Origin of the sequence: Streptomyces sp. NPDC101490, assembly GCF_044767145.1 — a bacterium.
Lineage (GTDB): Bacteria > Actinomycetota > Actinomycetes > Streptomycetales > Streptomycetaceae > Streptomyces.
The window spans coordinates 1-54,518 of the sequence record NZ_JBIWNI010000030.1 but is presented as its reverse complement, the minus strand read 5'-3'; the positions used below and the strand labels follow the sequence as shown (position 1 = coordinate 54,518).

At 72.1% G+C, this 54,518-nt stretch carries 54 protein-coding genes and 1 pseudogene (1 of these 55 running past the window's edge); 28 read left to right on the top strand and 27 right to left on the bottom strand.

The window, feature by feature from the left end:
- From ACIRQY_RS32625 to mshD, 7 genes are all read right to left on the bottom strand, one after another.
- Positions 1–239, bottom strand: the 5' portion of a protein-coding gene (locus ACIRQY_RS32625) for an NUDIX hydrolase (protein ID WP_351793934.1). Its footprint begins 181 nt before the window's first position; only the first 239 of its 420 coding nucleotides appear in the window; the start codon lies at positions 237–239; its stop codon lies beyond the left edge, outside the window.
- Positions 236–1,306, bottom strand: coding sequence for a CHAD domain-containing protein (locus tag ACIRQY_RS32620; RefSeq protein ID WP_403931693.1), 1,071 nt, complete (start codon positions 1,304–1,306; stop codon positions 236–238). Before ACIRQY_RS32620 ends, ACIRQY_RS32625 begins: the two co-directional genes overlap by 4 nt.
- Positions 1,293–3,548 (bottom strand): RNA degradosome polyphosphate kinase, encoded by a 2,256-nt coding sequence (locus ACIRQY_RS32615; RefSeq protein ID WP_403931726.1) that lies wholly within the window; start codon positions 3,546–3,548, stop codon positions 1,293–1,295. The genes ACIRQY_RS32620 and ACIRQY_RS32615 overlap by 14 nt, the downstream gene beginning before the upstream one ends.
- Positions 3,549–4,039: 491 nt before the next feature.
- Positions 4,040–5,008, bottom strand: coding sequence for a hypothetical protein (locus tag ACIRQY_RS32610; RefSeq protein ID WP_403931690.1), 969 nt, complete (start codon positions 5,006–5,008; stop codon positions 4,040–4,042).
- Positions 5,005–5,853 carry an ABC transporter ATP-binding protein gene (locus ACIRQY_RS32605; protein WP_403931688.1) on the bottom strand — a complete coding sequence of 283 codons (849 nt, stop codon included), beginning with the start codon at positions 5,851–5,853 and terminating at the stop codon, positions 5,005–5,007. Before ACIRQY_RS32605 ends, ACIRQY_RS32610 begins: the two co-directional genes overlap by 4 nt.
- Complete coding sequence (locus ACIRQY_RS32600; RefSeq protein WP_403931686.1) at positions 5,850–6,233, bottom strand: GntR family transcriptional regulator; 384 nt, start codon at positions 6,231–6,233, stop codon at positions 5,850–5,852. Before ACIRQY_RS32600 ends, ACIRQY_RS32605 begins: the two co-directional genes overlap by 4 nt.
- A gap of 94 nt (positions 6,234–6,327) precedes the next feature.
- A complete protein-coding gene (mshD, locus tag ACIRQY_RS32595) occupies positions 6,328–7,254 on the bottom strand; it encodes a mycothiol synthase (protein ID WP_403931684.1) in 927 nt (308 codons plus the stop codon).
- A gap of 166 nt (positions 7,255–7,420) precedes the next feature.
- On the opposite strand from mshD, the gene ACIRQY_RS32590 reads away from it, so the two are divergent.
- Together ACIRQY_RS32590 and ACIRQY_RS32585 are read left to right on the top strand one after the other, a co-directional pair.
- Positions 7,421–9,253 carry a bifunctional metallophosphatase/5'-nucleotidase gene (locus ACIRQY_RS32590; protein WP_403931681.1) on the top strand — a complete coding sequence of 611 codons (1,833 nt, stop codon included), beginning with the start codon at positions 7,421–7,423 and terminating at the stop codon, positions 9,251–9,253.
- Between the two features lie 287 nt (positions 9,254–9,540).
- Complete coding sequence (locus tag ACIRQY_RS32585; RefSeq protein WP_403931679.1) at positions 9,541–10,440, top strand: phosphatidylinositol-specific phospholipase C; 900 nt, start codon at positions 9,541–9,543, stop codon at positions 10,438–10,440.
- A 36-nt stretch (positions 10,441–10,476) separates the two neighbouring features.
- Here ACIRQY_RS32585 and ACIRQY_RS32580 read toward each other — a convergent pair whose 3' ends face one another.
- The 5 genes from ACIRQY_RS32580 to ACIRQY_RS32560 all read right to left on the bottom strand — a co-directional run bounded on the left by ACIRQY_RS32580 (position 10,477) and on the right by ACIRQY_RS32560 (position 15,996).
- Positions 10,477–11,919 carry a sensor histidine kinase gene (locus tag ACIRQY_RS32580; protein ID WP_403931723.1) on the bottom strand — a complete coding sequence of 481 codons (1,443 nt, stop codon included), beginning with the start codon at positions 11,917–11,919 and terminating at the stop codon, positions 10,477–10,479.
- Between the two features lie 80 nt (positions 11,920–11,999).
- Positions 12,000–12,728: a response regulator transcription factor gene (locus ACIRQY_RS32575; protein WP_351793956.1), complete on the bottom strand. Its 729-nt coding sequence runs from the start codon at positions 12,726–12,728 to the stop codon at positions 12,000–12,002.
- 32 nt (positions 12,729–12,760) lie between these two features.
- Positions 12,761–13,816, bottom strand: a complete 1,056-nt coding sequence (locus tag ACIRQY_RS32570) for a S1C family serine protease (protein ID WP_403931676.1) — start codon at positions 13,814–13,816, stop codon at positions 12,761–12,763.
- 299 nt (positions 13,817–14,115) lie between these two features.
- Positions 14,116–15,144 carry a LacI family DNA-binding transcriptional regulator gene (locus ACIRQY_RS32565; protein ID WP_403931673.1) on the bottom strand — a complete coding sequence of 343 codons (1,029 nt, stop codon included), beginning with the start codon at positions 15,142–15,144 and terminating at the stop codon, positions 14,116–14,118.
- Between the two features lie 24 nt (positions 15,145–15,168).
- Positions 15,169–15,996, bottom strand: a complete 828-nt coding sequence (locus tag ACIRQY_RS32560; protein ID WP_351793966.1) for a response regulator transcription factor — start codon at positions 15,994–15,996, stop codon at positions 15,169–15,171.
- Between the two features lie 233 nt (positions 15,997–16,229).
- On the opposite strand from ACIRQY_RS32560, the gene ACIRQY_RS32555 reads away from it, so the two are divergent.
- The 8 genes from ACIRQY_RS32555 to ACIRQY_RS32520 all read left to right on the top strand — a co-directional run bounded on the left by ACIRQY_RS32555 (position 16,230) and on the right by ACIRQY_RS32520 (position 21,733).
- Positions 16,230–17,039, top strand: a complete 810-nt coding sequence (locus ACIRQY_RS32555; protein ID WP_403931670.1) for an alpha/beta hydrolase — start codon at positions 16,230–16,232, stop codon at positions 17,037–17,039.
- Positions 17,040–17,084: 45 nt separating this feature from the next.
- The gene (locus tag ACIRQY_RS32550; protein WP_351793970.1) at positions 17,085–17,339 is read left to right on the top strand and encodes a MoaD/ThiS family protein; all 255 of its coding nucleotides are present in this window, start codon (positions 17,085–17,087) and stop codon (positions 17,337–17,339) included.
- A gap of 10 nt (positions 17,340–17,349) precedes the next feature.
- Positions 17,350–18,753 carry a hypothetical protein gene (locus ACIRQY_RS32545; RefSeq protein WP_403931667.1) on the top strand — a complete coding sequence of 468 codons (1,404 nt, stop codon included), beginning with the start codon at positions 17,350–17,352 and terminating at the stop codon, positions 18,751–18,753.
- A gap of 203 nt (positions 18,754–18,956) precedes the next feature.
- Positions 18,957–19,643 carry a DUF2993 domain-containing protein gene (locus tag ACIRQY_RS32540; RefSeq protein WP_403931664.1) on the top strand — a complete coding sequence of 229 codons (687 nt, stop codon included), beginning with the start codon at positions 18,957–18,959 and terminating at the stop codon, positions 19,641–19,643.
- A gap of 300 nt (positions 19,644–19,943) precedes the next feature.
- Entirely contained in the window at positions 19,944–20,024 is an 81-nt protein-coding gene (locus tag ACIRQY_RS32535) for a putative leader peptide (RefSeq protein WP_351515640.1), read from the top strand.
- Between the two features lie 158 nt (positions 20,025–20,182).
- A complete protein-coding gene (locus ACIRQY_RS32530; RefSeq protein ID WP_351793978.1) occupies positions 20,183–21,028 on the top strand; it encodes a sulfurtransferase in 846 nt (281 codons plus the stop codon).
- A gap of 32 nt (positions 21,029–21,060) precedes the next feature.
- Entirely contained in the window at positions 21,061–21,348 is a 288-nt protein-coding gene (locus ACIRQY_RS32525) for a DUF1416 domain-containing protein (RefSeq protein ID WP_017242395.1), read from the top strand.
- Positions 21,349–21,445: 97 nt separating this feature from the next.
- Complete coding sequence (locus ACIRQY_RS32520) at positions 21,446–21,733, top strand: DUF3099 domain-containing protein (RefSeq protein ID WP_351793981.1); 288 nt, start codon at positions 21,446–21,448, stop codon at positions 21,731–21,733.
- A 171-nt stretch (positions 21,734–21,904) separates the two neighbouring features.
- On the opposite strand, the gene ACIRQY_RS32515 is transcribed toward ACIRQY_RS32520, so the two are convergent.
- A complete protein-coding gene (locus tag ACIRQY_RS32515) occupies positions 21,905–22,267 on the bottom strand; it encodes a DsrE family protein (protein WP_351793984.1) in 363 nt (120 codons plus the stop codon).
- 103 nt (positions 22,268–22,370) lie between these two features.
- Between ACIRQY_RS32515 and ACIRQY_RS32510 the strand changes: the two genes are divergently transcribed.
- The 6 genes from ACIRQY_RS32510 (at position 22,371) to ACIRQY_RS32485 (ending at position 27,329) form a co-directional block, all read left to right on the top strand.
- Positions 22,371–23,252 carry a hypothetical protein gene (locus ACIRQY_RS32510; RefSeq protein WP_403931660.1) on the top strand — a complete coding sequence of 294 codons (882 nt, stop codon included), beginning with the start codon at positions 22,371–22,373 and terminating at the stop codon, positions 23,250–23,252.
- Positions 23,249–24,040 (top strand): hypothetical protein, encoded by a 792-nt coding sequence (locus tag ACIRQY_RS32505; protein ID WP_403931657.1) that lies wholly within the window; start codon positions 23,249–23,251, stop codon positions 24,038–24,040. Before ACIRQY_RS32510 ends, ACIRQY_RS32505 begins: the two co-directional genes overlap by 4 nt.
- Positions 24,037–25,038, top strand: coding sequence for a hypothetical protein (locus ACIRQY_RS32500; RefSeq protein ID WP_403931653.1), 1,002 nt, complete (start codon positions 24,037–24,039; stop codon positions 25,036–25,038). The genes ACIRQY_RS32505 and ACIRQY_RS32500 overlap by 4 nt, the downstream gene beginning before the upstream one ends.
- 228 nt (positions 25,039–25,266) lie before the next feature.
- The gene (locus ACIRQY_RS32495; RefSeq protein ID WP_351793995.1) at positions 25,267–25,839 is read left to right on the top strand and encodes an FABP family protein; all 573 of its coding nucleotides are present in this window, start codon (positions 25,267–25,269) and stop codon (positions 25,837–25,839) included.
- Between the two features lie 62 nt (positions 25,840–25,901).
- Entirely contained in the window at positions 25,902–26,339 is a 438-nt protein-coding gene (locus ACIRQY_RS32490) for a Fur family transcriptional regulator (RefSeq protein WP_403931650.1), read from the top strand.
- A gap of 9 nt (positions 26,340–26,348) precedes the next feature.
- Positions 26,349–27,329, top strand: a complete 981-nt coding sequence (locus ACIRQY_RS32485; protein ID WP_403931647.1) for a YgfZ/GcvT domain-containing protein — start codon at positions 26,349–26,351, stop codon at positions 27,327–27,329.
- 124 nt (positions 27,330–27,453) lie between these two features.
- Here the strand turns inward: ACIRQY_RS32485 and dtd are convergent, their stop codons facing one another.
- Complete coding sequence (dtd, locus tag ACIRQY_RS32480) at positions 27,454–27,879, bottom strand: D-aminoacyl-tRNA deacylase (protein WP_351794003.1); 426 nt, start codon at positions 27,877–27,879, stop codon at positions 27,454–27,456.
- 139 nt (positions 27,880–28,018) lie between these two features.
- Between dtd and ACIRQY_RS32475 the strand changes: the two genes are divergently transcribed.
- Complete coding sequence (locus ACIRQY_RS32475; RefSeq protein WP_351794006.1) at positions 28,019–28,633, top strand: ABC transporter substrate-binding protein; 615 nt, start codon at positions 28,019–28,021, stop codon at positions 28,631–28,633.
- Positions 28,634–28,953: 320 nt separating this feature from the next.
- On the top strand, positions 28,954–30,216 hold the full coding sequence (locus tag ACIRQY_RS32470; RefSeq protein WP_403931644.1) for a GNAT family N-acetyltransferase: 1,263 nt from the start codon (positions 28,954–28,956) through the stop codon (positions 30,214–30,216).
- A gap of 66 nt (positions 30,217–30,282) precedes the next feature.
- Here ACIRQY_RS32470 and ACIRQY_RS32465 read toward each other — a convergent pair whose 3' ends face one another.
- Entirely contained in the window at positions 30,283–31,062 is a 780-nt protein-coding gene (locus ACIRQY_RS32465; RefSeq protein WP_403931641.1) for an ABC transporter permease, read from the bottom strand.
- Positions 31,055–32,101: an ATP-binding cassette domain-containing protein gene (locus ACIRQY_RS32460; RefSeq protein ID WP_403931638.1), complete on the bottom strand. Its 1,047-nt coding sequence runs from the start codon at positions 32,099–32,101 to the stop codon at positions 31,055–31,057. The genes ACIRQY_RS32465 and ACIRQY_RS32460 overlap by 8 nt, the downstream gene beginning before the upstream one ends.
- A 226-nt stretch (positions 32,102–32,327) precedes the next feature.
- Here ACIRQY_RS32460 and ACIRQY_RS32455 point away from each other — a divergent pair, with 226 nt between their 5' ends.
- The gene (locus ACIRQY_RS32455) at positions 32,328–33,125 is read left to right on the top strand and encodes a TetR/AcrR family transcriptional regulator (protein ID WP_403931636.1); all 798 of its coding nucleotides are present in this window, start codon (positions 32,328–32,330) and stop codon (positions 33,123–33,125) included.
- 388 nt (positions 33,126–33,513) lie between these two features.
- Here ACIRQY_RS32455 and ACIRQY_RS32450 read toward each other — a convergent pair whose 3' ends face one another.
- Both ACIRQY_RS32450 and ACIRQY_RS32445 read right to left on the bottom strand, forming a co-directional pair.
- Entirely contained in the window at positions 33,514–35,037 is a 1,524-nt protein-coding gene (locus ACIRQY_RS32450; protein WP_403931633.1) for an MFS transporter, read from the bottom strand.
- Between the two features lie 300 nt (positions 35,038–35,337).
- The gene (locus tag ACIRQY_RS32445) at positions 35,338–35,823 is read right to left on the bottom strand and encodes a MarR family winged helix-turn-helix transcriptional regulator (RefSeq protein WP_403931630.1); all 486 of its coding nucleotides are present in this window, start codon (positions 35,821–35,823) and stop codon (positions 35,338–35,340) included.
- 369 nt (positions 35,824–36,192) lie between these two features.
- Here ACIRQY_RS32445 and ACIRQY_RS32440 point away from each other — a divergent pair, with 369 nt between their 5' ends.
- Positions 36,193–36,714: a hypothetical protein gene (locus ACIRQY_RS32440; protein ID WP_403931627.1), complete on the top strand. Its 522-nt coding sequence runs from the start codon at positions 36,193–36,195 to the stop codon at positions 36,712–36,714.
- Here the strand turns inward: ACIRQY_RS32440 and ACIRQY_RS32435 are convergent.
- The 3 genes from ACIRQY_RS32435 to ACIRQY_RS32425 form a co-directional block, all read right to left on the bottom strand.
- Positions 36,692–37,108 carry a VOC family protein gene (locus tag ACIRQY_RS32435; RefSeq protein ID WP_351794026.1) on the bottom strand — a complete coding sequence of 139 codons (417 nt, stop codon included), beginning with the start codon at positions 37,106–37,108 and terminating at the stop codon, positions 36,692–36,694. The two genes, ACIRQY_RS32440 and ACIRQY_RS32435, sit on opposite strands and share 23 nt — an antisense overlap.
- 66 nt (positions 37,109–37,174) lie before the next feature.
- A complete protein-coding gene (locus ACIRQY_RS32430; RefSeq protein WP_351794029.1) occupies positions 37,175–37,570 on the bottom strand; it encodes a helix-turn-helix transcriptional regulator in 396 nt (131 codons plus the stop codon).
- 311 nt (positions 37,571–37,881) lie between these two features.
- Positions 37,882–39,855: an RICIN domain-containing protein gene (locus ACIRQY_RS32425; RefSeq protein ID WP_403931623.1), complete on the bottom strand. Its 1,974-nt coding sequence runs from the start codon at positions 39,853–39,855 to the stop codon at positions 37,882–37,884.
- 281 nt (positions 39,856–40,136) lie between these two features.
- Here ACIRQY_RS32425 and ACIRQY_RS32420 point away from each other — a divergent pair, with 281 nt between their 5' ends.
- The 3 genes from ACIRQY_RS32420 (at position 40,137) to ACIRQY_RS32410 (ending at position 41,739) form a co-directional block, all read left to right on the top strand.
- Positions 40,137–40,571, top strand: a complete 435-nt coding sequence (locus tag ACIRQY_RS32420; protein ID WP_403931620.1) for a helix-turn-helix domain-containing protein — start codon at positions 40,137–40,139, stop codon at positions 40,569–40,571.
- Between the two features lie 39 nt (positions 40,572–40,610).
- The gene (locus tag ACIRQY_RS32415) at positions 40,611–41,303 is read left to right on the top strand and encodes a hypothetical protein (RefSeq protein ID WP_403931617.1); all 693 of its coding nucleotides are present in this window, start codon (positions 40,611–40,613) and stop codon (positions 41,301–41,303) included.
- Positions 41,304–41,391: 88 nt separating this feature from the next.
- On the top strand, positions 41,392–41,739 hold the full coding sequence (locus tag ACIRQY_RS32410) for a DUF2516 family protein (protein WP_351794044.1): 348 nt from the start codon (positions 41,392–41,394) through the stop codon (positions 41,737–41,739).
- Between the two features lie 100 nt (positions 41,740–41,839).
- Here the strand turns inward: ACIRQY_RS32410 and ACIRQY_RS32405 are convergent, their stop codons facing one another.
- From ACIRQY_RS32405 to ACIRQY_RS32395, 3 genes are all read right to left on the bottom strand, one after another.
- Positions 41,840–43,156 carry a PP2C family protein-serine/threonine phosphatase gene (locus ACIRQY_RS32405; RefSeq protein WP_403931612.1) on the bottom strand — a complete coding sequence of 439 codons (1,317 nt, stop codon included), beginning with the start codon at positions 43,154–43,156 and terminating at the stop codon, positions 41,840–41,842.
- Positions 43,157–43,599: 443 nt separating this feature from the next.
- Positions 43,600–44,649 carry a C40 family peptidase gene (locus ACIRQY_RS32400; RefSeq protein ID WP_351795249.1) on the bottom strand — a complete coding sequence of 350 codons (1,050 nt, stop codon included), beginning with the start codon at positions 44,647–44,649 and terminating at the stop codon, positions 43,600–43,602.
- 231 nt (positions 44,650–44,880) lie between these two features.
- Positions 44,881–45,675 carry a class I SAM-dependent methyltransferase gene (locus tag ACIRQY_RS32395; RefSeq protein WP_351795246.1) on the bottom strand — a complete coding sequence of 265 codons (795 nt, stop codon included), beginning with the start codon at positions 45,673–45,675 and terminating at the stop codon, positions 44,881–44,883.
- Between the two features lie 438 nt (positions 45,676–46,113).
- On the opposite strand from ACIRQY_RS32395, the gene mshA reads away from it, so the two are divergent.
- Together mshA and ACIRQY_RS32385 are read left to right on the top strand one after the other, a co-directional pair.
- Positions 46,114–47,481, top strand: coding sequence for a D-inositol-3-phosphate glycosyltransferase (gene mshA / locus ACIRQY_RS32390; RefSeq protein ID WP_351795243.1), 1,368 nt, complete (start codon positions 46,114–46,116; stop codon positions 47,479–47,481).
- A complete protein-coding gene (locus ACIRQY_RS32385) occupies positions 47,474–47,992 on the top strand; it encodes a YbjN domain-containing protein (protein WP_403931608.1) in 519 nt (172 codons plus the stop codon). The genes mshA and ACIRQY_RS32385 overlap by 8 nt, the downstream gene beginning before the upstream one ends.
- A gap of 90 nt (positions 47,993–48,082) precedes the next feature.
- On the opposite strand, the gene ACIRQY_RS32380 is transcribed toward ACIRQY_RS32385, so the two are convergent.
- A complete protein-coding gene (locus ACIRQY_RS32380; protein WP_403931605.1) occupies positions 48,083–49,459 on the bottom strand; it encodes an MDR family MFS transporter in 1,377 nt (458 codons plus the stop codon).
- Between the two features lie 126 nt (positions 49,460–49,585).
- On the opposite strand from ACIRQY_RS32380, the gene ACIRQY_RS32375 reads away from it, so the two are divergent.
- Complete coding sequence (locus tag ACIRQY_RS32375) at positions 49,586–50,344, top strand: phosphoglyceromutase (protein WP_403931602.1); 759 nt, start codon at positions 49,586–49,588, stop codon at positions 50,342–50,344.
- Between the two features lie 846 nt (positions 50,345–51,190).
- Here ACIRQY_RS32375 and ACIRQY_RS32370 read toward each other — a convergent pair.
- Together ACIRQY_RS32370 and ACIRQY_RS32365 are read right to left on the bottom strand one after the other, a co-directional pair.
- Positions 51,191–52,048, bottom strand: a pseudogene (locus ACIRQY_RS32370) (tyrosine-type recombinase/integrase); the annotation flags it as partial.
- A 675-nt stretch (positions 52,049–52,723) separates the two neighbouring features.
- On the bottom strand, positions 52,724–53,158 hold the full coding sequence (locus ACIRQY_RS32365; protein WP_403931600.1) for a VOC family protein: 435 nt from the start codon (positions 53,156–53,158) through the stop codon (positions 52,724–52,726).
- Positions 53,159–53,314: 156 nt separating this feature from the next.
- On the opposite strand from ACIRQY_RS32365, the gene ACIRQY_RS32360 reads away from it, so the two are divergent.
- Together ACIRQY_RS32360 and ACIRQY_RS32355 are read left to right on the top strand one after the other, a co-directional pair.
- Positions 53,315–53,914, top strand: coding sequence for a TetR/AcrR family transcriptional regulator (locus ACIRQY_RS32360; protein WP_403931597.1), 600 nt, complete (start codon positions 53,315–53,317; stop codon positions 53,912–53,914).
- Between the two features lie 163 nt (positions 53,915–54,077).
- Positions 54,078–54,428 carry a hypothetical protein gene (locus ACIRQY_RS32355; RefSeq protein ID WP_351795228.1) on the top strand — a complete coding sequence of 117 codons (351 nt, stop codon included), beginning with the start codon at positions 54,078–54,080 and terminating at the stop codon, positions 54,426–54,428.
- Positions 54,429–54,518 lie beyond the last annotated feature (90 nt).

The following is a 54,518-nucleotide window of genomic DNA, read 5'->3' as shown; positions in this document are numbered from 1 at the left end:
TACCGGACCGTGGGCAGCCGGGAGCCGAGCGCGCAGCGCTGGCCCGTCTCCTCCAGGACCTCCCGCAGCGCGCAGGACTCGGCGGACTCGGCGCGCTTCCGCTTTCCCTTCGGATGCGACCAGTCGTCGTACTTCGGCCGGTGGACCAGGGCCACCTCGATGCCGTGGCCGGAAGGCGCCGGGCGCCAGAGCACGCACCCGGCGGCCCGTACGGTGTCCCGGCGCCGTTCCGTCGTCATGGGACGGCGGCCGTCGTCCGTCGCCAGGCGTGCTGGAAGGCGAAGCGGGCCGCCTCGACCTCGTGGCGCTGGTCGGCGTGGAGGACGCCCAGGGCGTACGCGGTGGCCGGGGCGATCCGGGGGGTGCGGGCCGCGGCCGAGGCGGCGGCGGCGGCTTCGGCGGCGTCGCGGTGCCGGTCCAGGGCGCGGGCGGCCTCGTACAGGACGGAGCCGGGTCCGCCGCCGGTGTGCAGGGCCTCGGTGGCGTACCGGTGCAGCCGCAGCAGCAGCCGGGTGTGGTGCCAGGGCGCGTCCTGGCCCTCCCCGGCGGCGAGCGCGAGGGCGTCCGCGTTGTACGGGTGGCCCGCGCGGCTCAGCGGCAGCGCGGCCACCGCCTCGGCCAGGCGCCGCTCGGCCAGTTCGGCGGGCCCGTCCAGGACGTCGACGGCCGGGGCCGAGCCCGCGGGGCCCAGCGGCACCTCGGAGGCGAGCAGCGCGACCGCGTCGGCGACGGCGTGGAAGCGGGCCGAGCCCAGCGCCTGGAGGGCCGCCGAGTGGGCGCGGGTCCTGGCCAGGGTGAGCTGCCGTTCCAGGAGGGCTCCGGCGCGGGCCGCGCCCACGGTGAGTCCGGTGGAGTCGCCGCCCCGGGCGGCCGGGACGGGGGCGGCGGGGCCGCCTCCCCCGTGGCCGCCTCCCCCGTGGCCGCCGAGGGTTCCGGGCGCGGTGGTGCCGGGGGCCGCGGGCCCGCCGCCCGTACCGTTCGAGAGGCGGGACAGCGCGTCCACCAGCCGGACGAGCCGGGAGGTGCAGGCCTGTTCCACGGCGAGGGTGCCGGAGAGCCAGACCAGTTCGGTGCGCAGCCGGTCCGCCCATTCCGTGTCGAGGAGCGGCCGGAAGGTGTGGAGGGTGCCGCCGATCCGGCGGGCGGCGCCGCGCAGGGTGCGGGCCGCCTCCTCCGCCCCGGCCGTGGCCGAGCCGCTCTCGCCGTGGAGCCGGAGTCCGCGGAGGAAGTCCGCGGCCCGTGCGTGCAGGTAGGGGGCCAGGACCTCGCCCGCAGTGACGTTCCGCGCAGGGTCAGGGTTGTGCACGCCGGCGCCTCCGCGCGTCGATGAGCATCTCCTGGACGTGCCGTAGGGGGCGCCCTTCGGGGTCGGTCGCGTGCCGCGTCCAGTTGCCGTCGGGGCCGAGGTGCCAGGAGGAGGTGGTGTCGGACATCCCGGTCTCCAGGAGCCGGGTGAGTGCGGCCCGGTGCGCCGGGTCCGAGACCCGTACGAGGGCCTCGATGCGGCGGTCCAGGTTGCGGTGCATCATGTCGGCGCTGCCGAACCACACCTCGGGTTCGCCGCCGTTGCCGAAGGCGAAGACCCGGGAGTGCTCCAGGAAGCGGCCGAGGACCGAACGGACCCGGATGTTCTCCGAGAGGCCGGTGACCCCGGGGCGCACGGCGCAGATGCCGCGTACCCAGATGTCCACGGGGACCCCGGCCCGGGAGGCCTGGTAGCAGGCGTCGATGATCGCTTCGTCGACCATCGAGTTGACCTTGATCCGTACGTACGCGGGGCGGCCCGCCCGGTGGTGGGCGATCTCCTTGGTGATCCGGGAGACCAGTCCGTCGCGCAGCGACTTCGGGGCGGTGAGGAGCCGCCGGTAGGTCTCGCGGCGGGAGTAGCCGGAGAGCCGGTTGAACAGGTCGGACAGGTCCGCGCCGACCTGCGGGTCGGCGGTGAGCAGGCCCAGGTCCTCGTAGAGGCGGGCGGTCTTGGGGTGGTAGTTGCCGGTGCCGACGTGCGAGTAGCGGCGGAGCAGTTCGCCCTCCTGCCGGACGACGAGCGACAGCTTGCAGTGGGTCTTCAGGCCGACGAGGCCGTACACGACGTGGCAGCCCGCCTCCTCCAGCTTCCGCGCCCACTTGATGTTGGCCTGCTCGTCGAAGCGGGCCTTGATCTCGACGAGGACGAGGACCTGCTTGCCCGCCTCGGCTGCGTCGATGAGGGCGTCGACTATCGGGGAGTCGCCGGAGGTGCGGTAGAGCGTCTGCTTGATCGCGAGGACGTCCGGGTCGCCGGCGGCCTGCTCCAGGAAGGCCTGCACGGAGGTGGAGAACGAGTCGTACGGGTGGTGCAGGAGGACGTCCCGCTCGCGCAGCGCGGCGAAGATGTCCGGCGCGGAGGCGGATTCGACCTCGGCGAGGTCGCGGTGGGTGCCCGCGACGAACGTGGGGTACCTCAGCTCCGGCCGGTCCTGTCCGGCGATGCCGAAGAGCCCGGTGAGGTCCAGCGGGCCGGGCAGCGGGTAGACCTCGGCGGCGGAGATCTTCAGTTCGCGGACGAGCAGGTCCAGCACGTAGGGGTCGATGGACTCCTCGACCTCCAGGCGCACCGGCGGGCCGAAGCGGCGCCGCATCAGCTCCTTCTCCAGGGCCTGGAGGAGGTTCTCGGCGTCGTCCTCCTCGACCTCCAGGTCCTCGTTCCTGGTGACCCGGAACATGTGGTGCGCCAGCACCTCCATGCCGGGGAACAGTTCCTCCAGGTGGGCGGCTATGACGTCCTCCAGGGGGACGTACCGCTGGGGGGAGGCCTCCAGGAAGCGGGAGAGCAGCGGGGGCACCTTCACCCGGGCGAAGTGGCGGTGGCCGCTCACCGGGTTGCGGACGACGACGGCCAGGTTGAGGGAGAGGCCGGAGATGTACGGGAAGGGGTGCGCCGGGTCCACCGCGAGCGGGGTGAGGACGGGGAAGATCCGCTGGCGGAACAGGGTGAAGAGGCGGGCCTGCTCCTTCTCCGTGAGCTCGGGCCAGCGGATGAGGTGGATGCCCTCGTCGGCCAGGGCGGGGGCGATGTCCTGCTGGAAGCAGGCGGCGTGCCGGGCCATGAGCTCGCGCGAGCGGGTCCAGATCTGGTCGAGGACCTCGCGGGGCTGGAGTCCGGAGGCGGAGCGGGTGGCGACGCCGGTGGCGATGCGGCGCTTGAGCCCGGCGACGCGGACCATGAAGAACTCGTCGAGGTTCGACGCGAAGATCGCGAGGAAGTTCGCCCGTTCGAGGAGGGGGGTCGTGGGGTCCTCGGCGAGTTCGAGGACGCGTTCGTTGAATGCGAGCCAACTGCGTTCCCGGTCGAGGAAGCGTCCCTGCGGCAGCTCGTCGCCGAGTGCGCCGTCGTCCTCGTAGGTGTCGGGGTCGGCGTCCAGGTCGGGGTCGGTCCCGGTGACGAGTGAGCCGTTCACCGCCCGGGGGCGGTGCGCGGTGGCGGACCCCAGGGACGGCGCGGTGGACGAGGGGGCGGACGGCGTGGCGGAGGAGGGGACCGGGACCTCGGCGGGGTGCTGGCTCATGGCCCCATTCTTCCGCGCGAAGGGGTGGTCGGGCGCGTCGGAGCGGGCCGTGGGGGCGGGGAGCCGCCCCTTGGGGAGGACCGCCCCGCCGGGCGGGGACACGGAACGCTTCATTGCGTGAGCGTCGCAAGCGCGTCTGAATGGCCGGTAACGACGACATGTCGTACGGGAATCGGGGGCGGGACCGTGCGCGGGCCCCGCCCCCGGTGCTTTCCGGGACGTCTTGAGGGGGTTCCGGGTCTCTTAGGGGGGTGGGGCGGGGCGCCCTTCAGGGACACGGATGGTGCTGGGGGGCTTGGGGGCCCGTAAGGGACCGGTGACCCGTAAGGGACTGGTGACCCGTACGGGCTGGTCGTCCCTTACGGGTGTGGGGTGCCCTTACGGGTTGCGGGCCCCTTACGGGGGGCCGGCCTCCCTTACGGGCTTCCGGACCCTTACGGGCCCCGAGCCTCCCCCACGGGCTCCGGGCCCTTACGGGTGCCGTGGCTCCCCTAGGCGTGCCGGGCGCGCAGGACCCGGAAGGCGGCGAGGAGAGCCAGCGTGGCGAGGGCGAGGAGGATGCCGGTCTCGATGAGCTGGAGGGGCCAGAAGTGGGTGGCCGGGTGGTGGTCGACGAAGTCGCTGGCGCCACCCCGCCCGATCATGCAGGCGCGTGCGACCTCGGGTCCCGTGTCGCAGTACTCCCAGCCGACCCGCTCCCCGGACTCGGTGATCATGCCGTTGGCCAGCACCCAGGAGTCGGACACCCGCAGGGACAGCTCACGGCCGGTGAGGGTCTGGTGGGGCCACAGTCCGGGGCGCAGCCAGTACAGGGCTCCGAGGACCGCGGAGGTGGCCACGACGGCGAGGCCCATCGCCGCCACGGTGCGCCGCACGAGGAGGCCGATGAGGACACCCAGGGTGATGCCCATCAGGGCGTTCGCCACGGGGACGGTCCCGGAGGAGGTGAAGATGTTCGGGTCGTACCAGTAGGTGGGGAAGTCGTTGCTGGGGCCCGTCGACCAGGTCCAGTGGAAGACCAGGCTCAGCACGGGGACGCCGGTGACGACCAGGGCGGCGGGCACCGCCAGTTTGACGGTGAGCCAGCGGGCCGGGCTGACGGACTGTGTCCAGGCCAGTTTGTACGTTCCCGACTCCAGCTCGCGGGCGATCATCGGGCCCGCGAGGAAGGCTCCGAGGAGCACGGGCAGGAGGAACATCCCCAGAGCGGCGTACTCGACCAGCTGCCGGGCGAACCACTGGTCGTCGGTGTAGTCGCGGGCGTGCTGGAAGCAGGAGCGGTCCGGGCTGTCGACGGTGCAGCCCGCCGCGCGCAGTGCCTCCACGGCGCTGTCGGACCACAGTCGTGACGTGACCATCAGAGCTACCGCGGCGATGCCGAGGCCGAGGGCCCACCACAGCGACCGGCGGTGCTGGCGGACGGTCACCCAGGAGGAGCCCTTCAGGGCGAGCGCGCTCATGCGGCGGCTCCCTCGGGGAGGCGTCCGGCGCGCAGATGGGCGAGGAGGAGCTCTTCGAGGGAGGGTTCCGATGCCCGCCAGGGGCCTTCGACCGGGCCTTCGCGGCGGATCAGGGCGGTGAATTGACGGCCCGTCGTGCGGGAGTCGACGACGGTGTGCGGGGAGAGGTCGCCGACCGGTCCGGTGAGCAGGGCGTGTCGGGCGATCAGTTCGTCGATCGGGCCGTGGAGGCGGATGCGGCCGTGCTGTACGAGCAGCAGGTGGTCGCAGGTGCCCTCCAGTTCGGTGAGGATGTGGGAGGAGACGACGACGGTCGTGCCGTGTTCGGCGGCGTCGGCCATGAGCGCGCCCATGAGTTCGTGCCGGGCGAGCGGGTCGAGATCGGCCATCGGCTCGTCCAGGAGGAGGAGTTCGGGCCGCTTGCCGAGGGCGAGCGCGAGAGCGAGGCGGCTGCGCTGCCCTCCGGAGAGGGAGTTGACCCGGGCCTTCGGGTCCAGCGGGCCGCCCGCGACGACCTTCTCGGCGACGGCCGGGTCCCAGCGGTCCGGGTTGAGTTCGCGGCCCAGCCGCAGGGTCTCGGCGACGGTGAGCGAGCCGTACAGGGGCTTGTCCTGGGCCACGTAGCCGACCCGGTCCCCGGGGGGTGCCTCGATCCGGCCCTCGGTGGGGCGCAGCAGACGTGCGGCCAGCGCCAGGAGGGTCGACTTTCCGGCCCCGTTGGGGCCGACGACGCCGACGACCGTCCCCGTGGGCAGGGTGAAGGTGCAGTCTCTCAGCGCCCAGCTCCTGCCGGACCGCCGGTAGCGCAGGCCGAGGCCCTCCGCCGTGATGACCGGGTCGGTCATGTGTCCCCCTCGAAGTGTTCCTTCAGTACGGATGTGAAGAGCGCCGCCACGTCCTCGCGGTCCAGGCCCGCTTCCTTGGCGCGGAGGGCCCAGGTGGTGAGTTCGCCGCGGAGGGGCGAGTCGGCGGGGCCGGTGCCGAGGCCGCGGCGGACGAAGGTGCCGAGGCCCCGGCGGGCCTCGACGAGGCCTTCGCGTTCGAGTTCGCGGTAGGCCTTGAGGACCGTGTTGGGGTTGATGGCGGTCGCTTCGACGACCTCGCGTGCGGTGGGCAGTCGGTCGCCGGGTTCCAGGAGGCCCATCCGGAGGGCCTGTTTCGTCTGCTGGACGATCTGGAGGTAGGTGGCGACGCCGCTGCGCCGGTCGATGCGGTACTCGACCATGCCCTTTCACCACCCTTTCACTAGTCAAGTAGTGGAAGCATGATCGGAAGAAGGGGGCGGTGTCAACCGCCCCCTTCTTGAAGCGACTTGGTGCCTACGACTCCGTGCGGTACATCAGGTCCACCTCATGGGTGGTGAAACCCAGCCGCTCGTACACCGTCACCGCCGCCGTGTTGTCGGCGTCCACGTACAGCATCGCCGTCGGCAGGCCCCGCGCCGCCAGGTGCCGCAGGCCCGTCGCCGTGAGCGCCTTGCCGAGGCCGCCGCCCTGCGCCTCGGGCAGCACGCCGACCACGTACACCTCGCCGAGCTGCTCCTCGGCGTGCGTCTTCGTCCAGTGGAAGCCGACGAGGCGGCCGTCCTTCTCGGCGAGGAAGAAGCCCTCCGGGTCGAACCACGGCTCGGCGATCCGGTCGTCCAGGTCCCGCTGGGTCAGCGAGCCCTGCTCTGGGTGGTGGGCGAAGGCGACCGCGTTGACGGCCAGCCAGGCGGTGTCGTCCTGTCCCGGTACGAAGGTGCGGACGGTGACGCCCTCGGGCAGCTTCGGCTCGGGGACGTCCAGCGGGACCAGGGGCCGCCGGAGCTGGCGCAGTTCGCGGAAGAGCGTCAGGCCGAGGACCTGCGCGAGGTGCCGGGCGGCCGGCTTGCCGCCGTGCGCCCACACCCGCAGCCGCTTGCCGGAGGCGTCCAGGAGGGCGGAGCCGAGGGCCCGCCCGTGGCCCCGGCCACGGCGGTCCGGGTGGACGACCAGTTCGGCGGCGGGCGCCTCGATCGGGTCGGTCTCCTCCAGCTGGGCGTAGCCGTAGAGCTTCCCGCCGACGGTGAGGAGGAAGTGGCGGACGCCCTCGCGGTGGCCGCCCCGGAGGTAGAGCCGCCCCTGTTCGGAGACGGCGTGCACGCCGTCGGCGGTGTCGGCTGCCCCCAGCAGGCCCTGAACGTCCTGGATCTGCTCGGGCGTGAGCTTGTCGTACGTCTGGATCTGTCGTCCCGGTTCGAGGGCCGGCGCCGCGTCGGAAGTCATGGGCCCGAGCCTACGGCGACGCGCCGCCGCCCCGGGGAAAGCCGACGGCAACTGTCTTGTAACCCGCCACCCCCTGTTGCGCTACGCGCGTTGACCCTAGGCTTCAGCCGCAGACGGGGGGATACGTCAATACCGCGAAAACGGGCCAAGGGGACGAGTGGGAGCGATGGCAGGAACATCGAGGGACCAGCGGAAGAAGAAGACCGGACGGCGGGTTCTCGCCGCCGGGGCGGGACTCGTGACGGTCGGCGCGCTCGTCGCCGCGATGCCGTCCGCCGGAGCGGGCTCCGACCCGTACGCCGCGAAGCACGGCGGCGGCCAGGGCTGGGGCCGGATGGTCGATGTCCAGCTGCTGTCCTTCAACGACCTCCACGGCAACCTGGAGCCCCCGGCCGGTTCGTCCGGCCAGGTCACCCGGACCAAGGAGGACGGGACCACCGAGAAGATCGACGCGGGCGGTGTCGAGTACCTGGCCACGCACCTGCGTGAGGCGCGCAAGGGGAATCGTTACTCCGTGACGGCGGCGGCCGGTGACCTCATCGGCGGTTCGCCCCTGCTCTCCGGTCTCTTCCACGACGAGCCGACCATCGGGGCCCTGAACAAGCTGGACCTGGACGTCACCTCGGTCGGCAACCACGAGTTCGACGAGGGCGCGGTCGAGCTGGCCCGGATGCAGAACGGCGGCTGTCACCCGACCGCCGGCTGCTTCGTCAAGGGCAAGAAGTTCAAGGGCGCCGACTTCCCGTACCTCGCCGCGAACGTGACGAAGGAGAAGACGGGCAAGCCGCTGCTCGACCCGTACTTCATCTGGGAGAAGAACGGCGTCCGGATCGGCTTCATCGGCGTGACCCTGGAGGGCACCCCGAACATCGTCACCGCCGAGGGCGTCAAGGGCCTCAAGTTCGGCGACGAGGTCGAGACGATCAACAAGTACACCAAGATCCTGGAGCGCAAGGGCGTCAAGTCCATCGTCGCCCTGGTCCACGAGGGCGGGGCCCCGGCCTCCGCCTCGTACAACTACAACTGTGACAGCCCCGGTCCGGGCGACGGCATCTCCGGCCCGATCACCGAGATCGCCAAGAACGTCTCGCCGCAGGTCGACGCGCTCGTCACGGGCCACACGCACCAGGCGTACGTGTGCACCGTCCCCGACCCGGCGGGCAAGCCGCGTCTGGTCACCTCGGCGTCCTCGTTCGGCAAGCTCTACACCGACACCACGCTGACGTACGACCGCGCCACCAAGGACATCGTGCGCACGGCCGTCGCCTCGGCCAACCGCGTCGTCTCGCGCGACGTGCCGAAGGCCACGGACCTGAGCAAGCTGATCACCGACTGGCAGGCGCTGGCCGCCCCGGTCGCCAACCGCCCGCAGGGCTACATCGCCGCCGACATCAACGGCCGCGGCTCCACGGCGTACGAGAAGCCGCTCGGCGACCTGATCGCCGACGCGCAGCTGGAGGGCCTGGCCCCGGCGGACAAGGGCGGGGCGCAGATAGCCCTGATGAACCCGGGCGGCATCCGCGCGGACCTGGTCCACAAGGCGTCCGGCGCCGAGGGCGACGGCGTCGTGACCTACGGCGAGTCCTTCACCGTGCAGCCCTTCACCAACATGATGAACGTGGTGGACCTGACCGGCGCGAACCTGATCAACGCGCTGAAGCAGCAGGTCAGCGGCTCGAACCTGAACTCGGTCAAGATCCTTCAGATCTCGAAGGGCCTCACCTACACGCTCGACATGACCAAGACGGGCGCGGACCGCGTCGTCGACGGCACGGTCAGGCTGAACGGCGAGGCGATCGACCCGTCGAAGACCTACCGCGTCGCGATGAACGAGTTCCTCGCGGGCGGCGGCGACGGCTTCGCGGCCCTGGCCACCGGCACCAACAAGCTGGTCGGCGCCTCCGACCTGGACGTCTTCAACGCCTACCTGGCGACGAAGTCCTCCGCGGCCAACCCGCTGCCGGTCCCGGCGGCGGACCGGATCACGGTCGTGAAGTAGCCCCTACGGGCCCCTGGAACACCTGAACGGAAGGGGGCGGCGGACCGTTTCGACGGCCCGCCGCCCCTTTTCCGGCTCCCGAGGGGCCGGGGCGCGCACCCGTGGACCGAACCGGAGCACGCACCCCCGTCATCGACCGCAGACCGGAGCCCGTTCCGCCACCGGCCCGAGCACGTACGTCCCCGCCACCGGCCCGGGCAAGCCCCCGACACCGGCCTGAGTACGTCCCCGATACCGGCCGGTAAGTCCTCTGGCGGGCCACGCCGAGGGCCTGCCATAGTGCGCGCATGGAGCGACGACGGTTTCTCACGGGGTCCCTGGGGGCCGGTGCCACGGTGCTGCTCGGCGCCCCCACCGCCTCCGCCCTCACCACGACTTCGGCCCCCGCCACTTCCTCCGCCACCGGCGCCGTGGACGTCCGCGCGTGGATGGCGGCGCACGGGGACGGGACCCCGCTGCAAGGGCTCACCATCCCCGGGACGCACGACTCGGGCGCGCGCTTCGGCGGCGCCTGGTCGGAGTGCCAGAACACCACGATCGCCCAGCAGCTCGACAGCGGCGTCCGGTTCCTCGACGTCCGGTGCCGGGTGACCGGCGGTTCCTTCGCCATCCACCACGGCGCGTCCTACCAGAACATGATGTTCGGGGACGTCCTCGGCGCCTGCCGCGACTTCCTCGCCGCCCACCCCTCGGAGACCGTCCTGATGCGGGTCAAGCAGGAGCACTCCGAGGAGTCCGACGCCACCTTCCGCGCCGTCTTCGACGACTACCTCGACGTACGCGGCTGGCGCTCCCTCTTCCGCATCGGGGACACCGTGCCGCTGCTCGGCGAGGCGCGCGGCCGGATCGTGCTGATCGCCGACAACGGCGGACTGCCGGGCCTGAAGTGGGGGGACCGCTCGGCCCTCGCCCTCCAGGACGACTGGAACGCGCTGCCCGACCCCAAGTACGCGAAGATCGAGGCCCACTTCCGCGCCGCCGTGGAACGGCCGGGCCCGCTCTACGTGAACTTCGTCAGCACCTCCGCGTACCTGCCGCCCCGCTGGAACTCCGACCGCCTCAACCCGCGCGTCCACGGCTGGCTCGACAGCGCCGCCGCGTCCGGCACCAAGGGCCTCGGCGTCGTCCCGCTGGACTTCCCGAACACCCGGCCGGGCCTGGTGGAGGCCCTGCTCCGGCACAACTAGGGCCGTGCTTCGAGAGTCCCGCCTGCCTGGCGACGCCTAAGCACGGCCCTGGAGCGTGTCCGGCGGGGGTGTCGGCGCCCCCGGCAGTCGTACGGTGGCCACCGTCCCGCCGCCCTCCGCCGGGGCGACGGCGACCGTACCGCCCGCGTGCTCCACCGTACGGGCCACGATCGACAGGCCGAGGCCCGAACCCGGCAGGCTGCGCGCCGAGGGGGAGCGCCAGAACCGGTCGAAGACGTGCGGCAGTTCCTCCGCCGGGATGCCGGGGCCCTCGTCGCGGACCGTCAGCTCGCCGCGCATCAGCCGCACCTCGACCGTGCCCCGGGGCGGCGAGAACTTCACCGCGTTGTCCAGGACGTTCACCAGGGCCCGTTCCAGGGCCGCCGCGTCCGCCCGTACGTACCACGGCGCCAGGTCCGTGACGAAGGTCAGTTCCGGACCGCGCAGCCGCGCCCGGTCCAGGGCCGTCCGCAGGATCGTGTGGAACGGCACCACCGCGAGCGGCCCCGGCCGCTCGGTGTCCGGGCGGGCCAGCTCCTGGAGGTCGCCGATCAGCGAGGCCAGCTCCGTCATCTGCGCCTTCACCGAGGCGAGCAGGGCCCGCCGGTCCTCCGGCGGGATCGCCCGGCCGGTCTCCTCGCTGCGGACGAGCAGTTCGACGTTGGTGCGCAGCGAGGTCAGCGGGGTGCGCAGCTCGTGTCCTGCGTCGGCGATGAGCTGGGCCTGCCGGTCCTGGGAGGTCGCCAGGGCCGCCGTCATCGCGTTGAAGGAGCGGGAGAGGCGGGCGATCTCGTCCTTGCCCTCCACCGGGATGCGGACGGTCAGGTCTTCGGTGGCGGCGACGTGTTCGACCGCCCCGGTCAGCCGGTTCACCGGCTCCAGGCCCGTGCGGGCCACCCAGAGCCCGGCGGCGCCCGCGCCGACGACACCGATCCCGGAGACCAGGAGCAGCACCCAGCGCAGGGTGGACATCGAGTTGTCGATCTCGGAGAGCGGGCGGGCGAGGGAGACCGCGATCCCGGGCGGGCCCTCCTGCGGGTAGGTGTAGACGCGCATCTCGCGCCCGGCGTCGTCCTTCACGGTGTGCAGGACGTCCCCGAGCTGTCCGCGCGCCACGGCGAGGTCGCCGGGACCGGCGGGGATCGGGGCCTTCCCGGAGGTGCAGACGCCCCCGCCGGCGAGGATCACCTGCACGGTGTACGAGCCCGCCAGCGGCGGCGGTGTGGTGCCCCGGTGGCACAGCGCGAGGAGGCTCTCCACCCCGCTGGCGTCCAGCCGGGTGCCGCGCAGCGAGGAGTCCATCTCGTTCTCCAGCTGTTCGCGGGTCACGAACCAGCAGGCGAGGGAGACCGCGGCGACGGCCACGGCGACGGCCACGGCGGTGAGCAGGGCGAGCCGGGAGCGCAGCGGCCGTGAGCGGAACCAGGCCAGCGGCCCCTTCCGCCCGGGGCCCGCCGGGGCGGCCCGGTCCGCCGCCACGGGTCCGGCCGGCTCCGGCTCCGCGCCTCCCGGCTCCGGCTCCGAGCTTCCCGGTTCCGGCTCGGGGCCTCCCGGTCCGTTCACTCCCCGCCTCCTCCGCGCAGCGCGTAACCGACGCCCCGCACCGTGTGCACGAGGCGCGGCTCGCCGCCCGCCTCCGTCTTGCGCCGCAGGTACATCACGTACACGTCCAGCGAGTTCGAGCTGGGTTCGAAGTCGAAGCCCCAGACGGCCTTGAGGATCTGCTCGCGGGTGAGGACCTGCCGGGGGTGGGCCAGGAACATCTCCAGGAGCGTGAACTCGGTCCTGGTCAGCTCCACGGTCCGGCCGCCCCGGGTCACCTCGCGGGTGGCCAGGTCCATCCGCAGGTCCTCGAAGGACAGCACGTCGGCGTCGGCGGGTTCGCCCGCCGAGGCGGCGGCGTACGAGCTGCGCCGCAGCAGCGCCCTGATCCGGGCGAACAGCTCGTCCAGTTCGAAGGGCTTCACCAGGTAGTCGTCGGCACCCGCGTCGAGCCCGGTGACACGGTCGCCGACGGTGTCGCGGGCGGTGAGCATCAGGATGGGCACGGTGGAGCCGGAGGCCCGGATGCGGCGGGCGGCGGTCAGTCCGTCCATCCGGGGCATCTGCACGTCGAGGACGACGAGGTCGGGGGCGTACGAGTCCATCTGGGCGAGCGCGTCCAGCCCGTCGACGGCGTCCCGCGTCCCGTACCCCTCGAAGGCGAGGCTGCGGCGCAGGGCCTCCCGGACGGCGGGTTCGTCGTCGACGACGAGGATGCGTTCGGCTTCGTGTCGTTGGCCAGTCATGGACTCAGCGTCGCACGCGGCCCCTTCACCGGTCAGCTTCCGCCGCCCGCGCGCAGGGTGTCCAGGTCGGCCTTCAGGGTGTTCACCGGGATCGCGAATCCGAGGCCGACGCTTCCGGCGGCGGAACCGCCCGAAGAACTGGGCGAATACATGGCCGAATTGATTCCGATGATCTGGCCCTTCATATTGATCAGGGCGCCGCCGGAATTCCCCGGATTGAGCGAGGCGTCGGTCTGGATCGCCTTGTACGTGGTCTTCGACGAGCCGGTGTCGCCGTTGAACTGCTGTCCGCCGAACTCGAACGGCCAGCCCTGGCGCGGGTCGGACTGCTGCTGCCGCTGCTGTCCGCCGTCGTCCTTGGCGACGGTCACGTCCCGGTCGAGGGCGGAGACGATGCCGCTGGTGACGGTCCCGGTGAGGCCCTCGGGGGAGCCGATGGCGACGACCTGGTCGCCGACCCGGAGGTCGTCGGAGTCGCCGAGCGTGGCGGCCTTGAGGCCGGAGGCGCCCTGGAGCTTGATCAGCGCCAGGTCCTTGGCGGGGTCGGTGCCGACGACGGACGCCTGGTAGGTCTTGCCGTCGCTGAGCCGCACGGTGACCTGGGAGGCGCCGGAGATCACGTGGTTGTTGGTGACGATCTCACCGTCGGAGGTGATGATCACGCCGGAGCCGGTGGACTGCCCGGAGTTCGAGGACGCGGAGATCTCGACGATCGAGGGGGAGACCGCCTGGGCGACCCCCGTGACCGTGCCCGTGGTGCCGGAGGAGACGGTGGTGCCGTTCACGGCGGAAGGTGCGGCGGCGACGGTGTTGTCGCTGGTGAGCCGCTCCACGACGGTCGCGGTGCCGCCGCCGATCGCGGCGGCGGCGATGGCCACGGCGGCCATCAGACCGACCCCGCGCCTGGCCCGGTGGCGCGGCGCGGACGTGGCGGCGGCCCCCGGGGCGGGCGGTGCCGGGGGCGGTACGTGCCCGCCGGACGGCCAGATCGTGGTGCCGGGCTCGGGGGTGAGGGGCCCCGCCGGGTCGTACGGCGGGCGCGGCGGGTAGGAGGGGTGCTGCGGCTGCTGCTCCGGGAAGTCCGTCATGGCTACGACTCTCGGAGCCGTACATGAGAGGTGTCTGAGGAGCGGCTGAGAAGCCCGACAGAAGCCTGTATGCCCGATATAAAGGGCCCTCTCCGGGGTCCGTGGAGGCCCCGGAGGGAAGAGCCGGTGGCCCCGTACGGGCTGTCCGGAAGGCCCCGGGAAGTGATCAGGTACGGGCTGTCCGGAAGGCCCCGGGAAGATCCCGTACGGGTCGTCCGGAAGGACCCCCGGGGATCCCGTACCGGCCGTCCGGAAAGGCCCCCCCCGGAAGGGATTCCGTACCGGCCCCCCGGGAGGGGTCAGCCGCCGTCGCAGCCGCAGGAGCGGCGGACGATCAGGGCCGAGGGGAACAGCTTCACGCGCTCGCGGCGGGAGCCCGACACCCGGATCGAGTCGTCCAGGACCAGGTCCACGGCGGCCCGTGCCATCGCGGGCCGGTCCGAGTGCACGGTGGTCAGCGGCGGGTCGGTGAGCGCCGCCTCCTTCACGTCGTCGAAGCCCGCGACGGCCAGCTCCGTCGGCACCTCGATCCGCAGTTCGCGGGCGGCCCTCAGCACACCGAAGGCCTGGTCGTCGGTGGAGCAGAAGATGGCCGGCGGCCTGTCGGGACCGGCGAGCAGCTTCAGCGCCACCTGGTAGGCGTCGTAACGGTTGTACGGGGCCTCGAAGAGGCGTCCCTCGACCGGCCGGCCCGCCTCGACCATCGCGCGCCGCCAGCCCTCGATGTGGTCGGCGACCGGGTCGCCCACGGCCGGGGTGCTCGGCACGCCGCCGAGGCACGCCACGTACGGGTGGCCGTGCTCCAGGAGGTGCCGGGTGGCGAGCTGCGCGCCCCCGATGTCGTCGGTCACCACGGCCACGTCGTCCATCGCCTCGGGCCGCTCGTGGAGCAGCACCACGCGCGCGTCCCAGGCCTCGATCTCGCTCGCCGCCTGCTCGCTCATGCCCTGGCTGACCAGGATCAGGCCGGAGACGCGCATCCCGAGGAAGGCCCGCAGATAGTGGACCTCGCGCTCGGTCCGGTAGTCGGAGTTCCCGACCAGGACCATCTTCCCGCGCTCGGCGGCGGCCTGTTCGACCGCGTGCGCCATCTCCGCGAAGAACGGCTGCCGCGCGTCCGGGACGATCATGCCTATGAGGTCGGTGCGCCGGGACGCCATGGCCTGCGCGACCCGGTCGGGGCGGTAGCCCAACTCCTTGATCGCGGCGAGGACACGCTCGCGCGTGGCCGGGGCGACCGGCCGGGGTCCGTTGTTGATCACGTAGCTCACGACCGCGGTCGAAGTACCCGCCAGTCGAGCTACGTCATCCCGCGTCACCTTGGCCACGCGCGGCAGTCTACGCGGGGGGACCTACCTACCGGCAGGTCGCACTGTGGCGTCCGCCACGTTCCTGTCCTCCGCCCGGGTGAGGTCCTCCGTGGCGCCCTTGACGCCCGCACCCGCGCGGGCCGCGCCCTTCGCCCGGGTGCTCTCCTGGGCGCGCGCCTCCTCGGCGGCCCGCTCGACCTTCTCCGGGGTGACGAAGCGGTAGCCGACGTTGCGGACCGTGCCGATGAGCGACTCGTGCTCCGGGCCCAGCTTGGCCCGCAGCCGCCGGACGTGGACGTCGACCGTCCGGGTGCCGCCGAAGTAGTCGTACCCCCACACCTCCTGGAGGAGCTGCGCGCGCGTGAACACCCGGCCCGGGTGCTGCGCCAGGTACTTCAGCAGCTCGAACTCCTTGAACGTCAGGTCCAGGACCCGGCCCTTGAGCTTCGCGCTGTACGTCGCCTCGTCCACCGACAGGTCGCCGTTGCGGATCTCCATCGGGCAGTCGTCCGCGACGATCTGCCGACGGCCCGTCGCCAGCCGCAGCCGCGCCTCGACCTCGGCGGGACCCGCCGTGTCGAGGAGGACGTCGTCGATGCCCCAGTCGGCGGTGACGGCCGCGAGACCGCCCTCGGTGACGACCAGGATCAGCGGACAGCCGAGCCCGGTGGAGCGCAGCAGCTGGCACAGGGAACGGACCTGCGGCAGATCGCGCCGCCCGTCGACGAGGATCACGTCCGCGCCGGGGGTGTCCACGAGGGCCGGGCCCTCCGCCGGGGCCACCCGGACACTGTGCAGCAGCAGGCCGAGGGCGGGGAGCACCTCGGTGGACGGCTGGAGGGCGTTGGTCAGAAGGAGCAGAGAACTCATCGGACTCCTCCCGGCACCGGTCGGTCGTGCTTCGTTCGCTCGCGCATCACTCGGTTCCTCCTCGGTCCCTGCCTGCGAGGACGTGGCACTGCTTCGTACGTCGTTCCGTACACGTCACTGCCTGCTCCAGCGCCCTGAGAGCTTTTGTTCATCCGTCCGTAACAACGGTCGGAAAACGCAAAAGGACCCGGGGGCTGCGTCGCCCGGATCCTCCGCCCAGCAGAATAGCCCACATGAGTTCAGAGGGAGAGGGCGGATTTCATATGGCTGATGTCTCCCTGATCACTTCCGGCTCCCGGCGGGCCATGTTGCGTACGAAGGACGATGTCCGGATCGAGGCGTTCTACGAACCTTTCCCGGCCAGTGTCACCGATACGGCCGTGGTCGTCGCGCACGGGTTCACCGGCTCGGCCGACCGGCCCGCCGTCCGGCGGGCCGCCCGCGCCTTCGCGGAGCGCGGCGCCGCCGCCGTCGTGACCTTCTCCTTCCGGGGCCACGGCGGCTCGGAGGGCCGCTCCACCGTCGGCGACCGGGAGGTCCTCGACCTGTCCGCCGCCGTCGGCTGGGCCCGCGGGCTCGGCCACGCGCGCGTGGCGACGGTCGGCTTCTCCATGGGGGGCTCCGTGGTGCTGCGCCACGCGGCCCTGGACCGGACACCGGAGGGGCGCGCCGACCGGGTGGCCGCCGTCTCCGCGCCCGCCCGCTGGTACTACCGGGGAACGGCCCCGATGCGCCGCCTCCACTGGGTGGTGACCCGCCCGGCGGGCCGGGTCGTCGGACGGTACGGGCTGCGCACCCGGATCGACAGCCGCCCCTGGGACCCCGAGCCGCTCTCCCCGGTGGCGGCGGTGTCGCTGATCGCGCCGACGCCGCTGCTCGTCGTGCACGGTGACCGGGACCCGTACTTCCCGCTCGACCATCCGAGGGCGCTCGCCGGGGCGGGTGACGCGGAACTGTGGCTGGAACACGGCATGGGGCACGCGGAGAACGCGGCCGACGCGGAGCTGCTCGCCCGGCTCGGGGACTGGCTCACGCGCGCATAGCCCATCATGGGGGGCGGCGCGCACACGAACGAAGGGAGCGCCGCTATGGCAGCGGGAACCATCCGCTACTGGGCCGCGGCCAAGGCAGCCGCGGGCGTCGCGGAGGAGCCGTACGCCGCCGAACACCTGGCGGAGGCCCTCGACGCGGTCCGCGCGAAGCACCGGGGGGAGCTGGCCCGGGTCCTCCTGCGGTGCTCGTTCCTGGTCGACGGCGACCCCGTCGGGACCCGGAGCCATGAGACGGTACGGCTTGCGGAGGGCGGCACGGTCGAGGTGCTCCCCCCGTTCGCAGGAGGGTGAACCCCACAGCATGAGCAACGACCAGTACCACGGCGGCCAGCCGTACGACCCGTACGCGAACGGGCAGGTCCAGGGGCACGGCGGGTTCCCGGCCCAGGCGCCGCAGAGTGCCGATGCCGCGCAGACGTGGGAGGGCCAGACCTGGGACACCACGTACCAGCCCTCCCTCTCGCCCGAGCAGGTCAGGGCGGCCCGCGCCCGGACCGGGCAGGAGCCCCCCGCGCCCCAGGGGTACGGGGCTCCGGCGCCTTCGTACGGGGGGCAGCAGCCGTACGCCGAGCAGATCCCTTACGCCGACCAGGTGCCCCACGCCGAGCAGAACCCGTACGCCGAGCAGAACCCCTACGCGGCCCCGCCGTCGTACGGCGGCGGCCAGGACCCCTACGGGGCGCAGCCGTCGCACGGGGCTCAGCAGGCACCGTACGGAGCGCCGGGACCGTACGGGACGCAGGAGCCCTACGGGACCGGGCAGCAGTCGTACGGGGCCCAGCAGCCGTACGGGACACCGCAGTCGTACGGAGCCCCGGCCCCGGTCGGCGCGTACCCGCCGCAGGCCGTCGGGGCCCCGACGGCCGAACCCGTACGGGAGGCCGATCCGGCGCCCGGGGCGGACCGCGAGTCCTCCTGGTCCCCGCCCACCACCTCGGGGAACACCCGGATCACCGACGCCCAGCGCGCGCGTGCCGAGGGCCGGTCTCCGATCATCGAGCCCGGGATGCGGCCCGCCGCGCTGACCGCCGTCCTCGGACTGCTCCTCGCGGGCGGCGCCGCCCTCGGCACGTACGGGCTGCTCCTCCCGCTCGTCCTGCTCCAGGGACTCACCGCCGCGGGCTGGTTCCGGCTCAACGGGATGTGGCCCGCCCGGCAGGGCATCGCGCTCGCCTTCGCCGGTGGCCTCGCCGCCGACGCGGCCCTGCTCGCCACCGGCCGGGAGCACGCCGCCGCCGCGATCCTCGGCACCCTCGGCGCCTGGGTGCTGCTATGCCTGGTCCTCCAGCTGCGCAGCCACGCCGACCCCGACGAGCGGATGTACGGCCTGATGGCGACCGTGGTCTCGGCGGCGCTCGCCGTCGTCGCCACCGGACACCTCGGGGCCGAACCCGACGCGGTGGTCGTCGGCGGGACCGCGGTGGCCGCCGCCGTCCTCGCCCGGGCGCTGCCGCTGCCCGGCGCGGTCTCCGCGGTCGTCGCGCTGCTCGCCTCCGCGGGCGCCGGGATCGCGGCCGGCGGACTCACCGGGCTGGGCACCCCGGGCGCGCTGCTCGGCCTCGGCGCCGGGGTCTGCGCCCTGATCGGCCTGCGGGTGGCCAGCTACGACTACCCGTCCCGCTTCGTGCACATGACGGCCGGGGTCGCGCTGCCGCTGACCGCCGCCGCGCCCGCCGTCTACCTGCTCGGCCGGGCCCTGGCCTGATCGTGGGGAAGGCGCCCGGGGCGACTCCCGGGCGCTCCCCGCGCGCCCCTCGGACAGGTCCAGGGCGCCCCTGAGACGGCCCTGACGCAACCCTGACCAGGCCCTGAACCGGGCGCCCGGAGGGAACCAACCGGCCTTCCGGCACGTCGGTCTTCGTGTCGGGGGGCCGGTTTTCCACTTCCATGCGGAGGGACGCACTACCCATGCGAGCACTGCGGATTCTGTTGATCGTGGCCGTCGTGCTGGGCGGGGTCCTGGTGGGGATCGACCGGCTGGCCGTGGCGTACGCGGAGTCGGAGGCGGCGGGCCGGGTGAAGCTCGCCGCCGTGACCAGCGACTCCCTGGACGTCGACATCAAGGGCTTCCCCTTCCTCACCCAGGTCGCGGACAAGCGGTTCGACGAGATCGACGTCAAGGTGTCCGGAGTGCGGACGACGGCGGGCGACCGGCACCTCCGGATCGGCGAGCTGACCGTGTCCCTGCGGGACGTGACCGTGACCGGCGACTGGTCCGGCGCGAAGGCGGGCTCCGCCAGCGGGACCGCCCTGGTCTCGTACGCGGACCTCACGGCCGCCTCCGAGCGGCAGGCCACCGTCGCCTACGGCGGCGACGGCAAGGTGAAGGTGACCGGCGGTGTGGAGGTGATGGGCCGCACCCTGACCCGCACCGTGGTGTCCACGGTGACCGTGGTGAACGGGGACACGATCAGGGTCCGGGCCGACGAGGTGCCCGGCGAGGGCATTCCCGGCATCGAGGGCCTGGTCCGTCAGCGCACCGACTTCGAGCGTCCGATCGGCGCGATAGCCGGGATGAAGGTGACGAAGGTCGAGCCGCGCCCGGAGGGCCTGGCGGTCACGGTGACCGGCCGGAACGTCGTTCTGGCGGGCTGATCCGCCGCACGGCGCTCACGGTCCGCCCCACGGCACTCGCCGCACGGTGCTCGCGGGCGTCGGGGCGGTGCCGTCCCGGGACCCGACCGGGCCCGGGGTGCCCGGCTGCCCCTCGCACCTACCGATTGGTCACATGCTGAGACGATGCTGTCCGATCCGCAGAAACGGCGCCTGAACCCTCGGTGCGGGGGCGTCCGGAGTCGACTCCCGTGGTGATCACATCTCACTCTTCGGACGATCGCGTCTCAAAATACGACACGGCGGTGACACGGCCGCCTGTCCGTCCCTACGATCGAGGGCATGAAGCGACAGGCGGATCTCACGAAGCGGCGGGCAGTCGATCTGTGCCGCGTCGCCGCCATGCTCTGTCGCTCCTTCTGAGCGGGACCCACCACTCCCGTATTCCTCAGGCCCTCCGACCGAGGTCGGGGCGCCCCGTGCAGCCGTACGCAGCCCGTAACGCACGTCCCGACGCGACGACGCGTACCGCCGTCACACCCGCACCACACCGCCGCACACTGCCCCGGAGGAGAACGAACATGGCTCGCAGCGACGTCCTGGTCGACGCGGACTGGGTCGAGGCCAACCTCGACAACCCGCAGGTCGCCCTCGTCGAGGTCGACGAGGACACCTCGGCCTACGAGAAGAACCACATCCGCAACGCCGTCCGGATCGACTGGACCCAGGACCTCCAGGACCCGGTCCGCCGCGACTTCATCGACCAGGAGGGCTTCGAGAAGCTCCTCTCGGCCAAGGGCATCGGGAACGACACGACGGTCGTCCTCTACGGCGGCAACAACAACTGGTTCGCCTCCTACGCCTACTGGTACTTCAAGCTCTACGGCCACCAGGACGTGAAGCTCCTCGACGGCGGCCGCAAGAAGTGGGAGCTCGACTCCCGCGACCTGGTCGACGGCTCCGTCGTCCCGTCCCGCCCGGCCACCGACTACAAGGCCAAGCCGCAGGACGCCTCGATCCGTGCCTTCCGCGACGACGTCGTGGCCGCGATCGGCGTCCAGAACCTGGTCGACGTCCGCTCGCCCGACGAGTTCTCCGGCAAGCTGCTCGCCCCGGCGCACCTCCCGCAGGAGCAGTCGCAGCGCCCCGGCCACGTACCGAGCGCCCGCAGCATCCCGTGGTCGAAGAACGCCAACGACGACGGCACCTTCAAGTCGGACGACGAGCTCAAGGCCCTCTACGAGGACGAGCAGGTCGACCTGGCGAAGGACACCATCGCCTACTGCCGCATCGGCGAGCGCTCCGCGCTGACCTGGTTCGTCCTGCACGAGCTGCTCGAGGTCACGAACGTCAAGAACTACGACGGTTCCTGGACCGAGTACGGCTCGCTCGTCGGCGTGCCGATCGAGCTCGGCCCCAGCAAGTAACCCGGACCCCTCGACCGTAAGGACAGAACGACATGTGTGGAGCGCAGCCCGGCGGCCCCGACGCCTCGACGATCAAGCCCGGTGAGACCACCATCCAGGGCTTCGTGACCAAGGACGGCGAGCCCGTCACCGGTTACGTCCGCCTCCTCGACTCGACCGGTGAGTTCACGGCCGAGGTCCCGACCTCCGCCACCGGCCAGTTCCGTTTCTACGCGGCCGAGGGCACGTGGACCGTCCGCGCCCTGGTTCCCGGCGGCACCGCCGACCGCCAGGTCGTGGCGCAGAAGGGTGGCCTCGCGGAGGTCGCCATCGCGGTCTGACCCGCGACACCGAACCGGCCGAAGGGCCGTGCCTCCTGGGGGGTTGGACGCCATTTCCAGGACTTGAGGCACGGCCCTTCGGTCGTACCCTGGAGTTGTGTACGCACGCCGTCGGCACGTCTACTTCTGGATGATGGGCGCCTGCCTGGCCCTGTTCGTGGGCGCCTGGGCCGTCGTGCGGCTCTTCTCGGTGCCCGCCGCCGTCGGCATGTGCGTGGTCGCCATGGTCATCCCGCCGGTCGCCGCGATCGTCGCGAACCGCAGGGGCCCCGAGGACCGCTGGTGGGACGACCCCTCGGGAGACCCTAAGTCGGACGAGTGGTGGGACGAACTCGACGGCAAGGGCCACGGCGGGAACGACGGGAAGAAGCGGCCGGAGGAGTAGCCGGGACCGCACCCGGGCCGGGCCGCCGGAGCCGCTTCGTCGCTCCTCCGAAGCCCTTCGGGAGAGCCGCTTCGGCGCTCCCCGGTGCCGCTCGGACCATTCCCCGGAGCCGCCCGGTTTCCCTCCGGAGCCGCTTCGTCCCCCCGGGCCCCCGGGCCCCGCCCCGCCGTGTCAGTAGACGAGCGCTTGCGTCCCGTCGGCCATGGCCTCCTGCACGAAGACCTGCGCCCCGGCGATGCGGACGCCGTCCAGGACGTCCTCCTCGGTGATCTCGCGCCGGGTCGCGCACTGGGTGCAGAGCGTGACCCGCCCGGCCGCGAGGACCGAGTCGATCAGGTCCGGCAGCGGTGCGGCGTGCGGCAGCTCGAACTCGGCGGCCCGGCCCGGCAGGGCGAACCACGAGGACTCGCCGGTCAGCCAGAGCGACACCTCGACGCCGCTGGCCACCGCGACGGCGGCCACCGTGAAGGCCTGCGAGCAGCGTTCGGGGGCGTCGGCCCCGGCGGTCACCTTGATCACGAGCTTCTTCGCCATGTGCCGAACTGTAATGCGCGCCACCACAACCTCTCGCGCCCCTGGTGTGTCTGCTCTGTGCGCGGATAACGGAATCCGTGCTTCAGGTCTCGTGGGGGGACTTTTGAACACCGAAGAGAACATCCCGGACCGGGACGGGGCGGCACCGCACGCGGACGCGCCGCCACCCGGTACGGACGCGCCGCCGTCGCACGCGGACGCCCCGGCACCCGGTACGGACGCGCCGACACCGCACGTGGACGCCCCGGCACCGCCGGAGCGGCCCGCGCGGCCACGCCGCCGCGCGCTCCGGACGCTCGGACTGATCGCCGTCGCGGCGGTCCTCGGCGTGGTCGGCGGCACGGCCGTCGGATACGGGGTGCAGGCGGAGCGTCCGCCGGTCCCGCTGGCCGCCCTCAACCAGCCGGGCCTCGCGTACCCGGCGAAGCCGCTGCCGAAGGGCCAGGAGCCGGAGCCGCTGTCGGCGAAGGAGGACCTCCAGCTCAAGGCCGAGGGCGACCTGCGGAAACTGCTGCTCCCGAAGCCCGAGGGCGCGCGCGGCGGCGAGGGCGGCTGGATGTCGCTCGCCGACTACGCCGACAGCTTCACGCAGCCCGACGCGGCACTGGAGTCCGACCTCGAACAGAAGATCCGGCGGATCGCCGTGCGCACGTGGTCCGCGGGCGAGAACCGACGGGTCAAGATCGAGCTCGCCCAGTACCGCCCTTCGTCCGGGATGGGCGCGTACGAGCACGTGCGGGGGCAGCAGGCCATCGCCATCGACGAGGCGAGGTCCGGTTCGCTCGGGGAGCCCGTGAAGGGCTCGGAGAACGGGCGCTACTTCGTCTACCCGGTGGAGCGGAAGGCCGGATACCTCGACTTCTACCAGGCCCGTGCCTTCATCCAGCACGGTGACATCGCCATCACCATCCTCGTGTTCGACACACGGAAGATCACCAAGAACGAGATCCGCTCGCTGGCCGAGCGGCAGCTGGGGCGTCTGTGACCGAGAAGACCGGGGGCCGCGCACGCCGCCTCCTGAAGAACACCCTGATCGCCGTCCTCGTGCTCGGCGCCGTGGGCGGCGGAGTCGCCTACACCGCCGTCACCGTCGACGGGGCCGACCGCACGGCGCCCACCGTGGCATGGGAGCGCCCGACCGCGACCGCCACCCCCGGGGACCCCGCCGCGGACATCGGCAGGGGCCGTGCCTCCACTCCGATGAGCAAGCTCCTGCTGCCGGTGCCGGACGGCTATGTGCTCGGCTCCGACATCGACGAGTACGGCAACGACGGCGAGCTCGACGGGAAGGCGGCGGCCGCCCTCTTCAAGCGGACGAGCAGGACCGTCTACGGCAAGGAGCGCCGTGCCTACGAGAAGGCGGTCGACGCCCTCGGCGTCCAGGGCATGGCCGTGCGCTCGTACGCGCGGGTGGACAACAGCCTCCAGGCGGAGGTGCTCGTCCTGAGGATGAAGGACAGGAAGGCCGTCCGGAAGTTCTACGAGATCCGGAAGGACCTGGGCGAGCTCCTGGATCTGGACAAGGGCCCGAAGATCGAGGGCCACACGAAGAACGCCGTCTGTCATCTGGGCCCCGAGCCCACCAAGCCCGAGAAGGGGCCGGACGACGAGTTCCGGACCCCCGAGCTCCGGAAGGTGCTCTGCGTGGCGTACGAGGGCGAGGTCATGGTCACCGTCACGGCGTACGGCATCCCGCCTCTTGAGACCAAGGCCGTGGCGGACCTCCTCGGGAAGCAGATCCGCCACATCGAGTCCCCGGGGGAGTACATATGACCGAGCAGACGACCGAGCAGACGACCGAGCGGGCACCGGAACGACCGGCCGGGGAGCCGACGCCCGAGCCCGCACCGACGCCCGAGCCCGCGCCTGCGCCCGAACGTCCGGCCGGGCCTGTGGCCGAGACGAATGCCGGGCCTGTGGCCGGGACTCCGACGGACCCCGTGGCCGGGACGCCTGCCGAGCAGTCGTCCGGGCAGTCGGACGGGCAGCCGACCGGGCCCGTGGCTCCCCGGCGGACCCGGCGGGTGGTGTGGGCCGTGGCCCGCTGGACGGCCGCCGTCGTCGTGTGCGGCGGCGTCGGCACCGGGACCGCCCTGGGGATCACCGCTCTCGACCGGGACGAGGTCCCCGGACTCGCGACCGAGGACGACGGGCGCTGGGAGTACCCCCGGCTCGTCCTCCCGGCGCTGCCCGCGGACAAGCCCCGCCCCTTCACCGCGGGCAACGACGGCGAGATCCACCACGCGGACCCGCGCGCCCTGCTGCTGCCCGCGCCCGCCGGTGCGACGCCCGATCCGAAGCTGGACGGCGGGTTCGTGTCCACGGAGGCGTACCTCTCCCTCTACGGCGAGGAGTTCCGTGACGAGCTCCGCAAGAGCCTGTCGGACTCCACCCTGCGGCACGTCGTCGCCCGGGGGTGGACCATGCCGGACGGCACCCGCACCAGCGTCCACCTGCTCCGGTTCAGCTCCGTCGCGTACGCAGAGTCGTACGGGGACACGGCTCTGGAGGTGGACGGCACGAGCGGCCCGAAGGCGCTGCCCCTCGGGGTGGAGACCCCCGTCCCCGAGGAGCTCGCGGACGACGTGGAGGTCCCCGATACGCGGGCGTACGTCTACCGGGAGAAGAAGCCCTACGGCGCCGAGCAGACCCGCTGGGCGTACGTGCAGGCCGGGGACACCCTCGCGCTGATCACCCAGACCCGGAAGGGCGAGTCGCTCGCGGTGCCGTTCCAGCAGACCGCCACCCTGCAGAACCAGCTGCTCGGCTAGCCGATCCCCGCGAGACCCACCTCACCGAGTGGGCCGGGCCCCCGCCCACTAAGCTGGGGTCCGGCCCGTTCAGCCTTCACCGCTCGTCCGAGGAGCACCCCGTGATCATTTTCTTCGAAGCTCTGCTGGTCCTGGTCTGTGTCGGCGTCCTCGCCTTCACCGGTCTGGCCGTGAAGAAGCTGTACCAGGGCCAGCGCTAACCCCTCCGAGAGAACGCCAGAGCTGCTCATGATCGAGATCCCTTCCGACCTCAACCCGGGCCTCGTCCCCCTCGCGTTCCTGCTCGGTACGTGGGAGGGCGCGGGCGTCGCGGACTTCCCCGGCGCCGAGAAGTGCAACTTCGGCCAGTCCGTGACCTTCAGCCACGACGGCCGGGACTTCCTCGAATACCACTCCCACTCCTGGGTCCTGGACAACGAGGGCAACAAGGTCAGCCCGCTGGAGAGCGAGAGCGGCTACTGGCGGATCGACAAGGACCGCAAGGTCGAGATCGTCATGGTCCGTGACCAGGGCATCGTCGAGATCTGGTACGGCGAGCTCGCCGACCAGAAGCCGCAGATCGACCTGGCGACGGACGCCGTCGCCCGGACGGCGGCCTCGGGCCCGTACGCCGGCGGAAAGCGCCTCTACGGCTACGTCAAGAGCGACCTCATGTGGGTGGGCGAGAAGGCGACCCCCGAGGTCCCGCTCCGCCCGTACATGTCGGCGCACCTGAAGAAGGTCGTCACGCCGGAAGAGGTCGCGGAGATGGCCCGCAACCTCGGCGACCTGCCGGACGACGGCATCGCCTTCTTCCGCTAGAACCGGACGCCCGCCGGGCCCGAGCCCTGGGCTCGGGCCCCGCGCCCTCCTACACTGGGGGCGTGGTGAGCACCGACTGGAAGAGCGACCTGCGGCAGCGCGGCTATCGGCTGACGCCGCAGCGTCAGCTTGTCCTGGAGGCGGTCGACGCGCTGGAACACGCGACGCCGGACGACATCCTGGTCGAGGTCCGCAGGACCGCCTCCGGGGTGAACATCTCCACCGTGTACCGGACCCTGGAGCTCCTGGAGGAGCTGGGCCTGGTGAGCCACGCCCATCTGGGGCACGGGGCTCCCACGTACCACCTCGCCGACCGGCACCACCATCTGCACCTGGTGTGCCGGGACTGCTCCGGGGTGATCGAGGCGGACGTCGAGGTGGCCGCCGAGTTCACCGGGAAGCTCCGGAAGACCTTCGGTTTCGAGACCGACATGAAGCACTTCGCGATCTTCGGGCGGTGCGGGGACTGCGCCGCGAAGGACTCCGCCGCCGGGTCGTAGGCTTTTCCCATGGAGCGACCTTCCCCGATCAGTCCTCTGCTGTCCCTGCCCGGCGCCGTAGCGGCCGAGGGCCATGACGCAGGGGTCGCCGCGCACTACGGCGACCTGTTCCGTGAGCAGCGCGCCCTCGCCGACGGGCGCGGGTTCGTCGACCTCTCGCACCGGGGTGTCGTCGCCGTCACCGGTGACGACCGGCTGAGCTGGCTGCATCTGCTTGTCACCCAGTACATGACGGACCTGGTGCCCGGCCGGGCCACCGAGGCGCTGGTCCTCTCCGCCAACGGGCACATCGAGCACGCCCTGTACCTCGTCGACGACGGCGAGACGCTGTGGGCGCACGTGGAGCCGGGGACCCGGGAGGAACTGGTCCGGTACCTGGAGTCGATGAAGTTCTTCTACCGGGTGGAGGTCGCCGACCGCACGGACGACATCGCGGTCGTCCACCTCCCGGCCGGTTCCGTCGCCGCGACCCCCGAGGGCGTCGCCGTACGGGAGACCCCGTACGGCCGTGATCTGTTCCTGCCCCGCGCCGGGCTGGAGTCCTTCGCCGCCGCGCACGGTCCGGCCGCCGGGATCCTCGCGTACGAGGCGCTGCGGGTCGAGGCGCACCGGCCCCGGCTCGGTTTCGAGACGGACCACCGGACCATCCCGCACGAGATCGGCCTCATCGGCAGCGCCGTCCACCTCCAGAAGGGCTGCTACCGGGGGCAGGAGACCGTCGCCCGGGTGCAGAACCTGGGGAAGCCGCCGCGCCGTCTCGTCTTCCTGCACCTGGACGGCAGCGAGGTGCTGCTGCCGGGGCACGGCGCCCCGGTGCGGCTGGCCGCCGACGGCGAGGAGGGGCGTCAGCTCGGCTTCGTGACGACCGCCGTCCGCCACCACGAACTGGGCCCGATCGCCCTGGCCCTGGTCAAGCGGAACGTGCCGGTCGACGCCCCGCTGATCGTGGGCACGACCGCCGCCGCGCAGGAGACGGTCGTCGAGCCGTAGGCGGGGCGGCGGGGGCCGTCGACGGGTCGGCCGGTCGTACGGCCGACCCTGGTCGGTCGTACGGGCCGGGTCGGTCGTCCCGCCTTCGGAGGTGCCCGGACCCGGGGCGCCCGGACCCGGGGTGTCAGACCTCGATCAGGACCGTGAACGGGCCGTCGTTCGTGAGCGAGACGCGCATGTCCGCTCCGAAGCGGCCCGTCTCCACGTGCGCGCCCAGTTCCCGCAGCCGGGCCACGACCTCGTCCACGAGGGGTTCGGCGACGGGGCCGGGGGCAGCCGCGTTCCAGGTGGGGCGGCGGCCCTTGCGGGCGTCTCCGTAGAGGGTGAACTGGGAGATCACGAGCAGCGGCGCGTTCACGTCGGAGCATGACTTCTCGTCGGCCAGTACCCGGACGGACCAGAGCTTTCTGGCCAATTGGGCGGCCTTCTCCGGGGTGTCGTCATGGGTCACCCCCACCAGCACGCACAAGCCCTCGCCGGTGATCGCACCGACGGTCTCCCCTGCGACGACGACGCTCGCGCCGTCCACCCTCTGTACCACTGCACGCATACGCCCCAACCTACCCAGCGGTCCCGAGTCCGGCGGAGGAGGGGCCGAACGGGTGCAGCGCGACTGCACGGGCACGAGGAGGAGTGGCACCATGCGTGTCAGGCGGTGCGCTCCGCACCGGTCGAGGGGAACGAATCTCATGAGTGCACCTGGCACCGGGCCGACGCCGTCCGGCCCCGTACCGCTGTTCCGCGCCGGAACCCGGGGCGGTGGACCGGGACCGGCCACCCGCCCGCCCGCCCAGCGGAGCACCGAGCCCGCCCCGCCCGAGCGGCCCGAGCCGGAGCTCGGCGCGCTGCGGCTGCCCGAACTGCGGGCGCTGCGCCGGGACGCGCAGAGCGACGAGGCCGACCTGAGCTATGTCCGCCGGATGCTCCAGGGCCGGATCGACATCCTGCGGGCCGAACTGGCGCGGCGGACCGACCCCGAGACGCCGGTCCTCGACCGGCTGTCCGAGATCCTCGCCGACGTGCCCTCGCGGCACCGCACCTCGGCCCGGCACGTGACGATGTCGACGCCCCGCAACGAGGAGTACCGGCGGCTCGCGGCCGACATGCTCTCTGAGGTCGAGCTGTCGGACCTGACGGCCCGCACGGACGACGAACTGCACGCGGCGATGGGCCGGTTGGCCGGGTACGAGCAGCAGATCTCGCGGTGCCGCCAGCGCCTCCAGCGGACCGCCGACGACTGCAGCGCGGAGATCGCCCGCCGCTACCGAGAGGGCGAGGCGCAGGTCGACGACCTGCTCGCGTGACCGGAGCCGCCCCTCGGGAGTCCTCGTACGTGCGGGGGTGCTCGTGCGGGAGCCCTCGTGGGTGCCTTCCCGTGCGGGCGGGCCCGTGGGTGCCTTCCCGTGCGGGCGGGCCCGTGGGTGCCTTCCCGTGCGGGCGGGCCCGTGGGTGTCTTCCCGTAGGTGTTGTCCCGGACAGGCTGTCCGGTGGGTGTTTTCCCGTACGTGCTGTCCCGTACGTGCTGTCCCGTACGGGCTGTCCGGTGGGTGTCTTCCCGTACGGGTCGGGCCCGGCGGGGAAAACCCGGGTGCGTCCGGGAGGGGGCCGTGCGTAGGGTCGCGGCATGACTGTCGATGTGCGCACGGTGGCGGAATCCGAGTTCTCCGACTGGCAGCGGGCCCTGCGGGTCGGTTTCCTCCGCCCGCCGGTCGTCTCCGACGCGGAGGTCGTCGACCGGCTCCCGCACGTCGATCTCACCCGCACGCTCGGCGCCTACGACCGGGGCCGGACCGTCGCCACCTTCCGCTCGTTCCGGCAGGAGGTGAGCACGGTCGGCGGCGGGATCCTCACCGCCGACGCGATCACCCAGGTCACGGTCTCCCCGACGCACCGCAGGCGCGGGCTGCTGAGCCGGATGATGTCCACCGATCTGACCGCCGCGAAGGAGCGGGGCGACGCCCTGGCGACCCTGATCGCCGCCGAGTACCCGATCTACGGCCGTTTCGGTTTCGGCGTGGCCAGCTCGATCGCCGAGTGGAGCGTGGACCTGCGCGTCGCCGGGCTCGACCCGCGCCGCTCGGGCCGCCCGGAGGACGGCGGCAGGATCGATCTGACCGACGCCGACGAGATCCGCGAGGTCGGCCCCGACGTGCACCGCGCGCTCATGGGCGTCCGGGCGGGCGTCACCGCGCGCACCCCGCGCGACTGGGACAACGGCACCGGGGCGGCCGTGCAGAGCGAGCCCTGGCAGGAGCCGTACTACGCGGTGTACCGGGCGGAGTCCGGCGAGGTCGAGGGGTACGTCGCCTACACCGTCGACGAGCGGTGGGACGACGCCAAGCAGCCCGTGAACACGGCGAAGGTGCGGGACCTGATCGCCGCCACCCCCGCCGCCGAGCGGGCCCTGTGGGAGTACGTCTGCTCCGTCGACTGGATCTCCACGGTCCGCTCCGGCTACCGGGCGACCGACGACCCGCTGCCCTCCCTGCTGCCGGACCGGCGCGCCGCCCGCGTCCTGACGCACGCGGACATGCTCTGGGTCCGTGTCCTGGACGCCGTACGGGTCCTGGAGGGCCGTACGTACCCCGTCACGGACGGTCTGGTGCTCGATGTGCGGGACGGGTACGCGACCGGTGAGGCGGGCGGCTTCACCGGCGGGCGGTACCTGCTGGACGCCTCCCCCGACGGGGTCTCCTGCGTCCGGACGACCCGGTCCGCCGATCTCGCCTTCGACGTGGCGCACCTCGGCGCGTTCGCGTTCGGCGACGAGTCCGCCGTACGGCTCGCCCGCCTCGGGCTCGTCGACGAGCTGACGCCGGGCGCGGCCGCCCGCGCCGATCTGCTGTTCCACACCCCGCTGCGGGCCTTCTCGCCCGACATCTTCTGAGGGGCCCCGTCCCGTACGGGGTCCGGCGGGGGTCCCGCGCCGGGGTCAGCGGGTTCTGAGCCGGGTTCAGCGGGTCCTGAGCCGGAAGAGGAGCCCCGACGCGGCCACCGCCAGACCGAGCAGCCCGCCGCACCACGCCAGCGCGACCCAGGGGGCGCCGCCCACCGGCTGGTCGAGCAGCAGCCCCCGCATGGACTCGATCAGCGGGGTTACCGGCTGGTGCTCCGCGAAGCCGCGCAGCCAGCCGGGCATCGTCTCGATGGGGACGAACGCGCTGCTCGGGTACGGCAGGAACATCATGAAGAAGGTGACCGCCCCGGCGGCCTCCGCCGTCCTCGTCACCAGGCCGATCGCCGCCGACAGCCAGGAGACGGCCGTGATGTAGGCGAGCAGCAGCCCGATCGCGGCGAGCCAGCCGCCGGGCGTGGCGGCGGGGCGGAAGCCGATGAGGAAGGCGACGCCGAGGACGAGGGCGGTGGACAGCGCGTTCCGGGTGACGGCGGCGGCGACGTGCCCGGCGAGGAACGGCGTGCCGCCGACGTCGAGGGTGCGGAAGCGGTCCACGACCCCGCGCCGCATGTCCTCGCTGACGGAGACGGCGGTGCCCGCCGAGCCGAATCCGGCACAGAGGACGAGGACGCCGGGCACCACGTAGGTGACGTACCGGGTGCCGGTGTCGATGGCTCCGCCGAAGAAGTAGACGAAGACCAGCATCAGCATGATCGGCATCATCAACGAGGTGATGACCGCGTCCAGATTGCGGCGGCTGAGCCGGATGCCGCGCCCGGCGAGGGTGTGCGCGGCGGCGAACCCGCCGGAGAAGGCGCCCGGGATGCTGTCAGACACGGGTGTGCTCCTTGCCGGTGGCGGTGCCGTCGCCGGTGGCGGTGGCGGTGGCGGTTGTGGCGGTGGCCGTGGTCCGGGTGGTGCTTCCCGCGCGGCCCGGACCCGGTGTCTCCGCCGTCAGGTTCAGGAAGACGTCGTCGAGCGTCGCCGTGTGGAGGGTGAAGCGGGCGATGTCGCGCCGCCCGGGGTCGTACGCGTCGAGCAGCGCCCGGACGTGGGCGGCGCTGCCGTCGGTGCGCAGCCCGAGGGTCCGGTTCGCGGGGTCGCGCAGGACGGGCGCCGGGTGCGGATACGCGGTGAGTCGTAGATAGCTCTCCTCTCCATGTGCCACCAGGTCGAGCCGGTGGGCGGCGTAACGGTCCTTCAGTTCCGCCGGGGTGCCCTCGGCGAGGGTGCGGCCCCCGCCGAGGACCGCGACGCGGTCCGCGAGCCGGTCGGCCTCCTCCAGGTACTGGGTGGTGAGGAAGACCGTCGTACCGGTGCCGGACAGTTCGCGGACCACCTCCCACAGTTCCTGGCGGCTGCGCGGGTCGAGCCCCGTGGTCGGCTCGTCGAGGAACATCACCCGGGTCGTACCGGGGTCGCGGACGAGTCCGGCGGCCAGGTCGAGGCGTCGGCGCATCCCGCCCGAGTAGGTCTTCGCGAGCCGGCCGGCCGCGTCCGTGAGCCGGAACCGTTCGAGGAGTTCGGTGGTGCGGCGCGCGGCGGCGCGGCGGGAGAGCCCGGAGAGCCGGGCCACGGTCCGCAGGTTCTCGGCGCCGGTCTGGGTCTCGTCGACGGCCGCGTACTGCCCGGTGAGGCTGATCGCCCGGCGGACCCGGGGGCGCTCGGTGACGACGTCGTGCCCGGCCACGCGCGCGTGCCCGGTGTCGGGCGCGGTGAGCGTGGCGAGGATGCGGACGGTGGTGGTCTTCCCGGCGCCGTTGGGGCCGAGGAGGGCGAAGACGGTGCCGTGCTCGACCCGCAGGTCGAGGGCGTCGAGGACGCGGACGGCCCCGTAGTTCTTGGTGAGTCCGGTGGCTTCTACGGCCGGAGGCATGGCTGCTCCTTGGGCTCGCGGGCAGGACGGAACGGCGTACTGCGTATGCCATACGCGTTACTGTGTAAGGGTTACGCATTACTAGGATGGACGTCAAGCGAGCGAGGTGGCCGGGAGGCGGCGGGTTGTGAAGGACGGCGAGCGGCGGACGAGCGGCGGCGGCGAGGGCGGGGGTGACGGCCGCCTTGGTGCCGGTGGTGCCGGTGGTGCCGGTGAAGCTGGTCGGGTGAGAGGTGACCGTGCAGGTGCTGGTGTCAGTGGTGCTGCTGGCGGTGCCAGTGGTGGGGGGACCTTTCTGCCGCCGGTCATCGAGGCGGCCTGGGGGCTCCGGGAGCGTCCCTCCAAGGGCCCCAAGCCCGGTCTGACGCTGGACCGGATCGTGGGCGCGGCCGTCTCCCTGGCTTCGACGGAGGGCATCGGCGCCGTCTCCATGGGCCGGATCGCCAAGGAGCTCGGCGTCTCGACGATGTCGCTCTACCGGTACGTCTCCGCCAAGAACGAGCTGTACGTGCTCATGCAGGAGGCCGCCACCGGCGCTCCGCCCGAACTCGGCCCGCCCGGCGCGGACTGGCGCGCGGGCGTCGAGGCCTGGGCCTGGGCGATGCGCGAGGTCTACCACCGGAACCTCTGGATGCTGCGGCTCCCGGTCTCGGGGCCGCCCGCGACCCCGAACGTGGTCGCCTGGTGGGAGGCGGCGCTCGCCGCGCTGGAGAGCACCGGCCTCGACGAGGGTGCCAAGATCTCGGTGACCCTGCTGGTCGGCGGCTTCGTCCGGAACGACGCCGTGGTCATGGCGGACCTCGCGGACGCGGTCGCCGCGAGCGCCGGGGACCCCGAGGACGTCCTCGCCCGGTACAGCCGCACCCTGCGGCGGCTCACCGACCCCGAGCGGTACCCGCAGGTGACCCGGATGCTGGACTCGGGGGTGATGGACGACTCCGACGACCCGGAGTTCGAGTTCCGCTTCGGTCTCGCCCGGATCCTCGACGGGGTCGCCGTACTCGTGGAGGGCGGGGCCTCGTGACGCCCTCGCCGTCGTCGCCGCCCGGGGGGAAGCGCGCCTAGGGCCCGCTGTCTCCGCCTCCGCCTCCGCTTGTGGGGAAGCCCCCGGAACCCTGTCGCCGCCTCCGGCGTCCCCGTCCGGTCCGGATTCCCCGCGGCCTTCCGGGCTGCGCGAGCGGAAGAAGGAGCGCACCCGGCGGGCCCTGTCGGAGGGGGCCGTCACGCTCTTCCTGGAGCGGGGCCACGAGGACGAGACGGCCCTCGCGGAGGCGCTCCCCGGGAGCGCCGGAAGGAGCGCGGGCGTCGGCGGGGGACGCCGGGCGGCCTGAGGGCTGATTCCGAGAGGCCATGGGTGCCGGCACTGTCCGAATCCCGTTCCGTGGCCGTCCCGGTGGAGCCCCGGCCCGCCGTCACGGAGCCTTTGCCGCGAGAGCCTCCCGGCTGCTGCCTCCCTGCCCGCCCTTCCGGCCGCCTCGCTGTCCGCCTTCCTGTCCGCCCTCCTGTCCGTTCTTCCGTGCGGCGCGCGGGTGGCGAAGGACGGTGAAGGCGAGGGCGAGGGCGAGCAGAAGGAGTGCGGCGCCGGTGCCGAAGGCGAGGTGGTAGCCGCCGGTCAGGGCCTCGGCGGGGGAGTGGCCCGCCTCGGCGAGGGACTCGGTGCGGCCCGCGGCCAGGGTGGAGAGGACGGCGACGCCGAGGGCCATGCCGATCTGCTGGGTGGTGTTGAAGAGCCCGGAGGCCAGGCCCGCGTCGGCGTCCTCGGCGCCGGACATGGCGAGCCCGGTGAGGGCGGGGAGCGCGAGGCCGAACCCGGCGGCGAGCAGCATCACGGGGAGGAGGTCCGTCACGTACGAGGCGTGGACGGGGACGCGGACCAGCAGACCGAGGACCCCGACGAGCATCAGGAGGCCGGTGATCAGGACGTTCCGTTCGCCGAAGCGGGTGATGAGCCGGGCGGAGACGCCGAGCGAGACGACGCCGATGACGACGGCGGCGGGCAGCATCGCCAGACCGGTGCCGGTGGCTCCGTAACCGAGGACCTTCTGCAGGTAGAGGGCGACGAGGACCTGGAAGGAGAAGAGCGCGGCGACCATCAGCATCTGGACGGCGTTGGCACCGGCGACGCTGCGGGAGCGCAGGACGCGCAGCGGCATGAGCGGGTGCGGGGTCCGTGCCTGGCGGACCAGGAAACCCGTGAGGAGGGCGAGCGCGAGGGCGCCGAGACCGAGCGTGTGCGCCGAACCCGCCCCGTACTCCTCGATCTTGACGACCGCGTAGATACCGGTCATGAGCCCGGCGGTGACGAGCAGCGCACCGAGGACGTCGGCTCCGGCGCGGAGTCCGAGACCCCGGTCGGCGGGGAGGGCGCGCAGGGCGACGAACAGGGTGGCGACGCCGATGGGCAGGTTGATCAGGAAGATCCAGTTCCAGGTGAGGGCGTCGGTGAGGACACCGCCGAGGACCTGGCCGAGGGAGGCGCCCGCGGCTCCGGTGAAGCTGAACACGGCGATGGCGCGGGCGCGTTCGCGGGGCGCGGTGAAGAGGGTGACGAGGATGCCGAGGCCGACGGCGGAGGACAGCGCGCTGCCGACGCCCTGGAGGAAGCGGGCGGCGACGAGCACCCCGGGGGAGGTGGCGGCCCCGGCCAGGAGGGAGGCGCCGGTGAAGAGCGCGGTCCCGATGAGGAACAGGCGCTTGCGCCCGACGAGATCGCCGAGGCGGCCGGAGAGGAGGAGGAGCGAGCCGAAGGCGATGAGGTAGGCGTTGACGATCCAGCTGAGACCGGCGGGGGTGAAGCCGAGGTCGTCCTGGATGGCGGGCATGGCCACGGTGACGATGCTGCCGTCCAGGACGGTCATGAGCATCCCGGTGGCGAGGACGCCGAGGGCGGTCCTGTGGGAGGGAGAGGGGGAGGGTGCGGGGGCGGGCGTGGGCATGGAGGCACTCCTGTTCCGGGCGGGCCGACAGGAGTGACGCTAGCAGAAGGTTTTGTTGCAGACTATTTTTTACGGGATCAATATCGGGGTACGGGATCACTCTCGGGGTGTGAGGGGAGGCGGGCTCGTACGGGCGGGGCCTCCGGGGTGCCGCAGGGCCCTTTCGGCACCTGCGGGGGGCCTTCCGGACCCTGCGGGTCGTCAGGGAGGACCCGGAAGGGGGGTGGCCCAGGGTGGGCGGGCTTCGGAAGTGGCGCCGTCTGCCCGGAGGCCACGTCGGCGGGACTTTCGAAACGCGTCCTAGCCGCGCTGACGGGCCCGGCGGGCCGGGGTCGGGCTCTCGACGGGGCTCGCCAGGTGCCCGGTGACCAGCCGGTTCATGGCCCGCAGCAGAACCGCCCGCTCATCGTCCGGGAGGGCGCCGAGGGCCTCCTCGTGGACGCCGTCGACGATCTTCTGGCTCTTGTGGGCGACCTTCGCGCCCGCCTCCGTCACGGCGATGATCCGGGCCCGCCGGTCCGTGTTCGACGGCCGCCGCTCGGCGAGCCCGGCCTTCTCCAGGGCGTCCACGGTGACGACCATGGTGGTCTTGTCCATGTCCCCGAGCTCCGCGAGCTGCGCCTGCGTCCGCTCCTCCGCCAAGGCGTGCACGAGGACGCAGTGCATCCGCGCGGTCAGCCCGATCGTCCCGAGCGCCGCCGCCATCCGCGTCCGCAGCACATGACTGGTGTGGTCGAGGAGATAGGAGAGATCGGGCTCGGTGCGTGCGGGCGCCATGGCAGTCATGCGTTCCAGTCTGCCAGGACCGGCCTCGATCGATCCGTCACGGATTATCGGGAAGCGGAGGGGCGGGCCCTGCCCGTAAGGGGCGGACGTGCCCCTTGCGGGGCGGGCCCTGCCCTGCCGGGGACATTCCTCTACGGGACCCGCCGACCCCCTACGGGACGACCGCCTCCCTTACGGGCGGGGCAACCCCTACGGGACGGCCGCCTCCCTACGGGACGATCGGCCCCTTACGGGCAGGGGCCTGCCCCCGCCGGGATCGGCACGGGCTCCAGAACCGCCACCGGAACCCGCCACCGCCACCGCCATCGGAACCGGAACCGGAACCGGAACCGGAACCGGAACCGGGGACCGCTGGGCCAGGATGGGGCGATGCCCCCGACGCCCCTGCTCTTCCTGGACGTGGACGGACCGCTGATCCCCTTCGGGGAGAGGGGCGGCACGCCTCATCCCACGTATCCACCCGTACCGCCCGCCTCGGTGAGCCCCCTCCTCGCCCGGCTCGATCCCGCGCAGGGGCCGAGGCTGGCGGCGCTTCCGTACGAGCTGGTGTGGGCGACGACCTGGGAGGACGACGCGAACGTCTGGGTGGCGCCCCGGCTCGGGCTGCCCCCGCTGCCCGTCGTCCGGTGGCCGGACGACGGCCCCGGACCCGGCGGGGGTGTGCACTGGAAGACGCCGGGGCTGGTCGCGTGGGCGGCGGGGCGGCCCTTCGCCTGGGCCGACGACGAGATCGGCGCGGCGGACCGGGAATGGGTGGCCGACCACCACCCGGGTGCCGCGCTGCTCCTTCAGGTGGACCCCGGACGGGGGCTCACCCGTACGGACTTCGCCGCGCTCGCGGACTGGCCGGGCTGCCGGGCGGGGTCCGTCAGGAGCTGCGGGGCTGGGTGAAGCGGAGCATGTTGCCCGCCGGGTCGCGGAACGCGCAGTCGCGGACGCCGTACGGCTGGTCGACCGGCTCCTGGAGGACTTCGCCGCCCGCCGCGCGGACCCGTTCGAAGGTGGCGTCGACGTCCTCGGTGGAGAAGATCACGCCCCGCAGCATCCCCTTGGCGAGCAGCTCTGCCATGGCCTGCCGGTCGGCGGGAGCGGCGTTGGGGTCGGCGAGCGGCGGTTCGAGGACGATCTCCACGTCCGGCTGCTCGGGCGACCCGACGGTCACCCAGCGCATCCCCTCGAAACCGACGTCGTTGCGCACCTCCAGACCGAGGGCGTCACGGTAGAAGGCGAGGGCCTTGTCATGGTCGTCGACGGCGATGAAACACTGCGAGAGCTTGATGTCCATGCCTCCGAAGCTACGGGGGGCCGGAAGATTTCGCTTCTCCGATCCTGACCGGATCCGCAGGGTCCGTCACCGGCTCCGTACGGGCCGGGTGTGGACCTTGGCGACGCACGCGGGAACGGCCGCCCCGTCGTCGTGCGGGCGCGCCCGGTAGGCGGACGGCGACTCGCCCACCAGCTCGGTGAAACGGGAGCTGAACGAGCCGAGCGAGGTGCACCCGACGGCGAAGCAGACCTCCGTCACGCTCAGATCGCCCCGCCGGAGCAGCGCCTTCGCCCGCTCGACCCGCCGGGTCATCAGATAGGCGTACGGCGTCTCGCCGTAGGCGGCGCGGAAACTGCGGGCGAAGTGCCCGGTCGACATCAGAGCGACGGCGGCCAGCGCGGGCACGTCGAGCGGCAGCGCGTAGTCCCGGTCCATCGTGTCCCGAGCCCGCCGCAGCCGTACGAGATCCTCCAGCGTCACACCCCCAGGATGGCACGGGGGTACGACACGGGCCCGGCGCCGCCGGACACGTAAGCGAAGCCCGAAGACGTACACCTGCCCCGGGCCGGTGCTCCCGCACCGGACGCGCCCCGGACCGTACGGGGGGCGACCTGCGCAAGGCCGCCCCCCGTTCTCTGCTTCTCTCCAAGCCGACCCCTTACGGGCCGACCCGGCCCGTAAGGGGCGCGCGCGGGCTGTCTCGGGGGAACCCGTACGAAACCCCGGGTGCGGGAGGGCAGGCCTCCGCACCCCGCGCCCCGTGATGGGCGCGGGTCGTGCGGGGCCGGGCGTCAGCGCTGCTGGAGGGACCACTCCTGCTTCCAGCCGCCCTCGCAGGTCCAGACGCCGAGCTGCTTGTGGTCGGAGTCGTGGGTGAGGCAGTCGTCGGAGGAGATCCGGATCTGGTACTTGCCGCCGCCGAGGCTGACGAACTGCCACTTCTGGTTGGAGGTGTCACCCCACGCCTGCTGCTCGGCGACATAGGTGTCGGGGTTCATCGTCAGGTTGTAGCCGAGGTCGTTGACGATCCGGTAGCGGCCCCCGCCCAGCGCCTTGGCCGTCCAGGTGGACCCCTTGTACCCGAGGATGCCGCCCAGGACCGGCGCGCCCCAGCTCGCGGTCTCGTTGGGCGCGGTCGCGCCGAGGCCGTTGGCGAGCTTCAGGAACATCGGCCGGTCGGTCGGCACGGAGGAGCCGGAACCGCCGCCACCCGTAGGGGGGTTCGTCGGGGTCGTCGGGTCGGTCGGGGTGATCACGCCGCCGGAGGAGGACTCCAGCTCCCACTCCTGCTTCCAGCCGCGCTCGCACGTCCACACGCCGAGCTGCTTGAAGTCGGAGCTGTGGGCGAGGCAGTCGTCGGAGGAGATCCGGATCTGGTACTTGCCGCCGCCGACCGCGTACAGCTCCCACTTCTGCTTGGAGGAGCCGCTCCACGGCTGGAGCTCGGCCATGTAGCTGCTGGTGTTCTCGGTGAGGTCGAGGCCGTAGGAGCTGGTGATCCGGTAGCGGCCACCACCCACGGAGGTGATCTTCCACTTGGACTCGTTGCCGCCCCGGATGCCGGGGACGACCGACGCTCCGGCGGAGCCGTTGACCGGGACGGCGCCCAGTCCGTTGGACAGCTTCAGGAACGCCCAGGTGCCGTTGCCGTTGCCGGGTGTCGTCGGGTCGGTGGTCGGCGGGGTGCCGCCCCAGGCCCAGTTCTGGTTGGGGGCGTCCCGGTTGGTCTCGGAGCCGCAGGACCAGCCGGCGACCGTGCCGCCGTTGCCGGTCTGGGCGTTCACGTTGTCGACGCAGACGTCCTTGGAGCGGTCGTCGAGCTCGGTGAAGTGCCGGAAGCCGCCGCTGGGCGACATGTGCCAGCGCTGGCCGGGGATCTCCAGACAGTCCCAGACCTGGAGCTTGGTCCCGTTGGCGGTCTTGTTGCCCGCCAGGTCGAGGCACTTGCCGTTGGCCGCGCGGAGCTTGTAGCCGTTGTAGGTCCACTTCTGCGCGTCGCCGCCGTTGCACTCCCACATCTGTACGGGGGTGCCGTTCGCGGTGCCGTTGCCGCTGACGTCCAGACAGGCGTGGTAGCCGGGCCTGCTGGAGTCGGGGGTCAGACTGCCGGTCCTGCCCGCGTAGCCGGACCGCGCGGGGAAGTGCAGGGTGCGGACGTCGCCGTCGCACTTGTACGGCCGGGCGGTGCCCGACCGGCAGGTCCACGGCTCCTTCTTGACGGTGTCGCTGTCGTGGCCGACGAACGCCCAGTTCATGTACCCGCCGTCGCCCCGGTTGCGGAACGTCGAGTCGCCCTGGAAGACCCAGATCCGGAAGGTGTCGTAGCCGGAGGGCTCCTTCTTGTCCTTGTCCATGAAGTGGTTGAGCTTGTACGTGGTGTCGAGCAGCACCCCCTTCATGTCGGCCTTGTGCTCGTTCCTGAACCACTCGGTCTCGTACAGGTCGGTACCGACGGTCTTGAACACCAGGACGTTGAACCCGGGGAACTTCTCGCTGAGCTTCGCCGCCGTGTTCTTGGTGAACTCGGCGTTGTCCAGCTTGTTGTTGTTGGCGGCGCTGCGCATGAGCTTGATGACGTCGAAGGCGGAGGTGATCAGCGAGGTCATGCAGTTGCCGCCGCCGGGCACGGCCGGGGTGCCGCAGGTCTTGTCCACAGGGAAGCCGGGCGCCGGTGCGGCCTGGGCGGGTACGGCCAGACCACCGACGACGGCGACGGCCGCGATCCCGCAGGCCAGAGCACGTTTGAGGCGGGACAGGGGTTTCATGTCAGGGGCATCCTTTTCTCAAGAGAGCTGGATGCTAGGTCGGCGGATCCGGCGTTCCCGGGCCCGTTGACGCCATCCGTACGGCCCCTGACGCCATCCCTACGGACAAACCCCTCCGGGGCTTCCCGGAGGGGTTCGACGGGTGCTCAGGTGCCCGGGTGCTCCTCGTCGAGAAACTGTCCAGGCAGCGGACGCCCACGCCCGGCCCCTCGCCCCGCCCGGGCCGCGACTATTGCAAGCACCTGCTTGCAATAGTTAGCGCGGGGTGGCATGGTCGGAGCATGGCATCGCTCAACGTCGGCAATCTCGGTGAGTACCTCCGTGAGCAGCGGAGGACCGCGCAGTTGTCGCTGCGGCAGCTCGCCGACGCCGCCGGGGTGTCGAATCCGTATCTGAGTCAGATCGAGCGGGGGCTGCGCAAGCCCAGCGCCGAGGTGCTCCAGCAGGTCGCCAAGGCCCTGCGGATCTCCGCCGAGACGCTGTACGTGCGGGCGGGCATCCTCGACGAGAAGGAGCGGGACGACCTGGAGACGCGCGCCGTCGTCCTGGCCGACCCCTCGATCAACGAGCGCCAGAAGCAGGTGCTGCTCCAGATCTACGACTCCTTCCGCAAGGAGAACGCCGCCGAGGCCGCCGCCGCCGAGAACGGCACCGCGTCGGGCGCCGACGCCGGGAGCGGTCCCGGCGCCGCCGATGCCCCACCGCCCCCGGGCTAGCAGCCCGCTCGTACGTCACATTCCGGGAGGACCACCAGCATGGCCATCATCGACGAACTGCGTACCCCTCTCTTCTTCGCCGCCGGCACCGCCGACCTCGCCGCGCGCCAGGCCAGGAAGGTGCCCGGCCTGATCGAGCAGCTCGCCGCCGAGGCGCCCGCCCGTATCGAGGCCGTACGGAAGACCGACCCCAAGGCCGTGCAGGAGAAGGTGACCGCGCAGGCCAAGGAGGCCCAGGCCACCGTCCAGGCCAAGTTCGCCGACGTCGTCGGCAACCTCGACACGGACTTCAAGAAGCTCGGTGAGACCGCCCAGGACCTGGCCCTGCGCGGGGTCGGCGTCGCCGCCGAGTACGCGGTCAGGGCCCGCGAGAAGTACGAGGAGGTCGCCGCCCACGGCGAGGAGGCCGTCAAGGCGTGGCGCGGCGAGACCGGCGAGGAGATCACCGAGATCACCGTCGTCGTCGAGCCCGAGGAGACCAGGGCCGAGGACGGCCTGGCGACGGCGACCGCCGAGGACGACACCACGGTCACGGCCGGGGACACGACGGTCACGGCCGGGGACGCCGCGGCCGCGCCCGACGACACCACGGTCACGGCCGACGTCACCGCCTCGGACCCCGGGACCGACGCGTCCGCCGCCCCGGCCGCCGAGGCGCCCGCGAAGAAGGCCGCCGCCCGCAAGGCCCCCGCCAAGAAGGCCGCCACCGGCACTTCCGCCGGGAAGGAGTAGGCCGGGGTACCAATTCCGGTAGCCGGTGCGTTGAACCGGGTACCTTGACCGGGAGGCGTTCTTCCCCTCTTTCTAGGCGGTGCTCAGCATGTTGCGCGCGGGATTCGACTCCCTTCTCTCTCTGGTGATGTTCCTCGTCTTCACCGGCTTCGCCGTCGCCTCGCTCGTGTTCGCCGCGATGGCGCGCGAGGACGCCTACCGCGCCGCCGAGAAGCAGACGAAGAAGTTCTGGCTGATCCTCCTGGGCGTGAACCTCGCCCTGGATCTGCTGCTGCCGATACTGTTCCTGCAGATCGCGGGCCTGGTCGCGGCCATCGTCTTCATGGTGGACGTGCGCCCCGCGCTCGCGCGGGTCTCGGGCGGCGGCGGGGGTGGCCGCCGGGGCGGCGGCTCCAGCAGCGACGGACCGTACGGCCCCTACAACGGCGGGCGCTAGGCGCCCCCCGCACGACGACCGTCGCCCGCCCCCGGAGTACCGGGGGCGGGCGACGCGTATGTACCGGTCGCCGGTCAGGGGCGGGCAGGGCCCGGGGAGATCATCCCCGGGTCTTCCGCCGTTCCAGGGCCAGGACCGCCACGTCGTCCGTCAGCTCCCCGCCGTTCAGGGACCTGACCTCCGTCACCGCGGCCTCCAGCAGCTCCTCGCCCCGCAGCCCCGCCGCCAGCTGCCGGTCGATCATGCCGACCATCCCGTCCTGGCCGAGCCGCGGCGAACCGGGGCCCGCCGAGCGGCCCTCGATCAGGCCGTCCGTGTACATGAGCAGGCTCCACGTCCCGCCCAGCTCCACCTGCCGACGGGGCCAGCGGGCACGCGGCAGCAGCCCCAGGGCCGGGCCGCCGTCCTCGTACGGCAGCAGGCGCGCGCTCTTGCCCTTCCGGGCGATCAGCGGGGCCGGGTGGCCGGCCAGGCACAGTCCCGCGCGGCGCCCGTCGGGGGCGATGTCGACGGTGCAGAGCGTCGCGAAGATCTCCTCGCTCTCCCGCTCGTGCTCCAGGACCCGCTGCATCGTCGAGAGCAGTTCGTCCCCGCACAGGCCGGCGAAGGTCAGGGCCCGCCAGGCGATCCGCAGTTCGACGCCGAGCGCCGCCTCGTCGGGGCCGTGGCCGCACACGTCGCCGATCATGGCGTGGACGGTGCCGTCCGGCGTACGGACCACGTCGTAGAAGTCACCGCCGAGCAGGGCCCGTGAACGCCCCGGCCGGTAGTGGGCGGCGAACCGCAGATCGGAGCCCTCCAGGAGGGGCGTGGGCAGCAGCCCGCGCTCCAGGCGGGCGTTCTCCTGCGCCCGGAGCCGTGATTCGGCCAGCTTCACCTGGACGGCGTCGGCGCGCTTGCGCTCCACCGCGTACCGGATGGCCCGGCTGAGCAGCCGCCCGTCGAGTTCCTCGCGGAAGAGGTGGTCCTGGGCCCCGACGCGTACCGCCTCGGCCGCCAGTTCCGCGTCGGCGGAGGTGGCGAGCGCGAGGACGGCGTGGCGCGGCGCGAGGCGCAGGATGTGCCGCAGCGGGGCGAGCGGGTCGTCGCCCGCGGCGGCCCGGGGGCCGGGCAGGGAGAGGTCGACGAGGACGCAGTGGACGTCGTCGGTGAGGAGCCGCTCGGCCTCGGTGAGGTTGCGGGCGGTCCGGATGCGGACGCGGGTCCCGGCGGCGTCGGCCGTGTCGAGCAGTTCGGGTACGGCGAGGACACCCGCCGGGTCGTCCTCGACGACCAGGAGGGTGAGATCGGTACGGTCGGTGCCGGTGACTGTGCCTGTCATAGCGGTGGCGTCCGTGGCGGCGGCGTCCGCGGGGGTGCCGCCGCCGGGTTCCGCGCCGGCAGAGACGTTTCTCTGACGCTGTACGGATACGGGCATCGGTCCGGGTTCCCTTCCCCTGCCCCGAGGGTGCGCGGGGCGCCGGATGGCGTTCCGCCCGTCCGGACCCTAGCGGTAGGGCGGTCCGCAGCGGAATGGCGATCGGCGGACGGCCGCCCGCGCGGGCTTGGCATATGCCGCGGAAGGGGAGGTACTCGCCTCCGTACGGTGGCCGGAACCCTCGCCCGGGCAATGAGAAAGGTCACGCGGGCGGCCCTCTGGTGCCTCCCCGAGGGAGCACCCAGGGGAGGCACCAGAGGGGAAGGCGCCTCGGAAGGCCCACGAGTCGCATCCCCCGGGGCGCCCCATGGCCGGGCCCGGCCATGGGGGGCGGCCTCAGGGAAGACCCTCAGGCCGCAACCCCTTGCGGGCACCCCCGAGCAACCCCGTCCGGGCACCCCTAGGTGGCCACCCCGGCGGTGCCGTCCCTCCCCGTCCCGTCCTCAGCTCGGTCGGACGACCCCGAGGATCTCCATGGAGCCCGCGCCGGCGAGGGTCACGTTCCGGCCGGGCCGGGGCGCGTGGACGATCGTGCCGTCCCCGACGTACATCCCGATGTGGCTGGCGTCCTTGAAGTAGACGATCAGGTCGCCCGGACGCATGTCCTTGATCTGCACGCGCGGCAGCAGCCGCCACTGCTCCTGCGAGGTGCGCGGGATCGGCCGTCCCGCCGTGCCCCAGGCGAGCTGGGTCAGCCCGGAGCAGTCGTACGAGGACGGGCCCTCGGCCCCCCACTCGTACGGCTTGCCGATCTGCGCCGTCGCGAACTCGATCGCCTTCTTCGCCTCGGGCGTCGTGCCGTCCTTCAGCCCGGCGAGGACGCCGGTGCCGAGCCAGCTCGTCTGGGCCCGCTTCTGCGCCTGCGCCTCCAGGAGCCGCAGCCGCTCGCGCTCCTCGGCGGCGAGCTCGGACTCCAGCTTCTTCGCGGCGTCGATCTTGCCGTTGATCTCCTTCTTGGCCTGGGCCTGCCGGACCCGGTGGGCCTCCAGCTTGGTCCAGTTCTCGCCCGCTTCCTTGGCGTACAGGTCCAGGCGGGCCTGGGTGCTGGTCATCTCGCCGAGGAGGTCCGTGGTGGCCTTGGCCCCGGCCTTGAGGCGGCCCGCGGTGTCGAGGAAGAGCTGCGGGTCGTTCGTGAGGACGAGCTGGGCGTCTTCGGGCAGCCCGCCGTTGCGGTACTGGGCGCGGGCGGCGGCGCCCGCCCTGGCCTTGAGGTCCTCGATCTTCTCGCGGCCCTCCACGATCATCCGGGCGACCTTGACGATCTCGGCGGACTGTTCCTCGCTGCGCTCCTCCGCGAGGTTGTACGCGTCGGTGGCCGCGGCGGCCTGCCGGTAGAGGCCCTCTATCTCTTGGTGGACCTCTGCCAGGCTCTTCTTCGGCGGCGGCGGAGGCAGCGGCGCGGCGGCGGCCTGGAGCGTCAGCGCGGGAGAGGCCAGCACGGTCAGGGCGCAGATCACGGTGATCGCGGCGGTGGCGTGGCGGCGTCGGTTCACGAGCTCCCCCTCGGATGACCAAATCTGATTTACCGTCAGTAACTTACTGGTGACCTTGGCGATGGTGCCATGCGGGACCGGAAAGCGACAGGGGAGGCGGAGGCCCGTCGGGCCACTCTCCCCCACGGGGGACGAGTGATACGGGCGGGGCGTTCCCGGCGTACCGGAAATTCAGCGGGAGTTGGGGAGAACGGGGGAATCCGTGCTCCCGGATGCTTTCGGGAGGGATTTTCACCCCCGGGGCGCCAGCGCCTCCCACCGCACCGTCACTTCGCCCTGGCGCCACCGCCGGGGACCGTCCGCCAGGGGCCAGTCCGCCGCCAGGTCCCGGACCGAGCGGAGCCACCGCTGCCGGGCGCCGAGCGAGGCGTACGGGGCTGCCGCCGCCCACGCCCGGTCGAAGTCCCGCAGGAAGGCGTGCACCGGTTCGCCCGGTACGTTGCGGTGGATGAGCGCCTTCGGCAGCCGTTCCGCCAGGTCCGAGGGGCGGTCGAGCGAGCCGAGCCGGGTGGCGAAGGTCACCGTGCGCGGGCCGGTGCCGTCGAGCGCGACCCACACGTGCCTGCGCCCGATCTCGTCGCAGGTGCCCTCGACGAGGAGTCCGCCGGGCGCGAGCCGTCCGCACAGGCGCCGCCAGACGTCCGTGACCTGCTCCTCGTCGTACTGGCGCAGTACGTTCGCCGCCCGGATCAGGGCGACCGGTCCGGGCACCGGCACCTCGAAGCCGCCGTGCAGGAAGGCGAGCCCGTCGTGCTCGTACGGCTTCGCCGCCTCGACGCGGGCGGGTTCGATCTCGATGCCGTAGAGGCGGGTGCGGGGTTCGGCGGTGCGCAGTCGGGCGAGGAGTTCGACGGCGGTCCAGGGGGCGGCCCCGTAACCGAGGTCGACGGCGAGCGGAGGCTCGGGGGAGCGGCGCAGGGCGGGTCCGTGGACGGCGGCGATCCAGCGGTCCATGCGGCGCAGCCGGTTGGGGTTGGTGGTCCCGCGGGTCGGGGTGCCGACGGGGCGGGTGGTGCGCGGGGCCATGCCAAGAGGGTACGGGGTGGGGTGCTTCCCCCTTGTTCTCCATTCCCCTTGTTCTCTCCGTCCCTCAAGGGAGGGGAGGGGCGCAGGGGTACCAGGGCAGGGGCCCGTGGGACCCGAGAGCCTCAGGCGTCAGAGGCGTACCCGATAGAAGGCAGGGGTGCATGGGGCACACGGAGCGCATGGGGCACACAGAGCGCATGAGGCACACGGAGCGCATGGGGCACACGGAGCGCATGGGGCACACGGAGCGCATGGGGCACACGGGGCGTACGTGAGGGGCGTGCGGGCCGGGAAAGGACTCACCTCACCGGCAATGAATTGGCAAAGTGCCGCCACCGGCGGAAATGAAAGCACCCATTCCGGTGTTGTCGGGGCCGGAGGGCAGCCCCTGCCCTGCCTCAGTCATGCCCGACGCCCCCCAGCGGAAGGACCGCCGACGTGAGCCAGTACGTGTCCCGGTTCGCCGGAACCCGGCACCGGCACCCGGCACCGACCCGGCTCCGGCTGCCCGGCCGGAACCGCACCCCGCGCCGCGTGGCCATGCTCAGCGTCCACACCTCGCCCCTGCACCAGCCCGGCACCGGCGACGCGGGCGGCATGAACGTCTACATCGTCGAGCTCGCGAAGCGCCTCGCCGCCATCGACATCGAGGTGGAGATCTTCACCCGGGCCACCACCGGCGGCCTCCCGCCGGTGGTCGAGCTGGCCCCCGGCGTGCTCGTCCGGCACGTGGACGCGGGCCCGTACGAGGGCCTGGCCAAGGAGGAGCTGCCTGCCCAGCTCTGTGCCTTCACGCACGGTGTGATGCAGGCGTGGGCGGGCCACCGCCCCGGCCACTACGACCTCGTCCACTCCCACTACTGGCTCTCCGGGCACGTCGGCTGGCTCGCCGCCGAACGCTGGGGCGTCCCCCTCGTCCACGCCATGCACACCATGGCGAAGGTCAAGAACGCGGCGCTCGCCGAGGGCGACACGCCCGAGCCCGCGGCGCGGGTGATCGGCGAGACGCAGATCGTGTCGGCCGCCGACCGGCTGATCGCCAACACGGCCGAGGAGGCCGACGAGCTGGCCCGTTTCTACGAGGCCGACCCCGGCAAGATCGCGGTCGTCCACCCGGGCGTCAACCTCGACCGGTTCCGCCCCGCCGACGGCCGGGCCGCCGCCCGCGCCCGGCTCGGCCTGCCGCAGGACGCCTTCGTGCCGGTCTTCGCCGGGCGGATACAGCCGCTGAAGGCCCCCGACATCCTGCTGCGGGCCGCCGCGCTCCTGGTCGACCAGGATCCGTCGCTGCGTTCGCGCATGGTGGTGCCGGTGGTCGGCGGCCCGAGCGGCAGCGGCCTCGCGAAGCCGGAGGGGCTGCAGAAGCTGGCCGCCCGGCTGGGCATCGCGGACGTCGTGCGCTTCCATCCGCCGGTGGGCCAGGACACGCTCGCGGACTGGTTCCGCGCGGCCAGCGTCCTCGTCATGCCCTCGTACAGCGAGTCCTTCGGTCTCGTCGCGGTCGAGGCGCAGGCGACCGGGACCCCGGTCGTCGCGGCGGCGGTCGGCGGCCTGCCGGTGGCCGTACGGGACGGTGTGACGGGTTTCCTGGTGCAGGGGCACGACCCGGCGGACTACACGCGCGCGCTCGCCCGGTTCGTGGCCGATCCGTCGCTCTCGGCCCGGATGGGGGCGGCGGCGGCGCGGCACGCGGGCTCGTTCGGCTGGGACAGGGCGGCCGCGGCCACGGCCGATGTGTACACGGCGGCCGTCCTCGACCACCGGCTGAAGGAGAACCGCCGTCGCGTACGCTCCCACCATGGCTGAGGACGTGGTCGGGAACCTGGTCGGGGACGCGCGACGGACCATCGAGTCCGTCCTCGGGGACGCCGGGCTGGAGTGGGAGTCGCCCGAGCCCGGCGCGTACGTCGTCAAGCTCCCCGGCACCCGCAAGCTGTTCACGACGCTGTCGCTGCGCGCCGGACGCCACTCGCTCTCCCTCAACGCCTTCGTCGTCCGCCACCCCGACGAGAACGAGGCGGCCGTCCACCGCTGGCTGCTCGAACGGAACCTGAAGCTGTACGGGGTGGGGTACGCGATCGACGGCCTCGGCGACATCTACCTCGCGGGCAAGCTGCCGCTCTCGGCCGTCACGCCCGAGGAACTGGACCGGCTGTTCGGCTCGGTCCTGGAGGCGGCGGACGGCGACTTCAACACGCTCCTGGAGCTGGGCTTCGCGTCGGCGATCCGACGGGAGTACGAGTGGCGGATCGCGCGCGGGGAGTCGACACGGAACCTCGACGCGTTCAAGAAGCTGACGAGCAGGCCCGCGAACTGAGGGGCGGGCCTGCTCGCTTCCCCGGAGAGGATCCGGCCGGGGTTCGTGCGGGGGCTCGTACCGGGACTCGGGCAGGGATCGGGCCGGGGCTCAGGCGCTGAGCGCGGTGTCGGAGGCCTTGGTGGGGCCGGTGGTACCGGCGGGGCCGGTGGTTCCGGCGGAGACGGCGACCGGTTCCACGGGGCCGGACTCCGAGGCATCCGGCTCGACTGTGTCCGGCTCGACTGCGTCCGGCTCGGCGGCGTCCGCCGGGTCCTCCGCGAGCGCGCGCCGCAGCAGGGTGGCGTAGCCGAGGGCGGCGACGACGCCGATGGTGGCCGTGGCGACCCACAGGACGCCGGGACCGGGTCCGTCGACGATCGCGCCCGCGCTCACCGGGGCAACGAAGCCGGCGACGGCCCAGGACATGCCCATGACCCCCTGGTACCGGCCGCGCGCGTGCTCGGGGGCCAGCCGGGCGGTGGCGGCGGCGTTGGTGGGGATGTGGATCATCTCGCCGACGGTCCAGACGGCGACGGTCATGGCGAAGACGAGGGACGATCCGGCGAGGCCGGTGACCCCGGTGCCGAGGGCGAAGAGCAGCGAGGAGAGGACCAGCAGGACGACCGGCGAACGCTTCTCGGTCAGCTTGTTGACGAGCAGCTGGAAGCCGACGATCACGATGCCGTTGACGGCGATGACGCGTCCGTAGGCGGAGGGCGGGAAGCCCTGGTCCGTCATCGTGAACTGCAGCCCGACCCAGGGGACGGTGAAGACGAGGCAGACGAGGAGGTTGAGCAGGACCAGGGTGCGGAAGGGGGCGTCCCGCAGCACCGTGATCATGCTGACCTTCGCGGCGGCGACGGGAGCGCCCGTCGGGTCGGTCCTGGTCTCGGGGCGGGTCTCGGGGAGACGGAGGAAGACGATGACGGCGCACAGGACGGTGGCGACGGCGTCGGCGATGAAGAGGGTCCGGTAGCCGAGGACGAGCGCGGCGCCGCCGCCGAGGGAGGCGATGGCGAAGCCGAGGTTGAGGGCCCAGTAGTTGAGGGCGTACGCCCGGCGCACGTCATGGGCGGGGACCATGTCGGCGATGGTCGCGTTGATGGGAGGGCGGACGGCCTGCATGGCGACGCCCATCAGGAGCACGACGGCGGCGATGGCCCAGGGGCTGGTGACGAACGCGAGGGCGGCGGCGCAGGTGGCTGCCGCCAGGTGCATCGTGACCATGGTGGGGCGGCGGCCCCAGCGGTCGGTGAGCACGCCGCCGAGCGGGGAGCCGGCGACGCCGCCGAGACCGTGGAGGGCGACGACGAGTCCGGCGAACCAGGCGGAGTGCCCGAGCTCGATCGTCAGGTAGAGGGAGAGGAAAGTCAGGACGAAGGCCCCGGTGCGATTGACCAAGGTCGACAGCCAGAGCCACCAGAAGCCCTGCGGAAGTCCCGAAACCGTGGCGGTGGCCGATCGTCTGAGCGAGTCGATGGACATGTGTGGTGAGCCCCCTGGCTGATGTAAGTCCCTCTAGCGGCAGTCGTAACTTACGTATCTCAGCTTGCGGACGCCACTGGATTGACGACGCGTGTCAATCGTCCGAGGTCGTTTAGGCTCGTACACATGGCCGACGCACCGTACAAGCTGATCCTCCTCCGCCACGGCGAGAGCGAGTGGAACGAGAAGAATCTGTTCACCGGCTGGGTGGACGTGAACCTCACCGCGAAGGGCGAGAAGGAGGCGACGCGCGGCGGCGAGCTGCTCAAGGACGCCGGTCTGCTGCCCGACGTGCTCCACACCTCCCTCCAGAAGCGCGCCATCCGCACCGCCCAGCTCGCGCTGGAGTCCGCGGACCGCCACTGGATCCCGGTCCACCGCTCCTGGCGCCTCAACGAGCGCCACTACGGCGCCCTCCAGGGCAAGGACAAGGCCCAGACGCTCGCCGAGTTCGGCGAGGAGCAGTTCATGCTGTGGCGCCGTTCGTACGACACCCCGCCGCCGGTGCTCGCCGACGACAACGAGTTCTCGCAGGTGCACGACCCGCGCTACGCGGGCATCCCGTCGGAGCGCCTCCCGCGCACCGAGTGCCTGAAGGACGTCGTGGAGCGGATGCTCCCGTACTGGTACGACTCGATCGTCCCGGACCTCCTCACCGGCCGCACGGTCCTGATCGCCGCGCACGGCAACAGCCTCCGCGCCCTGGTCAAGCACCTCGACGGCGTCTCGGACGCGGACATCGCGGGCCTCAACATCCCGACGGGCATCCCGCTCTCGTACGAGCTCGACGAGAACTTCAAGCCCCTCAACCCCGGCGGCACCTACCTCGACCCGGAGGCCGCGGCCTCCGCCATCGAGGCGGTCAAGAACCAGGGCAAGAAGTAACGACACTCGCACACGAGGCCCCTACCTGCGGATTCTCCGCAGGTAGGGGCCTCGCTCGTGTCTGTGGGCCGTCGCTGGGCCGTCAGGTGGCGCGGCGGGCCTCAGGCCTGACCCGGATCCTGACGCGGAAGGCGATCAGGAGCGCAGCTGGGGCCACGCACTCCCAAGGCATGTTGACCCATAGAGCGACGGCTCCGAGTGCGCTGGCGGTGATGGGGGCAGGGGAACGCCGAGGGGCTATGTCGATTCGAACGATGGGCGGTATCATCGAGACCTCCTGATGTGTTCTCGTCCGGTGCAGGGCTGGGCACGAACGGAGTCAAAGGCCGCCCCCTGGCAGGGGCGGTCTTTCCATTCGGAGGGGAATCCTTGCATGATCGCGAGATTCCTGCAAATATCGAGATGGGGAGGTCGGAGTGATGCATTCCGCTTGCTTCCTCGGCCTATTCCTCCACCTGCCCCGATCCCCAGTGTCAACTTATTGCCCTCTAGCCATCGAGTCATTGGCCTATCGAGCCCTCTGGCCATCGAGTCATCGGTCTATCAAGCCCTTTGGTCATCGAGTCATTGGCCTATCGAGCCCTCTGGCCATCGAGTCATCGAGCCATCTGGAGTTGAACCTGGGTGGCAACTCCATGCGCATCCTGCATGCGACTCCGAATGACATCTTCCAAATGATGTCCCCCAAATAGTGTCATTTGGAAGACGTCATTTGGGGTCCAATTGGTATCACTGGAGGGGTGAATCATGGATCGCGTAATGTTTCTATTTTGAATGTCCGCGCGGCGGCGGGCTTCGGAGGTAATCTCTCCGGAAATTCAATGGGTGGGTCATTGGTTTGGATTGCTATGAACTTTGGTTCGGGTAGATTGATGAGATTGCGCTTCTGGTACGTTCGCGACTGCTCGGCATCAGGTGGGCGTATACCCGCAATGTCAGTCCGGGGTCCGAGTGGCCCAGGTACTCCGCTAGGGCCTTGACGTTCTCTCCGGAGTCCAGGAGCACCGAAGCATAGAAGTGCCGAAGCGCGTGCATCCCGTGCTCGCGGGCCGCTGCGTACGTCTCCTCGCCCTCCCCACGCTCTGGGATGACGCCAGCCGCAGCCAGAGCGGGTTTCCACTGGTCGGTGTTGAACTGCCCTCGCCAGACATGGTTGCCCTGAGGTGCCGTGAAGAGGATCTGATGGGTGACCGGGTTTCCGGCCTGCGTCAGCCACGGCAGGGTGATGTCGACGGGCGGGTAGAGCTTCATGTGGGTCCGGAAGGCCGCAGCAACGGGCGCCGCCAGCGGCACGTCCCTGAGCTTGCCACCCTTCGGAGGCGCAAAGACGGGCTTACCGCGGCTGAGCTTGAGCTGCCGTACGACATGGACGGTGTTCGTTTTGAAGTCCACGGCGTCGACGGAGAGTCCCAAGATCTCCCCTTGGCGAAGCCCGCATCCTGCCCCTGCATCCACCATGGCCTGGAAGCGGGAGGGGAGGCCCGCGCGCACGGCGAACACCCGCTCCGGCGTCCAGGGGGTCACCCTCTTCTGCTTCACGGTCGGTGCCTTCACCGATCGAGCGGCGCAGGGGTTCTTTGCCAGATGCCCGTCATCCACGCCCGGGTTCAGCGCGTCGTCGCTGTGGACGGTGCGGTCCACGAACCCGTTGCCGGTGACGGCCTTGCACAGGGTGTCCGACAGCCACGGCGGGATCGCGGAGGGGTTGTCCAGGCACAGGGCCCAGGAGTCAGGACCGGGTGGGGGATGTTCGGCATCCACGCTGCGACCAGCCACGCCACGAGCTGCCGGAAGGCGGACTCGTCCATGTCGAACATGCTCTGGAGCATGGACAGCCCGTCGCCTTCGAGGGTCGGGTTGGGCATGGGCGACATGGCCCCAGAGCGGCGGAACAGCAGCGGCGAGCGCGGTACGACCTGCCAGCTCCCGGCGGACACGGTGGCGGCGCGGCCGTCTGCGGTGCCCTCCAGCACCGCCATGGCGTCCGTCATCGCGGACCGGGATGTCACGTCCCCGTCCACCGCCTCCACGTAACGGCCGCAGAGGTCCCAGGGACGTCCGCCCGGAAGGGTGGTCTCTCGCGCTCTTCGCTGTGATGCCACGCGGGGCTGGTCCGGGCAGTACCTGGGCCGCCAGCGTGCACCGGAATCCCTCAAGGGGCACTGCTCAACCGCAGGTCAGATGGTTGTCCGTTGGTGAAATCCCAGCTCGAAATGCCGGTTGGTGAGAACCAGGGCAAGAAGAAGTAGCCCTCCCGCACGAAAGAGCCCCCGGCCCGCGGTTCCTCCGCCGGACGGGGGCTTCTTCGCGTTCCGGCGAGCCACACCCTCCCCGCCCGTACGGGCGCGCGCCCCGCCTTCCCCGCCCCGCCCGGACGTCCTAAGGCGCGAGGCCCTCCGCGTACTGGTTCGCGTAGGTGCCGGTCGCCGGGACGATCGTGATGACGTCGATCATCACCCCGTCCGGGGCGGCCACGATGAAGTGACGCTGGCCGAACTCCTCGGTGCGCGGCGGCAGCAGCTCGCGCAGTCCGGCCGCGCCGACGAGCCGCCGGTGCTCCGCGTCCACGTCGTCCACCTCGAAGTTCAGCAGGAGCCCGCCCGTGATCGGGGCGCGGTGGCCCGCCGGGACGCTCGGGTGGGCGGGGTCGAGCAGCGCCAGCTCGTACTGAGATGCGTCCGGGCGCCGCAGGCTCACGTACCAGTCGGCCTCGAAGGTCGGCTCGAAGCCGAAGTGGCGGGTGTAGAAGTCGCGCGAGGCGGCGACGTCGCGGGTGCAGATCACCGGGTAGAAGCCCCGGAGCGTGCTGGTCATGGCGGATTCCTTCGTCATGGCGGGCCCGTGCGGTGACGGGGAGCGGGCGGGCCGCCCCTTCGCGTACGAGGCGGGTCTCCCCTTCACATACCTGGGGTATGTGAAGGGGAGGGTTAGCATACCCGGGGTATGTGAAGAGGGAAGGGCGGTACGGACATGGCGACCAGCCGGGCCGAACAGCGGGCGGCGACCCGACGCGCGCTGCTGGCGGAGGGGCGGCGGCGGTTCGCGGCCGACGGCTACCACGACGTCGTCCTCGCCGAGGTGGCCGCCGCCGTCGGCGTCACCAAGGGCGCGGCCTACCACCACTTCGCCAGCAAGGAGGGCCTCTTCCGGGCCGTCGTCGCCGAGGTCCAGCACGAGCTGGGCGAGCGGGTCGCGGCCGTGGCGGACGCGCACGCCGACCCCTGGGAGCAGCTGCGCGCGGGCTGCCACGCCTTCCTCGCGGCGGGCGCCGATCCGGCGGTCCGCCGCATCGTGCTGCTGGACGCGCCCACGGTGCTGGGCTGGGACGAATGGCGCGCCACGGACGAGGACGCCTCGGCCCGGCATCTGGCCGAGGCCCTCGAAGGGCTCGTCGCCCTGGGGGTCATCGCGGACCAGCCGGTGGCGCCGCTGGCCGGGCTGCTGTCCGGTGCGATGAACGAGGCGACCGTCCGGCTGGCCCGCTCGACCGCCCCGACGGCCCTCGCCGACACCGAGCGCGCCCTGGACCTCCTCCTCTCCGGCCTGCGCACCCGGCCACCGGCCGGGTAGGGAGCGCGAGCGACGGGCCGCCCCCCGGCAGTCAGGGCCCGCACCCGCCCGCTCCGCCGGACGGGTGAAGGCGAAACCTTACGGCGGTGGTCCGGCGCATCGTGGGGGAGCCAGGAGGTAGAGGTGGGGGTGAATCTCCCCTCCTCCCGAAACGAGAAACCCCGTGCGTCTCCGGCACTCCGTCGCCGCCGTCTGCGGTGCCCTCACCCTCACCGCGGCTCTGGCCGCCCCCGCCCATGCCGCCGGCGGTGACTTCACCTACCGGTTCGCCGGACCGGACGGCTCCCCGCTGACGGCCACGCTCCACGACCCGGAGAGCGACCGGTGCCTCACGCTCCCCGAGGTGGCCGACCCGTACTCCTCCGAGCCCGCCTTCGCCCCGCACAACGACACCGACGACTACGCGATCGTCTTCACCGGGCCCGACTGCACGGGCGACTCCTGGAGACTCCGCCCCCACGGCCGCCCGGCCACCGACCGCCTCAAGCTCCGTTCGGTCGTCTTCGTCCGCTAGGGCGTGTCTTCAAAGGGTCATATCCACATCAGGAGTGACGCGATGGTGAGGGCCGCTTCGTAGGACTCGCGGGTTTTGTCGTAGCGGGTG

What these genes read in the sequence shown, in the direction of transcription:
- ACIRQY_RS32615 (WP_403931726.1), bottom strand. Translation starts at nt 3,548, where the DNA reads ATGAGCCAGCACCCCGCCGAGGTCCCGGTCCCCTCCTCCGCCACGCCG.
- ACIRQY_RS32610 (WP_403931690.1), bottom strand. Translation starts at nt 5,008, where the DNA reads ATGAGCGCGCTCGCCCTGAAGGGCTCCTCCTGGGTGACCGTCCGCCAG.
- ACIRQY_RS32605 (WP_403931688.1), bottom strand. Translation starts at nt 5,853, where the DNA reads ATGACCGACCCGGTCATCACGGCGGAGGGCCTCGGCCTGCGCTACCGG.
- ACIRQY_RS32600 (WP_403931686.1), bottom strand. Translation starts at nt 6,233, where the DNA reads ATGGTCGAGTACCGCATCGACCGGCGCAGCGGCGTCGCCACCTACCTC.
- mshD (WP_403931684.1), bottom strand. Translation starts at nt 7,254, where the DNA reads ATGACTTCCGACGCGGCGCCGGCCCTCGAACCGGGACGACAGATCCAG.
- ACIRQY_RS32590 (WP_403931681.1), top strand. Translation starts at nt 7,421, where the DNA reads ATGGCAGGAACATCGAGGGACCAGCGGAAGAAGAAGACCGGACGGCGG.
- ACIRQY_RS32585 (WP_403931679.1), top strand. Translation starts at nt 9,541, where the DNA reads ATGGAGCGACGACGGTTTCTCACGGGGTCCCTGGGGGCCGGTGCCACG.
- ACIRQY_RS32575 (WP_351793956.1), bottom strand. Translation starts at nt 12,728, where the DNA reads ATGACTGGCCAACGACACGAAGCCGAACGCATCCTCGTCGTCGACGAC.
- ACIRQY_RS32570 (WP_403931676.1), bottom strand. Translation starts at nt 13,816, where the DNA reads ATGACGGACTTCCCGGAGCAGCAGCCGCAGCACCCCTCCTACCCGCCG.
- ACIRQY_RS32560 (WP_351793966.1), bottom strand. Translation starts at nt 15,996, where the DNA reads ATGAGTTCTCTGCTCCTTCTGACCAACGCCCTCCAGCCGTCCACCGAG.
- ACIRQY_RS32555 (WP_403931670.1), top strand. Translation starts at nt 16,230, where the DNA reads ATGAGTTCAGAGGGAGAGGGCGGATTTCATATGGCTGATGTCTCCCTG.
- ACIRQY_RS32550 (WP_351793970.1), top strand. Translation starts at nt 17,085, where the DNA reads ATGGCAGCGGGAACCATCCGCTACTGGGCCGCGGCCAAGGCAGCCGCG.
- ACIRQY_RS32545 (WP_403931667.1), top strand. Translation starts at nt 17,350, where the DNA reads ATGAGCAACGACCAGTACCACGGCGGCCAGCCGTACGACCCGTACGCG.
- ACIRQY_RS32540 (WP_403931664.1), top strand. Translation starts at nt 18,957, where the DNA reads ATGCGAGCACTGCGGATTCTGTTGATCGTGGCCGTCGTGCTGGGCGGG.
- ACIRQY_RS32535 (WP_351515640.1), top strand. Translation starts at nt 19,944, where the DNA reads ATGAAGCGACAGGCGGATCTCACGAAGCGGCGGGCAGTCGATCTGTGC.
- ACIRQY_RS32530 (WP_351793978.1), top strand. Translation starts at nt 20,183, where the DNA reads ATGGCTCGCAGCGACGTCCTGGTCGACGCGGACTGGGTCGAGGCCAAC.
- ACIRQY_RS32525 (WP_017242395.1), top strand. Translation starts at nt 21,061, where the DNA reads ATGTGTGGAGCGCAGCCCGGCGGCCCCGACGCCTCGACGATCAAGCCC.
- ACIRQY_RS32515 (WP_351793984.1), bottom strand. Translation starts at nt 22,267, where the DNA reads ATGGCGAAGAAGCTCGTGATCAAGGTGACCGCCGGGGCCGACGCCCCC.
- ACIRQY_RS32500 (WP_403931653.1), top strand. Translation starts at nt 24,037, where the DNA reads ATGACCGAGCAGACGACCGAGCAGACGACCGAGCGGGCACCGGAACGA.
- ACIRQY_RS32495 (WP_351793995.1), top strand. Translation starts at nt 25,267, where the DNA reads ATGATCGAGATCCCTTCCGACCTCAACCCGGGCCTCGTCCCCCTCGCG.
- ACIRQY_RS32485 (WP_403931647.1), top strand. Translation starts at nt 26,349, where the DNA reads ATGGAGCGACCTTCCCCGATCAGTCCTCTGCTGTCCCTGCCCGGCGCC.
- dtd (WP_351794003.1), bottom strand. Translation starts at nt 27,879, where the DNA reads ATGCGTGCAGTGGTACAGAGGGTGGACGGCGCGAGCGTCGTCGTCGCA.
- ACIRQY_RS32475 (WP_351794006.1), top strand. Translation starts at nt 28,019, where the DNA reads ATGAGTGCACCTGGCACCGGGCCGACGCCGTCCGGCCCCGTACCGCTG.
- ACIRQY_RS32470 (WP_403931644.1), top strand. Translation starts at nt 28,954, where the DNA reads ATGACTGTCGATGTGCGCACGGTGGCGGAATCCGAGTTCTCCGACTGG.
- ACIRQY_RS32460 (WP_403931638.1), bottom strand. Translation starts at nt 32,101, where the DNA reads ATGCCTCCGGCCGTAGAAGCCACCGGACTCACCAAGAACTACGGGGCC.
- ACIRQY_RS32450 (WP_403931633.1), bottom strand. Translation starts at nt 35,037, where the DNA reads ATGCCCACGCCCGCCCCCGCACCCTCCCCCTCTCCCTCCCACAGGACC.
- ACIRQY_RS32445 (WP_403931630.1), bottom strand. Translation starts at nt 35,823, where the DNA reads ATGACTGCCATGGCGCCCGCACGCACCGAGCCCGATCTCTCCTATCTC.
- ACIRQY_RS32440 (WP_403931627.1), top strand. Translation starts at nt 36,193, where the DNA reads ATGCCCCCGACGCCCCTGCTCTTCCTGGACGTGGACGGACCGCTGATC.
- ACIRQY_RS32435 (WP_351794026.1), bottom strand. Translation starts at nt 37,108, where the DNA reads ATGGACATCAAGCTCTCGCAGTGTTTCATCGCCGTCGACGACCATGAC.
- ACIRQY_RS32425 (WP_403931623.1), bottom strand. Translation starts at nt 39,855, where the DNA reads ATGAAACCCCTGTCCCGCCTCAAACGTGCTCTGGCCTGCGGGATCGCG.
- ACIRQY_RS32420 (WP_403931620.1), top strand. Translation starts at nt 40,137, where the DNA reads ATGGCATCGCTCAACGTCGGCAATCTCGGTGAGTACCTCCGTGAGCAG.
- ACIRQY_RS32415 (WP_403931617.1), top strand. Translation starts at nt 40,611, where the DNA reads ATGGCCATCATCGACGAACTGCGTACCCCTCTCTTCTTCGCCGCCGGC.
- ACIRQY_RS32410 (WP_351794044.1), top strand. Translation starts at nt 41,392, where the DNA reads ATGTTGCGCGCGGGATTCGACTCCCTTCTCTCTCTGGTGATGTTCCTC.
- ACIRQY_RS32405 (WP_403931612.1), bottom strand. Translation starts at nt 43,156, where the DNA reads ATGCCCGTATCCGTACAGCGTCAGAGAAACGTCTCTGCCGGCGCGGAA.
- ACIRQY_RS32395 (WP_351795246.1), bottom strand. Translation starts at nt 45,675, where the DNA reads ATGGCCCCGCGCACCACCCGCCCCGTCGGCACCCCGACCCGCGGGACC.
- ACIRQY_RS32385 (WP_403931608.1), top strand. Translation starts at nt 47,474, where the DNA reads ATGGCTGAGGACGTGGTCGGGAACCTGGTCGGGGACGCGCGACGGACC.
- ACIRQY_RS32380 (WP_403931605.1), bottom strand. Translation starts at nt 49,459, where the DNA reads ATGTCCATCGACTCGCTCAGACGATCGGCCACCGCCACGGTTTCGGGA.
- ACIRQY_RS32375 (WP_403931602.1), top strand. Translation starts at nt 49,586, where the DNA reads ATGGCCGACGCACCGTACAAGCTGATCCTCCTCCGCCACGGCGAGAGC.
- ACIRQY_RS32365 (WP_403931600.1), bottom strand. Translation starts at nt 53,158, where the DNA reads ATGACCAGCACGCTCCGGGGCTTCTACCCGGTGATCTGCACCCGCGAC.
- ACIRQY_RS32360 (WP_403931597.1), top strand. Translation starts at nt 53,315, where the DNA reads ATGGCGACCAGCCGGGCCGAACAGCGGGCGGCGACCCGACGCGCGCTG.